The 43,596-nt window shown below is 62.0% G+C and carries 29 protein-coding genes and 1 pseudogene; 19 read left to right on the forward strand and 11 right to left on the reverse strand.

Translation table 11 applies throughout. The annotated features are described in order from the left end of the window. Positions 1-86: 86 nt before the first annotated feature. The 5 genes from NUV89_RS07755 to NUV89_RS07775 are packed head-to-tail and all read right to left on the reverse strand — an operon-like array spanning position 87 to position 5,642. Positions 87-860, reverse strand: a complete 774-nt coding sequence (locus NUV89_RS07755) for an enoyl-CoA hydratase (RefSeq protein WP_257780857.1) — start codon at positions 858-860, stop codon at positions 87-89. 11 nt (positions 861-871) lie between these two features. Further along, entirely contained in the window at positions 872-1,999 is a 1,128-nt protein-coding gene (locus NUV89_RS07760; protein ID WP_257780858.1) for an acyl-CoA dehydrogenase, read from the reverse strand. Between the two features lie 12 nt (positions 2,000-2,011). After that, positions 2,012-3,196, reverse strand: coding sequence for an acetyl-CoA C-acyltransferase (locus tag NUV89_RS07765; RefSeq protein ID WP_257780859.1), 1,185 nt, complete (start codon positions 3,194-3,196; stop codon positions 2,012-2,014). Between the two features lie 13 nt (positions 3,197-3,209). After that, positions 3,210-3,977: an SDR family NAD(P)-dependent oxidoreductase gene (locus NUV89_RS07770; RefSeq protein WP_257780860.1), complete on the reverse strand. Its 768-nt coding sequence runs from the start codon at positions 3,975-3,977 to the stop codon at positions 3,210-3,212. Positions 3,978-3,998: 21 nt separating this feature from the next. Further along, a complete protein-coding gene (locus NUV89_RS07775; RefSeq protein ID WP_257780861.1) occupies positions 3,999-5,642 on the reverse strand; it encodes an AMP-binding protein in 1,644 nt (547 codons plus the stop codon). A 217-nt stretch (positions 5,643-5,859) separates the two neighbouring features. On the opposite strand from NUV89_RS07775, the pseudogene NUV89_RS07780 reads away from it, so the two are divergent. The 4 genes and pseudogenes from NUV89_RS07780 to NUV89_RS07795 all read left to right on the forward strand — a co-directional run bounded on the left by NUV89_RS07780 (position 5,860) and on the right by NUV89_RS07795 (position 11,155). Beyond that, positions 5,860-6,753: pseudogene (locus NUV89_RS07780) on the forward strand (bestrophin family protein). A 66-nt stretch (positions 6,754-6,819) separates the two neighbouring features. Continuing rightward, positions 6,820-7,878, forward strand: coding sequence for a tetratricopeptide repeat protein (locus NUV89_RS07785; RefSeq protein WP_257780862.1), 1,059 nt, complete (start codon positions 6,820-6,822; stop codon positions 7,876-7,878). Positions 7,879-7,985: 107 nt separating this feature from the next. Then, the gene (locus tag NUV89_RS07790; protein WP_257780863.1) at positions 7,986-9,485 is read left to right on the forward strand and encodes an ATPase domain-containing protein; all 1,500 of its coding nucleotides are present in this window, start codon (positions 7,986-7,988) and stop codon (positions 9,483-9,485) included. Next, the gene (locus NUV89_RS07795) at positions 9,485-11,155 is read left to right on the forward strand and encodes an ATP-binding protein (RefSeq protein WP_257780864.1); all 1,671 of its coding nucleotides are present in this window, start codon (positions 9,485-9,487) and stop codon (positions 11,153-11,155) included. Before NUV89_RS07790 ends, NUV89_RS07795 begins: the two co-directional genes overlap by 1 nt. A 63-nt stretch (positions 11,156-11,218) precedes the next feature. Here the strand turns inward: NUV89_RS07795 and NUV89_RS07800 are convergent, their stop codons facing one another. The 5 genes from NUV89_RS07800 to NUV89_RS07820 all read right to left on the reverse strand — a co-directional run bounded on the left by NUV89_RS07800 (position 11,219) and on the right by NUV89_RS07820 (position 17,793). Next, complete coding sequence (locus NUV89_RS07800) at positions 11,219-11,596, reverse strand: response regulator (protein ID WP_017738124.1); 378 nt, start codon at positions 11,594-11,596, stop codon at positions 11,219-11,221. Between the two features lie 79 nt (positions 11,597-11,675). Further along, complete coding sequence (locus tag NUV89_RS07805; protein WP_257780865.1) at positions 11,676-12,869, reverse strand: hybrid sensor histidine kinase/response regulator; 1,194 nt, start codon at positions 12,867-12,869, stop codon at positions 11,676-11,678. Next, entirely contained in the window at positions 12,863-13,468 is a 606-nt protein-coding gene (locus NUV89_RS07810; RefSeq protein WP_257780866.1) for a chemotaxis protein CheB, read from the reverse strand. The genes NUV89_RS07805 and NUV89_RS07810 overlap by 7 nt, the downstream gene beginning before the upstream one ends. Beyond that, complete coding sequence (locus NUV89_RS07815; RefSeq protein WP_017738121.1) at positions 13,465-14,295, reverse strand: protein-glutamate O-methyltransferase CheR; 831 nt, start codon at positions 14,293-14,295, stop codon at positions 13,465-13,467. Before NUV89_RS07815 ends, NUV89_RS07810 begins: the two co-directional genes overlap by 4 nt. Next, positions 14,296-17,793: a response regulator gene (locus tag NUV89_RS07820; RefSeq protein WP_257780867.1), complete on the reverse strand. Its 3,498-nt coding sequence runs from the start codon at positions 17,791-17,793 to the stop codon at positions 14,296-14,298. It lies immediately after the preceding gene. A gap of 227 nt (positions 17,794-18,020) precedes the next feature. On the opposite strand from NUV89_RS07820, the gene NUV89_RS07825 reads away from it, so the two are divergent. The 14 genes from NUV89_RS07825 to NUV89_RS07890 all read left to right on the forward strand — a co-directional run bounded on the left by NUV89_RS07825 (position 18,021) and on the right by NUV89_RS07890 (position 40,287). Next, positions 18,021-21,512 carry a hypothetical protein gene (locus tag NUV89_RS07825; protein ID WP_257780868.1) on the forward strand — a complete coding sequence of 1,164 codons (3,492 nt, stop codon included), beginning with the start codon at positions 18,021-18,023 and terminating at the stop codon, positions 21,510-21,512. A 190-nt stretch (positions 21,513-21,702) separates the two neighbouring features. Next, the gene (locus tag NUV89_RS07830; RefSeq protein ID WP_257780869.1) at positions 21,703-25,635 is read left to right on the forward strand and encodes a hypothetical protein; all 3,933 of its coding nucleotides are present in this window, start codon (positions 21,703-21,705) and stop codon (positions 25,633-25,635) included. A 143-nt stretch (positions 25,636-25,778) separates the two neighbouring features. After that, positions 25,779-26,138, forward strand: coding sequence for a response regulator (locus NUV89_RS07835; protein WP_257780870.1), 360 nt, complete (start codon positions 25,779-25,781; stop codon positions 26,136-26,138). Positions 26,139-26,582: 444 nt separating this feature from the next. After that, positions 26,583-27,983, forward strand: coding sequence for a DUF1254 domain-containing protein (locus tag NUV89_RS07840; RefSeq protein WP_257780871.1), 1,401 nt, complete (start codon positions 26,583-26,585; stop codon positions 27,981-27,983). 73 nt (positions 27,984-28,056) lie between these two features. After that, positions 28,057-29,103, forward strand: coding sequence for a transporter (locus tag NUV89_RS07845; RefSeq protein ID WP_257780872.1), 1,047 nt, complete (start codon positions 28,057-28,059; stop codon positions 29,101-29,103). A gap of 55 nt (positions 29,104-29,158) precedes the next feature. Beyond that, a complete protein-coding gene (locus NUV89_RS07850) occupies positions 29,159-30,133 on the forward strand; it encodes a MoxR family ATPase (protein WP_257780873.1) in 975 nt (324 codons plus the stop codon). Beyond that, positions 30,130-31,053: a DUF58 domain-containing protein gene (locus NUV89_RS07855; protein ID WP_257780874.1), complete on the forward strand. Its 924-nt coding sequence runs from the start codon at positions 30,130-30,132 to the stop codon at positions 31,051-31,053. Before NUV89_RS07850 ends, NUV89_RS07855 begins: the two co-directional genes overlap by 4 nt. Continuing rightward, positions 31,050-31,505: a DUF4381 domain-containing protein gene (locus tag NUV89_RS07860; protein WP_257780875.1), complete on the forward strand. Its 456-nt coding sequence runs from the start codon at positions 31,050-31,052 to the stop codon at positions 31,503-31,505. The genes NUV89_RS07855 and NUV89_RS07860 overlap by 4 nt, the downstream gene beginning before the upstream one ends. Beyond that, a complete protein-coding gene (locus NUV89_RS07865) occupies positions 31,492-32,487 on the forward strand; it encodes a VWA domain-containing protein (RefSeq protein ID WP_257780876.1) in 996 nt (331 codons plus the stop codon). Before NUV89_RS07860 ends, NUV89_RS07865 begins: the two co-directional genes overlap by 14 nt. After that, positions 32,474-33,922 carry a VWA domain-containing protein gene (locus tag NUV89_RS07870; protein WP_257780877.1) on the forward strand — a complete coding sequence of 483 codons (1,449 nt, stop codon included), beginning with the start codon at positions 32,474-32,476 and terminating at the stop codon, positions 33,920-33,922. Before NUV89_RS07865 ends, NUV89_RS07870 begins: the two co-directional genes overlap by 14 nt. Then, positions 33,919-34,944, forward strand: coding sequence for a hypothetical protein (locus tag NUV89_RS07875; RefSeq protein ID WP_257780878.1), 1,026 nt, complete (start codon positions 33,919-33,921; stop codon positions 34,942-34,944). The genes NUV89_RS07870 and NUV89_RS07875 overlap by 4 nt, the downstream gene beginning before the upstream one ends. Next, positions 34,941-35,942, forward strand: a complete 1,002-nt coding sequence (locus tag NUV89_RS07880) for an HAD family phosphatase (RefSeq protein WP_257780879.1) — start codon at positions 34,941-34,943, stop codon at positions 35,940-35,942. Before NUV89_RS07875 ends, NUV89_RS07880 begins: the two co-directional genes overlap by 4 nt. Before the next feature lie 55 nt (positions 35,943-35,997). Then, positions 35,998-37,584 carry an arylsulfatase gene (locus tag NUV89_RS07885; RefSeq protein WP_257780880.1) on the forward strand — a complete coding sequence of 529 codons (1,587 nt, stop codon included), beginning with the start codon at positions 35,998-36,000 and terminating at the stop codon, positions 37,582-37,584. 171 nt (positions 37,585-37,755) lie between these two features. Next, a complete protein-coding gene (locus NUV89_RS07890) occupies positions 37,756-40,287 on the forward strand; it encodes a fused MFS/spermidine synthase (RefSeq protein WP_257780881.1) in 2,532 nt (843 codons plus the stop codon). A 161-nt stretch (positions 40,288-40,448) separates the two neighbouring features. Here the strand turns inward: NUV89_RS07890 and NUV89_RS07895 are convergent, their stop codons facing one another. Further along, the gene (locus NUV89_RS07895; RefSeq protein WP_257780882.1) at positions 40,449-41,120 is read right to left on the reverse strand and encodes a DUF3313 domain-containing protein; all 672 of its coding nucleotides are present in this window, start codon (positions 41,118-41,120) and stop codon (positions 40,449-40,451) included. 173 nt (positions 41,121-41,293) lie between these two features. On the opposite strand from NUV89_RS07895, the gene NUV89_RS07900 reads away from it, so the two are divergent. Beyond that, a complete protein-coding gene (locus tag NUV89_RS07900) occupies positions 41,294-43,489 on the forward strand; it encodes a tetratricopeptide repeat protein (protein ID WP_257780883.1) in 2,196 nt (731 codons plus the stop codon). Positions 43,490-43,596 lie beyond the last annotated feature (107 nt).

A 43,596-nucleotide genomic window follows, 5' to 3' on the forward strand; every position in this document is an offset into this window, starting at 1 on the left:
TCAGTCAGCACATGTATTGCATGACACTCCGCTTTCGCGAGCAAGCCCGCTCCCACATTTACATCCTCTGTGTTCGGGACATCGAATTATTTATCTTTGAAATCGGGCGCGCGCTTGGCCACAAACGCCGCCATGCCTTCCTTCTGATCCTGGGTCGCAAACGCCGCATGGAACACCCGGCGCTCAAAGCGCACGCCTTCCGACAGGCTGACTTCAAACGCGCGGTTCACGCTTTCCTTGACCATCATGCTGATGGGCACCGATTTGCCGGCAATCAGCGTGGCGACTTTCAGCGCTTCTTCCAGCAGTTCATCGGCCGGCACGATACGGGCGACGATGCCGCAACGTTCGGCTTCCACGGCGTCGATAAAGCGTCCGGTCAGGCACATTTCCATGGCCTTGGCCTTGCCCACGGCGCGGGTCAGGCGTTGGGTGCCGCCCATGCCCGGCAGTACGCCGAGGTTGATTTCCGGCTGGCCGAACTTGGCGCCATCGCCCGCCAGGATGAAGTCGCACATCAACGCCAGTTCACAGCCGCCACCGAGGGCAAAACCGTTGACGGCGGCGATGATCGGTTTGCGGCGGTTGGCCACGCGGTCGCTGTCGCTGAACAGGTCGTCGAGGTAGATCTGCGGGTAGGTCAGCTCGGCCATTTCCTTGATGTCGGCGCCGGCGGCGAAGGCTTTTTTCGAGCCGGTCAGCACGATGCAGCCGATTTCAGGGTTGGCTTCCAGGCCGTCCAGCGCCTGGTTCAGTTCGCGGACCAGTTGCGCATTCAGGGCGTTGAGGGCTTGCGGGCGGTTGAGGGTAATCAGCCCGACGCGGCCCTGGACGTCGAGCAGGATGGTTTCGTAACTCATGTAGCGGCTCCTTAGAGATTGCGTGAGATGACCATGCGTTGAATATCGCTGGTGCCTTCGTAAATCTGGCAGACCCGCACATCGCGGTAGATGCGCTCCAGGGGGAAGTCGCTCAGGTAACCGTAACCGCCGAGGGTTTGCAAGGCGGCCGAGCAGACTTTCTCGGCCATTTCCGAGGCGAACAGCTTGGCCATCGAGGCTTCCACCAGCGCCGGCTTGCCGCTGTCCCGCAGGGCGGCGGCGTAATGCACCATCTGCCGGGCGACGGCGATTTGCGTGGCCATGTCCGCCAGGCGGAACGCCACGGCCTGGTGTTCGATCAGCGCCTTGCCGAAGCTTTCACGCTCACGGGCGTAGTCTCGCGCCGCTTCAAAGGCGGCGCGGGCCATGCCCACCGCTTGCGAGGCGATGCCCACGCGCCCGCCTTCGAGGTTGGCCAGGGCGATCTTGTAGCCTTCGCCCTCCTCGCCCAACCGGTTGGCCACCGGCACTTTGACGTCTTCAAAGAGGATCTGGCAGGTGTCGGACGCGTGCTGGCCGAGCTTGTCCTCGACCCGTGCCACGGTGTAGCCGGGTGAGTCGGTGGGCACGATAAACGCACTGATCCCACGCTTGCCCGCCGCCGGGTCGGTGACCGCAAACACAATCACGATCCCGGCGTTTTGTCCGGAGGTGATGAACTGTTTGCAGCCGTTCAGCACGTAGTGGTCGCCTTCCAGGCGCGCACGGGTTTTCAGGCTGCTGGCGTCGGAGCCGGCCTGGGGCTCGGTCAACGCAAACGCGCCCAGCATGGTGCCGCTGGCCAGGGGCGTGAGGAACTGGGCTTTCTGCTGATCGTTGCCGAACTTGAGGATCGGCACGCACCCCACCGAGTTGTGCACGCTCATGATGGTCGAGCACGCGCCGTCGCCGGCGGCGATCTCTTCGAGGGCCATGGCGTAGGCCAGGTAGCCGGTGTCGCAACCGCCCCACTGCTCCGGCACGAGCATGCCGAAAAAGCCCAGCTCGGCCATTTCGCCGATGGCTTCCTTGGGGAAGCGGTGCTCGCGGTCCCACTCGGCGGCGAAGGGTTTCAGGCGCTCCTGGGCAAACTGCCGGGCCGCGTCGCTGATTTGCAGTTGTTCGTCATTGGGCAACATGGGGTTCAGTCCTTAATACAGGCATTCGACGGCCATGGCCGTGGCTTCACCACCGCCGATGCAGATGGCGGCGACGCCACGCTTGAGGCCTTTTTGACGCAGGGCCGCGAGCAAGGTCACCAGGATGCGCGCGCCGGACGCGCCAATCGGGTGGCCCAGGGCGCAGGCGCCGCCGTGGATATTCACCTTGCTGTGGGGGATTTCCAGCTTGCTCATGGTCACCAGGCTGACTACGGCGAAGGCTTCGTTGATCTCGAACAGGTCCACCTCGTCGAGGTTCCAGCCGGTCTTGCTCATCAGCTTGCGAATCGCCCCCACCGGCGCCACCGGGAACAGCCCCGGCTCATCGGCAAACGCCGCGTGCCCGTGGATCACTGCCAAGGGCTTGAGGCCGCGCTTGTGAGCCTCGGATTGACGCATCAGCAGCAATGCCGCCGCGCCATCGGAAATCGAACTGGAGTTCGCCGCCGTGACCGTGCCGCCGTCGCGGAACGCCGGTTTCAGGCTGGCAATCTTGTCCAGCTTGGCTTTCGGTGGTTGTTCATCGTGCTGGATGGTTTTCTGTTCCTTGCCCACGGTGACCTGCACCGGGACGATTTCCGCGTCAAAGCTGCCGTCGCTGATCGCTTGCTGTGCGCGGGTCAGGGAGGCGATGGCGAACGCGTCCTGGGCTTCACGGGTAAAACCGTTGTGCTCGGCGCAGTCTTCGGCAAAGGTGCCCATCAGGCGGCCTTTGTCATACGCATCTTCGAGGCCGTCGAGGAACATATGGTCAAGCACGCGGCCGTGGCCCATGCGGTAGCCGCTGCGCGCACGGTCCAGCAGGTACGGGGCGTTGGACATGCTTTCCATGCCCCCGGCGATTGCCACGTCAACGCTGCCGGCCAGCAGCGAATCATGGGCCAGGATCGCGGCTTCCATGCCCGAGCCGCACATCTTGTTGAGGGTGGTGCAACGGGTGGATTTATCCAGTCCGGCGCCCAGTGCCGCCTGGCGTGCAGGCGCCTGGCCCAGGCCGGCCGGCAGTACGCAGCCGAACAGCACTTCATCGACGGCATCGTGGGCAATACCGGCGCGCTCGACTGCGGCACGAATTGCGGCGGCACCCAGTTGCGGCGCGGTCAGGCCCTTGAGGTCGCCCTGGAAGCCGCCCATGGGCGTGCGCACGGCGCTGACGATTACGATGGGATCAGTCATGGTTTTAAACTCCTTACTTGGCCGCCATGCGCAAGGCACCGTCGAGACGGATCACCTCGCCGTTGAGCATGCTGTTTTCAATGATATGACGCACCAGCGCGGCGTATTCGGCCGGTTTGCCCAGGCGCGGCGGGAATGGCACGCCAGCGGCCAGGGAGTCGCGCACTTCCGGAGTCATGCCGGCCATCATCGGCGTTTCGAAAATGCCCGGGGCGATGGTCATCACGCGGATACCAAAGCGCGCCAGCTCACGGGCGGCGGGCAAGGTAAGGCTGGCAATCGCGCCTTTGGAGGCTGCGTACGCCGCCTGGCCGATCTGCCCGTCAAAGGCGGCCACCGAGGCCGTATTGATGATGACCCCGCGCTCGCCATCGGCATTCGCTTCGGTTTCGGCGATGGCCGCCGCGGCCAGGCGCAGCAGGTTGAAACTGCCGATCAGGTTGACGTTGATGACCTGGGCAAAGCTGGCCAGGGCGTGGGGGCCGTTCTTGCCGAGGATCTTCTCGCCGCGCACCACACCGGCGCAGTTGACCAGGCCGTGCAAACCGCCAAACGCTGCAACGGCGGCTTGCACCGCAGCTTCGGCGGCGGCTTCCTGGCTGATGTCCGCTACTGCGCTGCGTGCGTTGTCGCCCAGTTGCTTGGCCTTGGCCGCGACGGCGTCGGCGTTGAGGTCCACCAGCATGACCTTGGCGCCAGCGGCGACCAGCATCTCGGCGGTGGCCGCGCCGAGGCCCGAAGCGCCGCCGCTGACCAGGAATACCTTGTTTTCAATCTGCATCATTGTGTCCTTAAAAGTGGATCAGGCCACCGCCGCCTTGGCGATTTCCTGGTTACGCAAGATAAAACGCTGCAACTTGCCGCTCGGGGTCTTGGGCAAGTCGCTGACAAATTCGATTTCCCGTGGGTAGGCGTGGGCCGCGAGGCGTTTGCGCACGTGCAGGCGCAGTTCCTCGGCAAGTTCCGGGGTGGCGCGGTATTGGCTGTTAATCACCACGAAGGCTTTCACCAGTTCGGTGCGCTCCGGGTCTGGCTTGCCGACCACCGCGGCTTCGATCACGGCCGGGTGTTCCACCAGCGCACTTTCCACGTCGAACGGGCCGACGCGGTAGCCCGACGTGGTGATCACATCGTCACTGCGCCCGACAAAACTGATGCTGCCATCGGGGTTCAGCTCCACGGTGTCGCCGCTCAGGTAGTACTTGCCGACAAACGCCTTGGTCTTTACGCCGTCATAGCCGGCGAACCAGCACATCGGCGACTGCTCGCGGTCGATGGCGAGGATGCCGGGCTGGCCGGCTGGCAACTCCTGATAGTCATCGTCGAGCACCACGATGCGGTGACCCGGCGAGGCAAATCCGGCCGAACCGACATGCACTGGGTGCTCCAGGCCATGGTGATTGCACAGCACCATGCCCAGTTCGGTCTGGCCATAGTGGTCGTGGATGGTCACGCCGAGGTTGTCGGCGAACCAGCGGATCACTTCCGGGTTCAGCGGCTCGCCGGCGCTGCTGACGATGCGCAGCTTGCCCTTGATCGAGTGGGCAAACTGCTCGCCGCCGGCGATCAACAGGCGGTAGGCGGTGGGCGAGCCAGTGAGGTTGGTGATGCCGTATTTGTTGATGACCCGGCAGGTGCTTTCCAGGGTGAAGGGGCCATCGTAGAAGGTGATCGGGTGGCCCATGGACAATGGGCCGGTCACGCCGAAGTAGATGCCGTAGGCCCAGCCTGGGTCGGCAACGTTCCAGAACGCGTCTTCGGGGCGCAGGTCCACGGCGTCGCGGGTGTAGCTCTGGAACGCGACGATGGCCTTGAGTGGCACCGACAGCGCTTTTGAAGGGCCGGTGGTGCCCGAGGTGAACATCAGCAGGAACGGCTCGTCAGCGCCCAGCAGCACCGGCTCACAGACATTGGAATAGGTGGGCAGCTCGGCCCAGAAACTGAAATCGCCACGCACCAGGCCTTCGCCCTTGGCGCCGGTGACCGTGACGATGGTCGGGCAGCCTGCGACTTCCGCCAGTTTCGGCCGGTTCACTGCGTCGGTGACCACCAATGCGGCGCCGGAGCTGGTCAGGCGATGCTCGATGGCCTTGGGGCCAAAGGCGGTAAACAGCGGTTGATAAACCGCGCCGATGCGCCAGGTGGCAAACACCACCACCAGCAATTCCGCCGTGCGCGGCAGCAGCCCGGCGACTTTATCGCCGCGCTTGACGCCCTGGGCCAGGAGGAAATTGGCGAAGCGTGCGGCTTGGTCCTGCAAGTCGGTAAAGGTCGAGGTGGCGCTGCGGCCGTCCTTGCCTTCCCAGAACAACGCGATGCGCCCGGGCAGCGCGTGGCGGTCGCAGCACTCCACGCAGGCATTGAGGCCTTGCAGGGTGCCGGCCAGTGCGGCGTCAACAGTGTGGGCGTAGTCAAATCCGGTGGTGGCAGCCAAGTAGTCACGCATCGCTTCAAATCCTTCTGTGTTTTTTATTTTCAGGACGTAAACCACGGAAATAGTCGCTCTAGCGCGCCCCAGCAGCAATGGTCAAAGCCATCAACATGGCTGACTGGTTTGGCCACTCATCGACCGCGCCAATCAACCGGTCAGCCCAAGCGATTGGACGCGCTGGCAGCGAGCTTCTAACCTGAGGGCCTGCGCCACCAAAGAAGCTCCCCACCTGATGATTGTCCGTCCCAAGCCCAACCTCGTGGGCATCCTGTTCTCCCTCAAGGGTTCGATTGCCAAGCGCATTGCCTTGCGCAGCCTGCTGGTGACGTTGCTGGCGTCGGTGATCGTGCTGGTGGAAACCTGGCACCCCGCCTACTTTTCCAAGGTCAACGCCACGCCCTTCACTTTGCTGGGCCTGTCGCTGTCGATCTTCATGAGTTTTCGCAACAACGCCTGCTACGACCGCTGGTGGGAAGGCCGCAAGCAATTGGGGCAGATGATTATTGAGGTGCGTTCGTTGATCCGCGAAACCCAGGTGCTGGGGGACTCGCCTTAGCGTGCCGGGCTGTTGCGCGGCTTGTGTGGTTTTGCCCATGGGCTGATCGCGCGTTTGCGCCATGAGGATGAAGCCTTGGCGATCAAGCCCTGGACAGCGGTGGCCGCCTCGCACCCCAACCTGCCGGACAGCGTGCTGCAACAGTTGGGCGCGCGTTTTTCCGAACTGGCCGAGCGCGGGGTTATCAGTGAATGGCGCTACACCCAGCTGGAAACCCGCCTGGTCAGCCTGAGCCAGGTGCAGGCGTCGTGCGAGCGGATCAAGAGCACGCCGCTGCCCTTCCCCTACACCCTGTTGCTGCACCGCACTATCTACCTGTTCTGTATCCTGCTGCCGTTTGCCATGGCTGAGCCGCTGGGTTGGTTGACGCCGGTGTTCACCGCCATCGTCAGCTACACCTTCTTTGGTCTCGATGAAATCGGCGATGACCTCGAAGACCCGTTCGGCTTCGACGAAAACGATTTGCCGTGCAACGCCATCCTGCGCAACCTGGAGCGCGAAGTCCGCGCCGCCCTCGGTGAAACCGACTTGCCGCCGGCCCTGGAGCCGGTGGAATACGTGCTGACCTGACGCGGGTTTGACACCTGCCCTGCGCTGGTCGAAGCTGACGGCTTTGTAATACTTGCGGACGCCTGCATGTCTAAGTCACGCCGTTACTCCATCGTCGGCCTGTGCGCCCTGCTGTTGATTGTGCTCATCACCTGGTATTTCTCCCGTTCCAGCCAGGTGGCCGTGCCGCCGGCGATTGCCCATGGTTATTCCAAAGCCCTGAAACAGGCGCGCAATGGCGAACCGGGGGCGGCGCGTGTGCTGTATCAGCAATTGGGCCGCCCGGACCTGTCCCCGGAGCGCCGCGCCGCGCTGCACGCCGAGTTGCCCAATTACCCCAGCCCACAAGCCTTGAAGCTGGCCGACAAGGACCTGCTGAGCGATTCGCCGCAGGTGCGTGAAGCGGCGATCCACAGCATTGCCGGCCTGGTGCCCAGCGGCCAGCGCACGCTGTTGCTCGGCCCGGCACTCGACGACCCGGAACAAAGCGTGCGTTTTGCCGCCGCCAACGCCCTGCTCGGCCTGTCGCCCGACACCCTGGGCCTGTACTTCGGCCCCTTGCAGCAGGTGCTCGACGAGTTCGTCAAATACCTCAAGGCCCAGCCCGAAACCGCCGAGGGCTGGATTCAACTGGCGCAGCTGTACATCCACAGCGCCCTGTTGCCGGACGCGCAAAATGCCCTGGAACAGGCCATGCGCTTGCAGCCGGACAACCTGCAGGCGGTGGTCGCGCAGATCGAATTGCTGGACAAACAAGGCAAGAGCGAGGAATCCCGCCAATTGCTGGCGCGGCAACTGGCCGCGCACCCTGAGTCCGCCTACCTGCAACATGCCCTCGGCCTGTGGCTGCTGCACCACGGTGAACGTCCTTACGCGTTGCTTGGCCTGTCCAAGGCGGTGGAGCTGGAGCCGGACAATCAGGATTATCGCTACGACCTGGCCACCACCCTGCACGCCCAGAACGAACTGGAAGCGGCGCAGCGCCAGCTGGAAGAGATCCTGCAACGCCATCCGGCCAATCGCAAAGCGCGGGTGCTGCTGGTCAATTACTGGAAGGAAAGTGGCCAACTGCAGAACGTGCAGGTGTTGCTGGCCCAACTGGAACAGCAAAACCCCGACGACCCCGCCTTGCAGCAAGGCCTGTAGCCGCCGCGAAAAAAATCGTTGAACGGCTACGGGCCATCACGGTCAAGTAAATATGGCGCGCCCGAGGCGGCGCGTTCCTCTATTGATCCGTGACCCGAGGGCACTTCTTGTCTACATCCAACGAGCTGTTCAGTGAAAAGGCGGCCACCGGTATCGAAGGTCTGGACGACATTCTTTCCGGCGGGCTATCGCGCAGCCACCTGTTCCTGCTGGAAGGTGAACCCGGCACCGGCAAAACCACCGTCGCCCTGCACTTTTTGCAGGCCGGCGCGAAAAACGGCGAAAAGTCGCTGTACATCACCCTCTCCGAGACCGAGCGCGAACTGCGCCAGGGCGCCAAGTCCCATGGCTGGGACCTGGACGACAACATCCATATCTTCGAACTGACCCCACCCGAAAGCCTGCTCAACGCCGAGCACCAGCAAAGCCTGCTGTATTCGTCCGACCTGGAGCTGGGCGAAGCGACGCGGCAGATCTTTGAAGTGGTGGAACGGGTCAAGCCGACGCGCGTGGTGGTCGACAGCCTGTCGGAGATTCGCTTGCTGGCGCAAAGCTCCCTGCGGTATCGCCGGCAGATTCTCGCAATCAAGCACTATTTCGTGCGGTATGACGCCACCGTTCTGCTGCTGGACGACCTGACCACCGAATCCCTCGACAAAACCGTACACAGCGTCGCCCATGGGGTGATCCGCCTGGAAGAGCTGACCCCCAACTACGGCGCAGAACGTCGCCGGGTGCGGGTGGTGAAGTATCGCGGGCAGAAATACCGCGGCGGTTTCCACGACTTCACCATCATGCAGGACGGCGTGCATGTGTTCCCGCGCCTGGTCGCGGCCGAACACCGTGGCGGCTACAACCGGCAGACCCTGACCAGCGGCATCGCCGAGCTGGATTCATTGCTCGGCGGCGGTATCGAGACCGGCTCCAGCAGCCTGATCCTCGGCCCGGCCGGTACCGGCAAGTCGCTGATCTCGATGATCTTTGCCGCGTCGGCCGTGGCCCGTGGCGAAAAAGCCGCGCTGTTTATCTTCGATGAAGAGCTCGGCCTGCTGTTTGAACGCATGAAAAACATGGGGATCGACCTGGAGGCGCTGCAAGCCACAGGCAACCTGCTGATTGAACAGGTGGACGCCGCCGAGCTGTCGCCCGGCGAGTTCTCCCACCGCGTGCGACGCGCGGTCGATGAAAGCGGCATCAAAACCGTGGTGATCGACAGCATCAACGGCTACACGGCGGCAATGCCGGAAGAAAACGCGCTGATCCTGCACATGCACGAGTTGCTGCTGTACCTCAACCGCCGGGGCGCGGCGACCTTTATGACGGTCGCCCAGCACGGGCTGGTGGGTGACATGCAGGCGCCGGTGGATATCACTTACCTGGCCGACACGGTGATCCTGTTGCGCTATTTCGAAGCAATCGGTGAGGTACGCCGGGCCATTTCGATCATCAAGAAAAGGACCGGCTCCCATGAATCAACCATCCGCGAATACCGCATTGGCAGTCGCGGCATGACCGTCGGTGAACCCCTTAACAACTTCCAGGGCGTGCTGCGCGGTATTCCCACCTATATGGGCGCCGGTTCGCCACTGCTCAAGGATATGGGCTAGTGCCGGGGCTTTCCCCCACCGCCGAGCGCGCAATCATCCTGGCGCCATTGGGCCGTGACGGCTCATTGGCGTTGATGATGCTCAAGGAAGCCGGCTACAACGGCATCGTCGCCAGCGATTTGCGGTCGCTGTGCGATGCGCTGGAGCAAGGCGCCGGTGTGTTGATCGTGGCCGCCGAAGCGCTGCTTGGCGTAGAACTGGAACCTTTGCTGGAGATCCTGCACCAGCAACCGGCCTGGTCGGACTTGCCGATCGTGTTGATGACCCATCACGGCGGCAGCGAACAGAATGGCCCTTCCCAACTGAGCCGCTTGCTGGGCAACGTGACGTTCCTGGAGCGACCTTTTCACCCCGTCACCCTTATCAGCCAGGTCAGCACGGCCTTGCGCGGCCGCCGTCGCCAATACGAAGCGCGCGACCGCCTGATCGACCTGAGTGAAAGTGAGTTGCGCCTGCAACGTACCCTGGAAACCCTCGAACAGCAGGTGGAAGAACGCACCGCGCAACTGCGCCACAACGAAGACGCCTTGCGCCAATCGCAAAAGATGGAAGCGGTTGGCCAGTTGACCGGCGGCATCGCCCACGACTTCAACAATATGCTCACCGGCATCATCGGCAGCCTTGAGCTGCTGCGCCGGCGCGTGTCGCGGGGCAAGCTGGATGACCTCGACAGCCTGATCGACCTGGGCGTGACCTCCGCCAACCGCGCGGCGGGCCTGACCCACCGCCTGCTGGCATTTTCACGCCGCCAGTCCCTCGACTCCAAACCCGTGGAAATCAACCAGTTGGTCAGTTCCATGGGCGAATTGCTGCAACGCAGCATCAACGAGAGCATCGCCCTGGAGATGCGCCTCGCCGACGCGCTGTGGACCGCCGAAGCCGACCCTAACCAACTGGAAAGCGCCCTGCTCAACCTGGTAATCAATGCGCGGGACGCGATGCCCAATGGCGGCTGTCTCAGTGTGGAGACCACCAACCGTCATCTCGACAGCGTGTTCACCGCCGCTTATGGCACCTTGGCGCCTGGTGACTACGTGGAACTGAGCGTCAGTGACACCGGCTGCGGCATTCCCGAAAGTGTGATGGGCCGGGTGTTCGACCCGTTTTTCACCACCAAGCCCATCGGTCAGGGTACGGGCCTTGGGCTGTCGATGATCTACGGGTTTGCCCGGCAGTCCCATGGGCATGTGACGATCCATAGTGTGGTTGGCAAGGGCACCACGGTGAGCCTGTTCCTGCCGCGTTTTGTCGGCGAAGTCGTCAGCCCGCAAGCGAGCAATCCGGCGCTGCTGCCATTCGCCAATGCCGGTGAAACGGTGCTGATTGTCGAAGATGATCCCGCCGTCCGCGTGCTGGTCAGCGCAGTGCTCAAAGAGCTGGGCTACGGGTTTGTCGAGGCGGGTGATGCGGTCACGGCGGTGCCGATCATCGAATCCGAGCAACGGATCGACCTGCTTATCAGTGATGTCGGCCTGCCCGGCATGAATGGCCGGCAACTGGCGGAAATAGGTCGGCAGATACGCCCGGACCTTAAGGTGTTGTTCATCACCGGGTATGCCGAGCATGCGGCCGTACGAGGGGGGTTTCTCGACCCGGGCATGCAGCTCATCACCAAGCCGTTTACCTTTGAGCTGTTGACGGCGAAGGTCAGGGAAATGATCGGGACGTGAGGTGGGGTCATGCTTGCGCGAGATGCCGCGCAAAGCATGACCCGATACATCAGGAGAAAGACATCACGCCAACAACCGCTGGATATGCTCGTGCAGCGTGTCCAGGTCAAACGGCTTGGCCAGGATCGGTGCGTTGCGCGTGATCGGGCTGTTGCAGTCGAGGATTTCCTGCGGGTAACCGCTGATAAAGATCACCTTCAATTCCGGACGCAGCTTGATCGCCGGCTCGGCGATCTGCACACCGGAAATGCCGCCGGGCAGGCGGTAATCAGTGACCATGAGGTCCAGGTGTGGCTTGGTCGCAAGGATTTCGAAGGCCTGCTCGCCATCGATTGCCTTGAGTACCCGATAACCCAGGCCGGCCAGGTACTCACCCAGCACAAACATAATCGATTCGTCGTCTTCGACGATCAGTACAACATCTTGTGCATCTTCACTCATGGGAAGCCTTTGTCCGGTCAATTGCTGCAATTACGACCATGGGGTCACGCAGAAGGTTGCGTCGAGCCGACGATTGATTTCATCGCGCGGCCTCCAGAGGCAGGCACACCCGGAACAGGGCGCCCTCGCCTATCTGGCTCTCGACCTCGATGGTGCCACCGTGGGCCGCAACGATCTGCTCGGAAATAAACAAGCCGAGGCCCAGACCTGCCGCCACTTGGCTGGCGGACACGCGCTCGAATTGCTGGAAAATACGTTTCTGGTTGTCTTCGCTGATGCCGATGCCACGGTCGCGCACTTCCACCCGCGCTTCGCCGTGCTCGCTGTAGACCCGCACATCCACCGGGCTTTTTGCGCCATAGCGCAAGGCGTTGGTCAGCAGGTTGGTCACCACCTGCTCGATGCGGAACTCGTCCCAATTGCCTTCCACCGGCCCTTGCGCGACCAGGTGCATGGAAGAACCGGCGGCCGCCACTTGCTGCGCGAAGTTTTCCACCAGGTTATGCACCAGTTGCGCCAGGTCAAAGTGTGCCGGCCGGATCGACAGCTTGCCGGTACGAATGCGCGACACATCGAGCATGTCTTCGATCAGGCGGATCAGGCTTTGAATCTGGCGCTCATCGCGGTCGACCATGGCGTGCATCTTGTCCAGGGTAAACGCTGCCGCGTTATCCCGGGCCAGATGCATCTTGCGCAGCTGGGTTTCGAGGATCAGCCCGTTCAACGGCGTACGCACTTCGTGGGCAACGATCGACATGAAGTCGTCACGCATGCGCACCGCTTGCTCCAGCTCCGCCTGGGTGGCCTGCAGGCGCGTGAGCAACAGCTCTTGCTCGCGCCGACTGCGCTCCAGGGCTTCGACCTGTAGCTTCATCGCTTTGCTCTGGCGGTACAGGTCGACAAAGATGTTGACCTTGCTCTTCACCGCGTGGATATCCAGCGGCTTGTGCAGGAAGTCCACCGCGCCGCTTTCATAGCCCTTGAAGGCATAGTTGAGTTCGCGGCCGGCGGCACTGACGAACACAATCGGGATGTTCTTGGTCTTTTCGGTGCCGCGCATCAACTCGGCCAGCTCGAAGCCGTTCATGCCGGGCATCTGTACGTCGAGGATCGCCATGGCGAACTCGTGTTCCAGCAACAGTGACAAGGCTTCGTCGGCACTCAATGCCTTGAATACCTGGCGATCCTCGCGCTTTATCAGCGCTTCGAGGGCCAGCAGGTTTTCCGGCAGATCATCGACGATCAGCAGTTTGGCCTGGACAGTACTTAACATGGGGAATATTCCAGGGAAGCCAACAATGAGCCGATCTGGCTCAGCGAAAGAATGTGGTCAGGTGTGTGCAGCGCCAGGGCTGCCCGGGGCATGACGGCCACGCGAGCCTCTGTGGGGTCTTGCACCACAGTGGTTCCATCCTGTTGCTTGACATGGGCCAGGCCCCGGGCGCCGTCTTGATTGGCGCCGGTCAACAGGATCGCCAACAGGCCGCGGCCATAGGTATCGGCGGCGGACTCGAACAGAAAGTCGATGGCCGGGCGCGAGTGGTGCACGCGGTCTTCCTGGCTCAGGGACAGGCTGTGATCGCGCTCTACCGACAGGTGATAGCCAGGCCCGGCAAAGTACAGGGTGCCGGCCTTGATCGTTTCCTTGTCGCGCGCCTCGACCACCGGCATCGCCACGCGCCGGTCGAACACTTCAGCCAGATGGCTGCGGCGCTCGTCCGGCAGATGCAGCACCGCGATGATGGGCAGGCCGAACCCCTTGGGTAGCTCACCGAACACCGTCAGCAACGCCTCGACGCCGCCTGCGGACGCGCCGATGACGATAGCTTCTATGCCCGGAACCAGAGTCCGGTTGGCAGCCGCTTCATTCATAGTTTGCGGTAGATCCGTTCTTGCTTGACCAAGGGTTCGAATTGCTTGCTGTAGGCGGAAAAGTCCAGGGTCTCTTTGCTGCCCAGCACCAGGAAGCCGCGGTGGCACAACGACTCGTGAAACAATCCGAAGGCGCGATCCTGTAATTTTTTATTGAAATAAATCAGTACGTTACGACACGAAATTAATTGAGTTTCTGAGAATACACTATCGGTTGCCAGGCTGTGATCGGCAAAGGTCACGTTCTCGCGCAGGCTCTTGTCGAAGATCGCGTAATCGTAAGCCGCCGTGTAGTAGTCGGCAAATGAACGTTGCCCACCGGCCTGCTGGTAGTTCGCGGTGTAGGCCCGCACGTTCTCCAGGGAAAAGATGCCCTGCTTGGCCTTGTCCAGGGACGCCGGGTTGATGTCGGTGGCGTAGATGATCGTGCGTTCCAGCAAGCCCTCTTCCCGCAGGAGGATGGCCATGGAGTACACCTCCTCCCCCGTGCTGCAACCGGCGATCCAGATCTTGATCGACGGATAGGTCTTGAGCAGCGGCACCACTTCCTGGCGGATCGCGAGGAAGTGCGACGGGTCGCGAAACATCTCGCTCACCGGAATCGTCAGAAACTGCAGCAACTGCATGAACGCCGCCGGGTCGTGCAGCACCCGCTCCTGCAAGGCCGAGATGGTCGCGCAGTCGAACTGGCGCAACGCATGGGCCACGCGCCGCTTTACCGACGCCCCGGAGTAGTCGCGAAAGTCGTAGCTGTACTTGAGGTAAATCGCCTCGATCAACAGGCGCAGCTCGATATCGCTGCTTTTATCCAAAAAACTTCGCTCCACTTAAATGCGTTCCATCTTCGGTAGCCATACGCGAATCAGCGAGAACAGACGGTCCAGATCAATCGGCTTGGCCAGGTAATCGTTGGAACCCGCCGCGAGGCAGCGTTCCTGATCGTCCTTCATGGCCTTGGCCGTCACCGCGATGATCGGCAGCTTTTTCCAGCGCGGGTCCTGGCGGATCAAGGCGGTGGCCTCGTAACCGTCCATTTCCGGCATCATCACGTCCATCAACACCAAATCGATATCGTCCACTTCATTGAGCTTGTCGATGGCTTCACGGCCGTTTCGCCCGATCACCACCACGGCGCCTTTGTGCTCCAGGGCGCTGGTCAGGGCGAAGATGTTGCGCACATCGTCGTCCACCAGCAGGATCTTGCGCCCTTCAAAGACCTTGTCGCGGCTGCGGGCGGTCTTGAGCATCGTCTGGCGGTCATGGGACAGCTGGGATTCGACTTTGTGCAAAAAGAGTGTGACTTCGTCCAGCAGGCGCTCCGGCGAACGGGCGCCCTTGATGATGATCGAGCGTGAATACTTGCGCAGCTCGGCCTCTTCGTCGCGGGTCAGGTTGCGCCCGGTGTAGACGATCACCGGCGGGAAGGAGCAGATGTCCTCGGTGGCCATGCGCTTGAGCAGTTCGTTGCCGAGCATGTCCGGCAGCTTGAGGTCGATAATCATGCAGTCGTAGACATTGTTGCGCAGCAGGTCCAACGCGGCCTGGGCGTAGCCAACATCGGTGATTTCAATGTCATCGTCGCCGATCAGGCGGGCAATGCTGTCGCGCTGCAAGTCATCGTCTTCCACCAGCAGCACACGCTTGACCTTCTGGGTCAGCTTGGCCTCCAGGCGGGCGAATACGTCCTTGAGCTCTTCGCGGGTGGTGGGTTTGACGGCATAGCCGATGGCACCCATGTGCATGGCCGCCTCGACGCGGTCCTCCACGGAGATCACGTGCACGGGGATATGGCGGGTATTGGCGTGTTCCTTGAGGCGTTGCAACACGGTCAGCCCGGAGTGGTCCGGCAGGCGCATGTCCAGCAGGATCGCGTCGGGAATGTATTCTTCGGCCAGGCTGTAGCCTTCGTCCGCGCCGTGCGCCACCAGGCAGTTGTAGCCCAGCTCGTGGGCCAGGTCGAAGAGGATGCGGGCGAAGTTCGGCTCGTCTTCCACCACCAGGATGCAACGGGTGGTGAATGGGGCCTTGTCGCGGTCATCGGCGAAGCGTGGGATCAGGTTGGCATCGGCCACCGGCAACGAGGAGACCTTGACCGGCGCGGGTGCCGGCGCTACGACCACCTGACGCGGCTGTTCTATGGGGGCCGCGTCTTCCGCGCGTTCGACATACTGTTCCGGCAACACCAGGGTGAACATGCTGCCCTTGCCCGGTTCGCTGGTAACGCTGATATAGCCGCCGAGCAAGGTGGCCAAGTCGCGGGAAATCGACAGGCCGAGGCCAGTGCCGCCATACCGGCGGTTGGTGGTGCCGTCGGCCTGGCGGAAGGCTTCGAAGATGCTTTCCTGTTGATCGCGCGCAATGCCAATGCCGGAGTCGCGCACGGTGAAGGCAATGCCCTCGCCTGGTGCCTCGGACACCGACAGGCTTACCTCGCCGTGCTCGGTGAACTTGACCGCATTGGACAGCAGGTTCTTGAGAATCTGCTCCAGGCGCTGGCGGTCGGTGAACAGCATGGCTGGCGCACCGGCCTGCACTTCCACCTGGAAGCCCAGCTTGCGATCGGCCGCCAGCGGTTCGAACATACCGCGCAAGCCGTCCACCAGGCGTGCCACGCTGGAATTCTCCGGGCGCACTTCCAGCTTGCCGGCTTCAACCTTGGAAATGTCGAGAATGTCGTTGATGAGGTTGAGCAAATCATTGCCGGCCGAGTAGATCGACTCGGCAAACTTGACCTGTTCGGCACTGAGGTTGTCCTGGGGGTTTTCCGCCAGCAGCTTGGCCAGGATCAACGAACTGTTCAGCGGCGTGCGCAGTTCGTGGGACATGTTGGCGAGGAATTCGGATTTGTATTTGCTTGAACGCTGCAATTCGTCGGCACGATCTTCGAGGTCCAGCTGGGCCTGGCTGAGTTCCCCGTTCTTGCGGTCCATGGCGTCGCGTTGGTCGGCCAGGGTCTGGGTCTGCTCGGCCAATTGTTCGTTGGTCTGCTCCAGTTCCGCCTGTTGGGTTTCCAGGTGAGCCTGGGACTCCTTGAGGATGCGCGACTGCTCTTCCAGCTCTTCGTTGGCGGTCTTGAGTTCTTCCTGCTGCACTTGCAGCTCTTCGTTGAGCTGCTGGGTCTCGGCCAGCACTTCCTGCAAGCGTTGGCGATAGCGGGCGGCTTCGATGGAGGTGCCGATATTGCCCGCGATCAGTTCCAGCAATTCGACGTCACGCTCATCCAGGGCGCGCAAGAAACCCAACTCGATGACCCCGTTGACACGCCCATCATCGCTGGTCGGCACTACCAGCACGCTGCGGGTCGAGCCCTCACCGAGGCCGGAGCTGACTTTGAAGTAGTCCACCGGCACATCGTCCAGGCGAATCAGGCGATCCAGCTGGGCGGCCTGGCCCACGATGCCTTCGTCGTTATAAATCGCTTGCTCCAGCTGTTCCTGTTCGCGGGAGAAACCGTACGTCGCAACGCGCTTGAGGCCGCCGTGTTCTTCACGCACGTACAGCGCGGCCACGGCCGAGCCCATGTACTGGGCAAAGAATTGCAGGATATTGCGCCCCAACATGTTCAGGGTCAGTTGGCCAAGCACCTGCTCGGCCAGTTCGGTCTGCCCGTTGCGCAGCCAGGCCTGCTGTTCCAGGCGCAGCGCGATCCTCTGCTGTGACGCCAGGTTGTCGCCATAAGTGTTTGATAAAGCAACTAGATTCTTCCTGCCGATATAGGCCAGGAAACCACTGAGCCCCAGTACAAACGCCAAGTACAGGATGACGCTGACAACGGTGGTGCGGGTGACCTCTTCGTTACGGGTGATACGGAACTGCTGCTCCATCGCCACCGCGTCGTCATATTCCTTGCGGATTTCATCGGTGAGGCGCTTGCCCCGGCCGGCTTTGACCGCGCTGCGGTAGTCGCCGCTGGTGCGCTGCATCTCAATCATCGACTCGGCGTACTTGTTCCACTCGGTCTGCAAGGCTTCCAGGCGTTTGAGGCGATCCACCTGTTGGGGGTTATCCGCGACCAGATCCTGCAAATTGCGCAGATCGGCGATGATCCGCGGCTTTGCCACTTCGTAGGGGTCGAGAAAATGCTCATCCCCCGTGATCAGAAAACCGCGCATGCCGGTTTCCAGGTCCACCGTCAGTTTTGACGACTCGTTGAGGTTATTGATGACCCGGTCGGTGTGCTCCACCCACTGGATCACCGTCAGCAGATACGTAATCAGGCAGCCGAAAAACACCGCGCTGAGCACGCCCACACCCAAGGGCAGCGCCACATTTCGGCTTAACAGGTTACGAAAGCTTTTTTCATCGACGGACGACGCAGGTGTCATGGGCATGCCTTGGCCAAGTGCGGAAAAACCGGGAGTTTGCCGCAAAGATCGCCCACAGACTACGTTTGCCGCGGATATTTGCTGCAATTGTTTTTCTTCCTTACACACGGCGCGTGGCCGGGCTGGAACGCCGGAGCCCTGGCGAGCTACCCAAAAGGAGCGTCTGGGGAACAGGGAACCTCCTTTTAAAAAGACGCAAACGTCCTATTAAGAAAAGGTACCCAACCATGCTAAATCCTCTTGCACAAACTCCGACACCCAGCACCTTCCCTACGCCAATGCTGGCCGCACACCGACGCGTCAGATCCACCGACGGCGAAACAGGCAGCCAGGCCAACGCCTCGCCGCTGAACACGGCGTTGGGTGACAAGGAAAACCTCACCGTCCTGGGCCTCAAGCTGGCTGAAATCGCCGCCACCCTCGGCGAGAGCGCCACTGCCGAGGCTGTACTGGCTGCGCTGACCAAAACAGGCATGCCAATACACGCCGACTCGTCCTACCCCACTGCGGCCGGTACCCAGGTTGACCTGGCTACGTTTATTCGCAACCTTGGGCTGCCACTGCCCACCGATCACTTTTCGCTGTCCGGGCTGGGCAAAGCGGTGACACACCGTGGGATGGAGCATCCGCTCGGCAACCTGGGCGGCGCGCTGTCCTGGCCTGTGCCCTTGAGTGCGGACGAGCAGCGCCGGTTGCAAGAAGGTGCCCAGAAAGACGCCGCCGCCGGCGGCGGCAAGGGCATCCTCGAGCGGCTCTATCACCCGCTGTCACTCTCCGCCGACACACTCAGCGATCCAGCCAAGCTGCTGGATACACTGCTGGCAAGCCCGCAAGCGCAGATGTTGGGCAAACATTTGCAGGTGTACATGCAGGGTGCGATCAACGAGAGCAGTCACACCGACTACTTGCTCGCGGCGATCAACCTGGAGCTCGATCCCGAATCCATGACCAACCCTGACCGCAACAAGGTCGCTGGCTTTGACTTGGCCGGCAGTGCACTGATCGGCCAGCCGCCGACCACCCTGTTGCGGCAACTGGGCGACCATTTGGTCAGCCAGGGCAAAACCAGCCCCAAGATGGCGCAGGCGGCGGTCAAGCTGTTATTGGCAAGCCGTGCGCCGGCGTTCCTGGTGAAAAACATCCCCCAAAACGTGACTTACGGCAGCCTGGCCTGGGTCAACCTGGCCATTGCGGCGGCAACCATAGAAGCCCAGACCCCGGGAAAAGTCGCCAACATGACCTATACCCAAGTCATGCTGGAGGCCCGATCCGCTGGGGCGGCTGATCCTGCGACCACCCAACGGGCCCAGTTGGAGGCATTGGTGGATTGGGGGGTGGCCAACGGCGTGCTGGCGAGAAAAAGCGATCATCTCTACAGCGCCGATGAATTGAACGCGCTGACCGAACAGTTCAATACGCGCAAACAGCAAATGGCGGTCGCCTCTGCGGCACTGGACACCGAGCTGCCTTCGCGCAAAGAGCTGGCGCTGGCCAAGCTCAAGGAGCGCTTCGGTGACCTGGGCCCACTGTTCGAAGAAAAGCTGATTGATATAAAACGCAGGGTGCGCGGGTTGGATGACGGCAAGGGCTACAACTCCGATGCCTCAAACCCCCATTCAATGCTGGATGTGGCCATGATGGAGCTGGCGGACCGGGACGTGGAATATTTTTCCAAAGACCGCCGTATTCCGATCGCCGCCCTGAATGCCAATCGGAAATTTGACGTTGTCGCCCCCTTCAATCGTCAATTCGACCAGGCAATCAGTGATAAAAAAGCGGCCATTGCCACCTATATCAAGCAGTTGGTTGCCCAATTGCCTGTGGAGGACCGGCAACATCTGGAACAAGGCAAGTTGCAGCTGTTCCAGACGTCCTCGTATACCCAAGGCACCGGTGTTTCCAGCAGGGTGAATCACCCCAAGAACGAAAAGCTGCTGATTAAAACCGAGCACAACGGCGCAACCCGGGCTTACGAAATCGACTTCAACCAGGGCCGCATCAAACAGACCCACCCGTGGCGGGTCGGCGAGAAAAAGACCAAGGTTGCCCATGATGTGACGGTCACCAAGTCGTACAAACCCGCTGGCAGCGAGTCACTGCGCCAGGCGAATCCATCATCGAGCTCAGCGCCGCCTGACAGCTTTTCGTCCACCCGCACGCAAGTGTTGGCCGACGCTTTTGTCCAGCACCTGGAGCTCGACAACCCCGCCATCAAGGCACAGGCGCAGGGCCTCACGACGCTGGATAAACATGTCAAGAAAATCGAGGCCGTCAGCGAGTTTGCGTTGAACCTGGTGCCTTTTCGCTCGGCGATCGTCAACTTTCAAAAGGGCAACTACGCCGAGGGCGCACTGGACCTGGCGCTGGATGTGTTCGGTTTCCTCACGTCCGGCGCGGGGGCTGCCAGCAAAGTGCTCAAGATTGCAGGGAGTGGGCTGTCTACGGCGAACAAGGTGCTACAGGCCGCAAAAGTCATCGGTTCGGCCACGGTCAGCGCACTCAACCCGCTGAGCGGCTTGGGTGATGCGCTGGTGGGCGGGTCCAGGTTCGCCGCCAAAGGCCTAAAGTTTCTGACATCAAAAGGTATTGAGTACGTCAACAGCTTACGAGGGGCGACCGGCAGCTATGACCTACTCAAGGCCCTCAGCAAGGAGCATGGGCCGACACTGATCGGCACCTATAAAGTGGGTGACGTAGAGACACAGGGGCTTGCGGCGCTCAGAAATGATCAATGGTTTAAATATGACCCCGCGCTGAACAAGCTCTACGGCCCACCCATCGCCGATTTTTCGCCAAGGGGGGCACCCGAGCTGCGGACCACGCTCAACGGAGCGGCGGAGCGTGAGAGTGTGAAGCTCCACAACAACCTGATCCAGGCGCGGACGGGAGCGAACCGTTCGGCCTTCGACGCGGGGTACGCGAACGGGCGTCTGCAGTCTTTGCCTGGGTATCAGCCGGGCATGGGCAGCAAACAACTGAGGGCGTTGGCCGTCGCGGATAATCGACGCCCGGAAGAAATGGGCATTTTGGCCAGGGAGCTCAAAAACGAGTACCTCGAAGATGCCACCTACATCTCGTCGCTGCTCACCCAGGATGTGGCTGGGCCGGGTGTAAAGATCACGCCGTCCTCGCAAATCCACTACAACGCCAAGGTTGACCTGCCATCTATCGGCGAGTGTGCCGGAATGTCGTATGCCATGGCACTGGCCATCCATACCGGCAAAGAGGATCAGTTCCTGAAGAATATGCTCAAGGTGGCGGATGGTCCGAAAACCCCTGGTGCTGACAAATTCATCAACGATCTGCGCAACCTTCAAGCCAAGGTCCAAAACCCCGCATCGTTCCATTACGGGGTGCAGCCTGTCGACGTCGGGTATCAGGACATCATCTCCAAACTGGCCGCTTTCCAGACATCCACAACCGTGAGAATCGGCACTCGCGACCATGCCATGCTGGCAGGCGTAAGAGTCGAAAGCGGCAAGAAAGAATGGTTTTTTTATGACCCCAACGCAGGCTTGGTCAAATTCAACAATTCGATGGCGATGCAAGAAGGCATGGAGAAGCTGCTGAACAGCGGCACACTTGCCGCGACCAACAACACGCTCAAGTCGCCTACGGGGGCCCGAAAATACACCGTAAGTACATTTGAGCCCTCTGATGTGAACCGCGCAGGTATCGACGCCAACGCCGTGGCGGACCTTTCGGATATCACGTTGTAACTGCCCTTCTCACCACTAACCGCCGTTACGGCCGTTAGTGGTGCCCTCCCTCAGGCGTGCGAGGCCGGTGTTCACTCGCCGCCGTTCACGCTCGACCTGCAAGCGCATTGATAACCCACCTCGTAGGCACATACCTACAAACAGAATCCCGGCCGTTGCGCCGGAACGCTTTTGTCGCGCAGGGAAACTCATGCGTACGCCGTCAGGGTACTGGGTAGCTGACGCGCGTCCCTTCCCTCTTTGCAGGTACGCCAAAATGCCGATAGGTATGTTTATTAACAGTTTGGTCAAAACGCACGACTGGTTGAATCCATCGCACGCGCCCGCGCCTTCGACGCAGGTTCCCGTCATTTCACGGCTACCGGCGCTGGAACCGGACGGCGGCACAGACCTGCTCAAATTCATCACATGGGCTTATGCCAACTTCCCCGCGAGCGCCAACGAGCCCCCGCCCAACGACGGCGCCCTGCGTGATTTCACGCGCGAATATGAACGCGCGACCCGCGCCGAACACCTCCAGGCATTTGAGGACGGCTATCACGATGGCAAGCCCGAAGATATTGAAGGGTACAAGCCCGGCATGACGGTGGAGCGGCTGCTGGGGTTATCGTTGGGGATTCACTCGCCCGCCCACATCGGCACGTTGAGCCGGCTGATTACTCAACGCATCCTGCAGAGCGCGCCAAAACGGCAGTGGTCGGACAACGCGGCGCCGTCCACCCCTTCCCAGGCGCAACCTAGCGCTTTGCGGCTGGCCTTGGACAAGCAACAAACCCTGCAGGGACTTGGGCAAAAGCTCAATGAAATCGTCGCGCAACTGGGCAGCGAGGCCTCACCTCAAAGCGTGCAGGCTGCGTTGAAGGCCGCGCAAATCGCGGCGCAACCCCATTCATCCTCCGCGCGCAGCCTGAGCCTCGACACGTTCATCACCCGCCAGGGCCTGACGCTGCCAACCCATTACACGTCCTTGGTAAAGCTTGCCCAACAGGTGAACGACAATGCGTTGGCACATCCACTGGGCAACCTGGGCGGTGCCTTGTCCTGGCCGGTGCCCTTGAGCGCTGACGAGCAAGCGCGCCTGGCCACCTTCACCCAAACCCATACCCATCACCTCGGCAACAAGCCGACAGTGGCCACGACCCAGGGTGGCGTGCTGGAGTTCCTGCGTTATCAACTGCCACTCTGGTCGGATACGTTGAACCATCCGGCCAAGCTACTGGATGCTCTGCTCGACAGCCCGCAGGCACGTGCGATGGGCAAGGCCCTGCGGGAAAACATGCAAGGCCTTGCAACCGAGAGTAGCGACACCGATTTCCTGCTCGCCGCCATCAACCTTCAACTGGACCCGGCGTCTGCCACGGCGTTTGATCGCAACAAGGTGGCCGGTTTTGACCTGGCGAGCCCGGAACATTTCGGCAAGCCGTTGTCGACGGTGGTTGAACGCCTGCAGCAGCACCTGATCGACCAAGGCAAGTCCAGCCAAGCGACGGCAGGCGCCAGCGCGCATTTGCTGTTGGCGAGCCGGGCGCCGGTTTATCTGGTCAAAGACATCCCCAGCAATGTCACCTACGGCAGCCCGGCGTGGCTCAACCTGGTGGTTGCAGTGGCAACCCTAGAGGCGCAGACACCGGGCAAGGTCGCCAACATGACCTTTGCCCAGGTCATGCACGACGCCCAGGCGGTCAACCTGGTCGATAAAACCGTCAGCGAAAACGCGCAAACCGCGGCGCTGCTGGATTGGGGGGCCGCCAATGGGGTGATGGCCAAGAAGCACGATTCGCTCTACACCCCCGACGACCTGAAGACCTTGATCGACACGTTCAACACCCGTGTCACGCAGATGATGAGCGCCACCCAGGCCTTGGACACAGCGCTGCCCTCGCGCAAGGAAATGGCCCTGGCCGAATTGAAACAACGCTTCCCCGGGCACGAGGCGTTGTTCGAAGTAAAGGCCATCAAGGTCTTGCAACGTTACTACCCCGATAACGGCGCACCTGCGCGCGAGACCGTGGTCATGGCCGGCGAGCACTCCATGCTGGATATCGCCATGATGAGCTCGAAGGATCGCAATCTGGTTTTCCGCTCATCCGATAGCCGTCTTCCGATAAAGGAACTCAATGCCAACAAACGGTTTACGGTACTCAATGCCTTCGAGGCGGAATTGGCCAAGGGGATCGAAGCCAAGAAAAAAGCCGTGGGCACGAGCATCCAGCACCTGATTGCACAATTGCCGCTGGAAGACCGCCAGAACTTCGAATTGGGCGAAGTCAGTTTCTTTCAGAAGACGGCTTATCAGTTGGGTAAAGGGGCGTTTAGTACCACCCCGCTGCCAACCGACAAGGAACTGATGGTCAGTATCACGCGCAACGGCAAGACCACCGCGTACGCAATAGATCTCGACAAAGGCAGCATCACCCACGCCTTGCCTTGGCAAGCCGCGGCCTACGAGAAGCACACCGGGAGCCGCGTGGACAAAACCCAGGCGTTCGCCGAGACACTTCCCGCGCAGGCCCAGCCACAAGCCTCGGATGCGCCGTCGGACAGCTTTGTCTCGCCACGGACCCTGGCCATTGCCGACACCTTTGTCAAACACCTGAACCTCGACAGCCAAGACATCAAGGACCACGCCAAAGGTCTTACCACCGATGAACTGCGCGACAAGAAGATCGCCAACGTCGTGAATGTAGTGTTGGACGTAATCCCTTTTCGTTCGGCCATTGTCAACTTTCAAAAGGGCAATGTGGGCGATGGTGTCTATGACCTGGCCGTCGACCTTTTCGGGTTTTTGACCGCCGGCGCAGGAACCGTGGGCAAGGCCGTGAAAATTGGCAGCACTGCGCTGTCTACAGCGACCAAGGCCTATAAGGTGGCAAAAACCATCGGCGCAGCCACGATCAGCGCGCTGAACCCGTTGGACGGGGTCGGCGATTTGGCGGTGGGCGCCGTCCGGCTCGCCGGCAATGGCCTGAAGCAGATCGGCGCCAAGGCGCTGCAAGGCGTCAACAAGCTGCGGGGGGCCACCGGCAGTTATGACCTGCTGCATGCGGTCAGCAAGGAGCACGGCCCTACGCTGATCGGCAACTACAAGGTGGGCGACCTGGACGTTGAAGGCGCCGCGGTGCTTAAAGACAATCGTTGGTACAAATACGATCACGTCGCGAACAAGCCCTACGGCCTGCCGATCGAAGACTTTTACCCACTGGGCGCCCCCTTGTTGCGCGCGCCGCCAGGCAGTACGTTCACGCCTGACTACATGAAGTTGTTCAATAACCTTTCTGATGCCAAGACCCCGGCGAACCTGCCCGCGTTCAATAAGGGGTTTAATGCCGGGAGCCCTCAAACAATCGCTGACTACCGCCCGCAGATGAATTCCCGACAACTAAGGGAGTTGGCCGAGCGTCCCAACCGTCCTCCGTTCGAACTCGGGGTTCTGGCCCGGGAGCTGAGGAGTCGATATGTCATCAATGCCAACTACGCCACGTCAATGTTCAAGCACGACGTGCAAGGGCCTGGTACCACCGTGAACGCTCTCTCCCAGGGCTTTTACAACGCCCATGCGGACCTGCCCTCCTTGGGTGAATGCGCAGGCTTGACCTACGCGATGGCCGTGGCGATTCAAACAGGCAAGCAAGATCAACTGTTGAACAACATGCGCAAGGTCACTGAGAACGTCGACGCCCCAGCGGCCAGGACATTCATAAATGAGCTGCGCAGCCTTCAAGACCAGGTTACGCAATTCGATGCGTTCCATAATGGCAACAGAGCGGTGATGAGGGGCGCGGAAGATATTATTGAGGACCTGAGCAACGCCTCAGCCTCGATGCTGATGAAAATCGCCTCCAAGGATCACGCACTGTTGGCGGGCGCCAAGATTGAGAATGGCCAGAAGCAATGGTTTTTTTACGATCCGAATGGCGGGTTGGCCACATTCACCACACCGGAGGCCATGCAAAAAGGCATTCGCAACGTGTTGAACACCGGCAAGACGGCCGCAGTGCTGAACACCGAGCGATCCCCCTTCGGCGCACGGTTGTTCGGTGTCAGCAAATTCGAACTCAGCGATCTGACACGCCCCGGAATCGATCCTGACGTTGTGCGTAATCTATCCAACGTGCCGTTGTAACGTTCAACAGCTGGGACAATCCCTAGCGTTACAGTCACAATGCCAGCAATTGTTTCGGAACTTGCTGGCATTCTCACCACTCCCTACAGAGTTGCCGCTCCAAACCTTCAGACCAGCACCTTCATTTTTCAGGAATTCTCACTATGCCCGGCGCCTCCACCATCCTTGTAGTCGAAGACGACGCCATCGTGCGCATGCTGATCGTCGATGTACTCGAAGAACTGGAGTTCAACGTGCTTGAAGCTGCAGACGCTGGAGAAGCATTGGCGGTCGTCCAAGACGCCGCCCAGGTGATCGACCTGATGATGACCGACGTCGGCCTGCCGGACATGAACGGCAAACAACTGGCGGCCCAAGTACGCCAGCTGCGCCCTGCGCTGCCCATCCTGTTTGCCAGCGGCTATGCAGAAAACATCGACGTGCCGCCCGGCATGCAGGTGATTGGCAAGCCGTTCTCCATCGACCAACTGCGGGACAAAGTCAAATCGATGCTGCCCGCCTGAAAACCGTGATACCCCCCACACCAAGCAACTAATTCGTTCGGATAGCTAGCGTGTCTGGATTTAACTGCTAGCTTCAAACGACATGCCCTACACGACTTAGTGAACAGGGCTGCCCGAGCGCATCGATTCCTGCATGTTCGGGCCCGTTTCCAGGGAATTGGGGAACTCGCATGTTCAGGTCATCGACTGCACTGGCATTGTTGCTGGGCGCACTGGTATTGCCCGGGTTTTCTGCTCGGGCCGACAATGCCGAGACCGCCAACAAGAGCAACAGTCCGCTCAATCTCGCCCCGATCCCCACCGTGAATACAGCACCGGCATCGGCGATGGCTTGCCACAGTTCACGTTGTTCGCAGGGATTAACGTGACGTTCGGCAAATAAACCGGTTAACTCGGCGCCTTCATCCCACGCCCTTAAAAAGATCTCTGGAAGGACGCAACAACATGATTGGAAAACCGACGCGCCTGCTGTTGGCGAGCCTCTCGATACTCATGAGCACCGGCGCCCTGGCCGACTTTACCGCGTCCCCGGCCGAGGCGCGGGCGATTGCCAAGGAAGCCTACCTGTACGGCTACCCGGTGGTGGCGATGTACAAGACCCTGTACACCCAGGCCGTGGACAAAGGCGGCGCCAACTTCAAGGCACCGTTCAACCGTATTGGCAATACCGCGCAGGTGTTCAGCCCCAAGGACACCGCGTTCGTCACCCCGAACTCGGACACCCCCTATTCGTTCGTGTGGATGGACCTGCGCCGCGAACCCCAGGTGCTGACCCTGCCGAAAATCGACGACAACCGTTACTACTCGGTGCAGTTGATCGACCTGTACACACAGAACTTCGCCTACCTGGGCACCCGCAGCACCGGCAACAACGGCGGCCACTACATGGTTGCCGGCCCGGACTGGAAAGGCCAGCAGCCGGTGGACATCGACCGCGTGGTGTACAGCGAAAGCAACATCGCCTACGCCCTCTATCGCACCCAGCTGTTCGATGAAAAAGACCTGGGCAAGGTCAAGCAGATCCAGGCCGGCTACAAGGTGCAGCCCCTGAGCAGCTACGTGAAACAACCGGCGCCGGCCGCCGTGCCGAAGATCGAGTGGCCCAAGCCTACGGCCACCATGACCGAAGGCCCGCAGCTGTTTCGCTACCTGAACTTCATGCTCGCGTTTGCCCAGCCCCAGGACAGCGAAAAAGACCTGCTGGCCCGTTTTGCCAAGATCGGCATCGCCCCAGGCGCGCCGTTCAAGACCAATCAGTTGACGGCTGAACAGCGCAAGGCCCTGGAGGATGGGATCGCCGATGGCCGCGCCGAGTTTGCCGCGTTCAAGAAAGACAAAATCGACACTCACCAAGTGTCCAGCGGCGACCTGTTCGGCAGCCGTGACCGCCTGAAAAACAACTACCTGTACCGCTACGCCGGTGCCGACCTGGGGATTTTCGGCAACTCCACCGACGAAGCGATCTACCTGAGCTACTTCGTCGACAGCGAAGGCAAACCGGCCAACGGCGCGCGCCACAGCTACACCGTGCACTTCGCCAAGGACCAACTGCCGCCCGCCGAAGCGTTCTGGTCGCTGACCCTGTACGACGCCAAGACCAAGCTGCTGGTGCCCAACCACAAGAAACGCTACCTGATTAATTCGCGCATGTTGCCCGACCTCAAGCTGGACGCCGATGGCGGCCTGACCCTGGCCTTGCAACACCACGAGCCGCCGAAAGCCGAACAGAGCAACTGGTTGCCGGCCCCGCCGGGCCCGTTTTATGCCGTGCTGCGTATTTACCTGCCCAAGCCTGAGGTGGGTAACGGTCAATGGAAGCTGCCGCCGTTGACACCGCTCAAGTAACACCACGCGCCCGGCCGCTGTAGGCCGGGCGCGTACCCCCGATTTCAGGCCGTTTACAAGGATATGTAACGCCATGATTTCACGTGCCCGTTTGTGTGCTTCGCCGCTGATCTTCGGCCTGCTCGCCAGTTGCGGTGTATCCGCGGCCAACCTGCCCGACCTCGGCAGCACACCCGCTGCCGCCCCCAAGGCCGACCCCGAAACCTGCCATCGCCTGCAGCAGGACTTCGATATCGACCTCAAGCAAGTGGTCAAGGCCGGTTGCGACCCATCTACCGAACAGATCGCCAAGCTGATGGACAACCCGGTGGGCAACCTGGTGCTGTTGTTCAACCAGTTCGACTACAGCGCGCTTAAAGGCCCCCACAGCAACGGCACGCGCTACCTGGGAAAATACAGTTTCATGCCGACCTTCCCGATTGCCATCGGCGCGGACTGGAACCTGATAAACCGTATTCCCCTGAGCTACGTCAGTGCCCCGGTCAATGCCAAGGCTGGCAACCTGATCGGCATGAGCCCCTATGGCGTGCTGACCGACCGCGATTTCCCCGCGGTGGTCAACGACCCCTTCGACCGCACCTCGGGTTTTGGCGACATGGCCTATGTAGGCGTGTTCTCGCCCAAGCAACCGATCCGCTTTGCCAACGGCGGCAAGCTGGTCTGGGGCGTGGGCCCGACCGCGATGTTTCCCACCGCCGAGAAAGACGTGCTGGGCACCGGCAAATATGCCCTCGGCCCGGCATTCGTTGCCGCTTACCTGGGTGAAGACTGGACCTTGGGCTTCTTCCCGCAGCACTGGTGGTCGGTCGGCGGCGACTCGCGGCGCAAGGACGTCAGCCTGACGAATATCCAGTACTTCATCCAGCGCGCCATCCCCGGCCCCAGCCAATGGCGGGTGGGCATGACGCCCAATATCACCGTGGACTGGAAAGCCGACGGCGGTAATCGGGTCAACTTCCCCATCGGTCTCGGCGCAGGACGCATCGTCAATGTCGGCAAGCTACCGGTGCGTATCTCCGGTGAAGTGCAGTACTCGGTGATCCACGCCGACGATCAGATCAGCCCGCGCTGGAATTTCCGCCTGTCATTCATCCCGGTGATTCCAACTTTCATGCTGTGAACATTAGATCGTGGTCGCCGCCCCCTGGTGACCCAGCGTTTCAAGGAGCAATGGCATGACCGCGCTCGATGATGTGAAAGCCTTGCAAGCCAGCATGGCCGAAAGTGTCCTGGGCCAGGACCAGGTGATCCGCCAGATCCTGCTCGGCCTGTTGGCCAACGGTCACTTGCTGCTGGAAAGCCTGCCGGGGTTGGCCAAGACCCGCACGGTCAAGGCCCTGGCCCGGCACCTGGATGCGCAGATGAGCCGCATCCAGTTCACCCCCGACTTGTTGCCGTCCGACATCACCGGCGCCGAAGTGCTGCACCAGGTCGATGGCCAGAACCAGATCCGTTTCCAGCCCGGGCCGTTATTCGGCAACCTGATCCTCGCCGATGAAATCAACCGCGCCCCGGCCAAGGTCCAGGCCGCGTTGCTGGAAGCCATGGAGGAGCGCCAGATCACCGTGGCCGGCGCCAGTCACCCGTTGCCGCCATTGTTTATCGTGATCGCCACGCAAAACCCCATCGAGCAGGAAGGCACCTACCCCTTGCCGGAAGCGCAGATGGACCGTTTCGTGATGAAGCTGCTGCTGGATTACCCCAGCGCCGACCATGAAGGCCAGGTGTTGCGCCTGCTGCGCGAAGAGGAACAAGCCGCCGCGACCCAGGCCATCCAAGGCTTCACCCTGGCGCAGGAGGTGATCTTCGCCGCCCGCCGGGAAGTCAGCGCGATCCAGGTCTCCCCGGCCATCGACCGCTACCTGATCGACCTCATCAACGCCACCCGCCATCCCGCCAGTTACGATCCCGACCTGGCGCGCTGGATCAGCCTCGGCGCCAGCCCCCGTGGCGGTATCGGCCTGGACCGCTGCGCGCGCGCCGATGCGTGGTTGCAGGGCCAGGGGTTTGTCACCCCGGACAATGTGCACGCGGTGCTCCACCCGGTGCTGCGCCATCGCCTGCAACTGAGCTATGACGCGGTGGCCGATGGCGTCAGCGCGGACCAGGTGCTGGACCGCCTGCTGAGCACCGTGGCGCTGCCCGCATGAACGCCGACGGCCTGGTCTACGTCAGCCTGGCGCAGTTGATGGCCTTGCAGTTCCAGGCGCGGGGCTTGAGCTTTGTTGCGCGCCAGCCCCAAGGCAGCCTGCTGGCCGGCAACCACGCCTCACGCCTGCGCGGGCGCGGCCTCAACTTTGATGAACTGCGCCGCTACCAGCCGGGCGATGACCTGCGCCACCTGGATTGGCGCGCATCGTTGCGCACCGGCAAACCGGTGGTGCGCACCTTTACCGAAGAACGCGACCGCCCGGCGCTGATTGTGGTGGACCAGCGCATGTCGATGTTTTTTGGCTCGGTGCGCAGCTTCAAATCCGCCGTCGCCGCCGAACTGGGCGCGCTGGCTGCGTGGATGGTGTTCAACGCCGGGGACCGGGTCGGTGGGCTGGTGTTCAACGATGCCCGCATCGACAGCGTGGCGCCGTTGCGCAGCCGCAAGCGCGTGGAGGCCTTGTGCAGCCGTATCGCGCAACAAAACGCTGAACTCAAGGCCAGCAACACCGACCATGAAGGCGACGACCAACTGGACCGGGTCCTGCAGCAATGCCTGGCCGTGGCCGGCCATGACCACCTGATCTGCCTGGTCAGCGACTTTGCCGGCGCCGGCCCACGCACCCTGCAACTGCTGCAACAACTGTCGGCACACAACGACGTGGTGGCATTGCAGGTCTATGACCCGCTGGCGCTCAACCTGCCCAGCAGCGGGCAATTGCTCATCACCCAGGGGCAACTGCAAGTGGAACTGGCGGTGAGCCAACGCAAGGTGCGCCAGCCCCTGGGGGATTATCTCGGCGGTCGCCTCAAAGACGTCGCCAGCCTGTTGCGCCGCAGCCAAGTGCCGCTGTTGATGATCAGCACGGCCTCGCCTGCCGCCGTGCAGTTGCGCAATGAGCTGGGGAAGCGCCGGTGAACGCCCACGTGCCGAGCATCGAGCAGCTTCAGGAGTTGGGGTTGCCCGCGCCCGTCAGTTATTGGCCGCAGACCTGGGGCTGGGGCGTGTTGCTGGGGCTGCTGGTTCTGGGGTTACTGGTGCTGGGTGTGCGCAAGTGGCTGCACTGGCGGCGCAATGCCTATCGACGCGAAGCCTTGGCGCAGCTGGAGCGCATCAGCGACCTGCGCGAACTGCCGGCCTTGCTCAAGCGTGTCGCCCTATCGATGCCGCTGCCAGCGCAAGAGCACCAGCGCGTGCCGACCTTGCGCGGGGCCGAGTGGCAAGCCTTCCTGCAACGCCATGCCGGTGCGCCGGTGCCTGAGGACTTTAGCGAACAACTGGCGCAACTCGCCTACGGCGCGCCGTTGCAGCACCCGCATTTACTGGCCCAGTGCAAAGCCTGGGTGGAGCAACACCGTGTGGCAGCTTGACTACCCATGGCTGCTGCTCCTGCTGCCGTTGCCGTGGTTGGCCTACCGCTATTTGCCGGTGTACCAGGAAGCGCGCAGCGCGGTGCGCGTGCCGTTTTTTCGCGGCATGAGCCAAGCGGTTGGTGAGGTCCCCGCCACCCATGGCGCGCGCACTAATCGCCCGCAGTTGTGCCTCAACCTGCTGGTCTGGGGCCTGTTGGTCCTGGCCATCGCTCGCCCGGTGTGGGTGGAAAAGCCCATCGAACGCCAGCAACCGGTGCGCGACCTGATGCTCGCCATCGATATTTCCCAGTCCATGCAAACCCAGGACTTTACCGACGCCGACGGCCACAAGATCGACCGCCTCGCCGCCGTCAAACAGGTGGTGCAGGGTTTTATCCAACACCGAAAAGACGACCGCATCGGCCTGATCCTGTTTGGCAGCGGCGCCTTCCCGCAGGCGCCGTTGACCCTCGACCACGCCAGCCTGTCACGCTTGCTGGACGACAGCGGCATCGGCATGGCCGGGCCCAATACGGCAATCGGCGATGCCATCGGCCTGGGCCTCAAGCTGCTCGACCAGGCCAATGAGCCGCAAAAGGTGCTGATCCTGCTCACCGACGGCAACGACACCAGCAGCGCGATCACCCCGGACCACGCCGCCGACATGGCCGCCGCCAAGGGCGTGGTCATCCACACCATCGGCATTGGCGACCCCCAGGCCAATGGTGAAGCCAAGGTCAACCTGAGTGCCTTGCAAGGGATTGCCAACGCCACTGGCGGCCGCTATTTCCGTGCCGAGGACCGCGACAGTCTCAACCAGGTCTACGCCACCCTCGACACAATCACCCCGCATCAAGTCAACACCCTCAGCCACCAGCCCAAGCGCGACCTGTTCTGGTGGCCGCTGGGGGCCGCGCTGGTGATGCTTTCGGTGTATCACGTGATCGCAGCGCTCTGGCCGCGATACTTCAAACGGGAGGTGGCGGATGGACTTGAGTGAGTTCCACTTCCTGCGCCCCGCCTGGCTGTTGCTGGCGTTGTTTGGCGCGTTGTTGCCGCTGCTCTGGCGGCGCAGCCGTGACCTGCAACGACGCCTGCGCGGCCATATCGCCCCGCACCTGCTGCCGTATCTGCTGCTGACGCCCAGCGACCCGCATCGGGTGCGCCCGGTGCATCTGCTGAGCACCGTGCTGTTGCTCGGCGCCGTCGCCGCTGCCGGGCCGACCTGGCAGCAGGATCGCCCGGGCTTTCTCGAAAACCGCGCGCCGCTGATTATCGCCGTGGACCTGTCGCCGTCCATGGACACCGCCGATGTGCCGCCCACCCGCCTGACCGCCACCCAACACAAACTGCACGACCTGATCCAGCGCCGCCAAGGTGCACGCACCGCGCTCCTGGTGTACGCCGGCAGCGCGCACCTGGTGTTGCCGCCCACCGATGATCCCGCCCTGCTCGACACCTTTATCCAGGCCCTGAGTACCGACCTGATCGACAAGCCGGGCAAGGACGTCGCCGGGGTGATCGCTCAGGCCCGGCGCTTGCTCGGACAGTCGCCCGGCACGTTGCTGCTGGTGACCGATGGCGCCGCACAATTGCCCACGCTCACGGAAGGTTCGCTGCAAGTACTGGTGCTCGGCCTGGGCAGCAGCCCCACGCTCAAGCAACTGGCCGCAGCCACCCACGCGCCGCTGGCCAGCCTGACCTTGAATGACGACGACCTGGACTGGATCGAGCGCCATGCCCAGCAACACTTCCAGGCCGCCGACGAGCAACAGCGCCTGTTGCAGTGGAAAGACGCCGGTTATTGGCTGTGCTGGCCGTTGTTGGTGCTGGTGCTGTTCAGCATACGGCGCGGCTGGAACCTGAACTGGACGGCGCTGTTGCTGCTGGGCCTGTTGCTGCCCCCCACGCAGGTTGAGGCCAACCCCTTCCTCACGCCCGACCAGCAAGGTCGCTGGGCCTTCGAACACCACCACTACCCCGAGGCTGCTGCGCGGTTTGTCGACCCGTACTGGAAAGGCATCGCTGCCTACAACGCCGCCGATTACGACCTGGCGCAAACCACGTTCGCCGCAATGAACACGCCGCAAGCGGCCTTCTACCTGGGCAATATCCATGTGCGCCGTTTCAAGTTCGATGACGCCATCAGCGCCTATCAACACGCCTTGCAACTGCAAGCGGATTTCCCCGAAGCCAGCGCCAACCTGGCCCTGGCGATCGCCTTGAAAAAGGACACCGAAAGCGCGGCGAACAACACCCCCGAGGTCAAGCCCGATGAGGTCAAGTTCGACAAGGCCCCCGGCAAGGGCCAGAGCAAGACGGTGCAGACCGAGCAAGCCAACAACGACGCGCTGTGGTTGCAGAACCTGACCACCTCGCCGGCCACTTTCCTGCGGCGAAAATTCGCCCTGCAGGACCAGGCGGTGCAGCCATGAATCGCTGCTGTGGCGTGCTGTTGCTGCTCGCCGGGCCGTTGTGGGCGGCCGAACCGCAACTGCGGGTGCAGGCCATATTGCTGCCGGGCAGCTCGGTGGTGGTCGGCGAGCAGCTGCAAGTACAAGTGGATGTCTTGACCGACACCTGGTTTACCGCCGCCGCGACCCTGCCAGACCTCAAGCTGCCCGGCGCGCGGGTGCAACCGCCCAACGGCGAGGCGCAGCACACCACCGAGGTGATCGACGGGCAGACGTTCTATGGCATGCGCTACAGCTACGGCATCACGCCGAACGTGGCGCAACACTTCAACGTGCCGGCGCTGACGGTCAGCGCCCAACCCGGACAGGCCAGCGCGCCGTTGAGTGCGCAGAGCCAGCCATTGGCCTTTGATGCGAGCCAGCCCCCAGGCTTCGCGCCCGGCGAACCGGTGCTGGTGGCCAGTGCGGTGCGCTTGAGCCAGACCCTCGCCGCCCACGACCTCAAGGTCGGTGACAGCCTGACCCGCACCCTTACCCTGCAAGCCGACAACACCCCAGGCTTGTCGCTGCCGCCGCCGACCGCCGCGCGGATCAACGGCCTGCGCCTGTACCCGCAGGCGCCGAGCATCAGCAACCTCGACGATGGACGCGGTGCCGTCACCGGCGGCCAACGCATCGATGCGCTGGTGTACCGCGTCGAACAAGGCGGCCATTACACCCTGCCGGCCATCAGCGTGAAGTGGTGGGACAGCCGCAACCAGCGCCTGCAAGTGGCGCAATGGCCGGCGCTCACCATTGAGGCCCAGGCGATCAGCGCCTACACGCCGACGTTTTCCATCGAACACCCGCGCTGGCAACTGTCGCAGCACGTGCTGCTGTGGTTGGCATGCGTCGCGGCGCTGATCCTTGCCGGTTATCTGCTGCACAGGCTCTGGCCGCGCCTGGCCTGGACCTTGCGAAAAACGTGGGCTGCATTGCGTTGGTGGTGTCGTCGACTACGCTTGCTTCCACTGAACCCCCGTCACGAAAAGGACTTGCCATGACGTCGCTGCGTTCTGCCCTGCCCCTGTTGTTCCTGTTGAGTTTGCCCGCCTTCGCCGCCGACCCGCTGCCCTCGTGGAATGAAGGCGCGAACAAACAACAGATCATCGAGTTCGTCCAGGCGGTCACCACTGAAGGTTCCAAGGACTACGTCAAGCCGGCCGAACGCATCGCTGTGTTCGACAACGACGGCACCCTGTGGACCGAACAACCGGCGTATTTCGAAGTGCTGTTCGCCTTTGACGAAGTCAAGCGCCTGGCGCCCCAGCACCCCGAGTGGCAAACCACCCAACCCTTCAAGGCGGTGCTTGAAGGCGATCACCAGGCGCTCGCCGCCAGCGGCATGGACGGCCTGCTGAAAATCATCGGCGCCACTCACACGGGAGTCAGTACCGAAGCGTTTATCGACAACGCGAAAAACTGGCTAAAACAGGCTCGTCACCCGAAAACCGGCAAGCCGTTCAACCAAATGATCTACCAGCCCATGCTGGAGATGCTCGACTACCTGCGCAGCCAGCAATTCAAGACCTACATCGTCTCCGGCGGCGACACCGCGTTTATGCGCGCGTTTGCCGAAGAGGTCTACGGCGTGCCACCGGAGCAGGTGATCGGCTCGAATTTCGTCACCCAATACCAACTCAAGGACGGCCAGCCGCAAGTGCTGCGCACCGCCAAGCTGGCCCATAACGACGACGGCCCGGGCAAGCCGGAAAGCATCGATTCGATCATCGGGCGGCGGCCGATCCTGGCCTTCGGCAACTCCGACGGCGACCTGCAAATGCTGCAGTGGACCGCCGCCGGCAAAGGCAAGCGCTTGATGGGCCTGGTGCACCACACCGACGCCCAGCGCGAATGGGCCTATGACCGCAATTCTCAGGTGGGGCGCCTGGACAAGGCGTTGGACCTGGCCAGGACACAGCACTGGACCGTGGTGGGCATGGCGAGCGACTGGCGCCGCATCTACCCCTTCGATCCAGCTGTGCAAGCAGAGGTGCAATAAGCAAATCCGCAGGTCGCAAGCACTGCGACTCAAGCCCTACCAAGGAGCAAGTCTTATGACTCGCATACGTAAGTGGCTGCCGAAACTCGCCCTGGTGGCAGTTTCGGTGATAGGGGCCTCGGCATCCGCCTGGGCCGCTGAAAAGCCGAATATCCTGGTGATATTCGGCGATGACATCGGGCAAACCAACATCAGCGCCTATTCCATGGGTGTGGTGGGCTACAAGACCCCGAATATCGACCGGATCGCCAAGGAAGGCATGATGTTCACCGACTACTACGCGGAGAACAGCTGCACCGCCGGGCGCTCGTCGTTTATCACCGGGCAGACGCCGTTGCGCACTGGCCTGTCCAAGGTCGGCGCGCCGGGGGCGTCGGTGGGCTTGCAAAAGCGCGACATCACCATTGCCCAGGCCCTCAAGTCCCTCGGCTACGCCACCGGCCAATTCGGCAAGAACCACTTGGGCGACAAGGATGAATACCTGCCCACCAACCACGGCTTCGATGAGTTCTTCGGCAACCTCTATCACCTCAACGCCGAAGAGGAGCCCGAGCGCCCCTATTGGCCCAAGGACGACGCCGCCTTCGTCAAGGCCAACTCGCCCCGTGGGGTGATCCACAGCTTTGCCGACGGCAAGATCGAAGACACCGGCGCCTTGACCACCAAGCGCATGGAAACCATCGACGACGAAACCACGGCCGCCGCCCAGGCGTTCATCAAGAAGCAAGCCGAAGCCGACAAGCCCTTCTTCGTGTGGATGAACACCACGCGCATGCACTTGTTCACCCACGTGCGTGACTCGATGAAAGGCCAGAGTGGCATGCCCGGCAACGAATACGCCGACGGCATGCTGGAACACGACGGCGATGTGGGCAAACTCCTGCAAACCCTCGACGACCTGAAAATCGCCGACAACACCATCGTGGTCTACACCACCGACAACGGGCCGAACCAGTTCTCCTGGCCGGACGCGGCCACCACGCCGTTTCGCAATGAGAAAAACTCCAACTGGGAAGGCGCCTATCGCGTACCGGCGATGATCCGCTGGCCGGGCAAGATCAAGCCGGCCGAGGTCTCCAACGAGTTGTTCTCGGGCATGGACTGGTTCCCCACACTGCTCGCGGCTGCGGGTGACACCGAGGTCAAGGACAAGTTGCTCAAGGGCTGGGCACCGACCTCCGGGGGGGCGAGCTTCAAGGTGCACCTGGACGGTTTCAACCAGCTGCCCTACCTGACCGGTCAGCAACCCAAAGGCGCCCGCGACGAGTTCTACTACTTCAACGATGACGGGGTACTGGTCTCGGCGCGCTTTGGCAACTGGAAGGCGGTGTACTGCGAACAACGTGCGCCCGGTGGGTTCAAGGTGTGGAGCGAGCCCTTCGTGTGCCTGCGGGTGCCGAAGATCTTCAACCTGCGCATGGACCCGTATGAACGGGCGGACGTGGTCTCTGATCAGTACTACGACTGGAGCACGAAAAACGTCTACCTGGTGGCGGTGGCGGTGACCAAGTCGGCGCAGTTCCTGCAAACCTTTGTTGAATACCCGCCGAGCCAGAAGCCGGCGAGTTTTAGCATTGATCAGATTCGCTCGGCCGTGGACGCGAAGATTGCGGAGAAGACAAAAGCAGGCAGTGCTCAATAACTGACACAACACAGGGCAAATGTGGGAGCGGGCTTGTGTGGGAGCGGGCTTGCTCGCGAAGACGGTGTGCCAGTCGCCGAATGTATAGACTGAATTACCGCTTTCGCGAGCAAGCCCGCTCCCACAAAAGCCCGCTCCCACAGGGTTCTCTACGCAATTTGGGATTTGGTTATGACCACACGCACCGCCAGCAAGCCGATAGCCGTCAGCCACACCCCCTCAATCCTGATCCCCGCCCTCCTCCTGTTCATCTCCGGCGGCGCGGCGTTGGTGTACCAGGTGCTGTGGATCAAGCAACTGTCGCTGGTGGTCGGCGTGGAGGTGTATGCGATCACCACCGGCATCAGCGCGTTTTTTGCCGGGCTGGCCCTCGGTGGGCTGCTGTTCGGACGTTTGGCGGACCGCTTCGCGCGGCCGCTGTTGTTGTATGCAGGTCTGGAATTATTAGTCGCCCTGTTCGGCGTTGGCGCCACGTGGGCGCTGGGCACGGCTGCGTTACCTTTTGCCTGGCTGGAAGTACGCATCGGCCTGTTGGCCTGGGCGCTGCCGTTTGCCCTGGTGGGCCTGCCAGCGTTGTTGATGGGCGGTACGCTGCCGGTGCTGGTGCGTGCGCTGAGCATCGATGCCAAAGGCTTGAGCCAGGCGGGCGGGCGCTTGTACGCGGCGAACACCGCTGGCGCGATCGTCGGCACGTTGCTCACCGCGTTTGTGCTGATCGCACAGTTTGGCGTACGTGGCAGTGCGCTGGTGGCGGCGCTGTTCAACCTCGTCGCGGCGGCGGGTGCGCTGGCCGCTGTGCGCCATCACGCGCCGGTGGTGGTCGCGCCCACACGCAGTGAGCCGCCGGCGCGCCTGGCCCTGGTGCTGTACGCCATCGCCGGTGGCGTGGCGTTGGGGTATGAGGTGGTCTGGTCGCAATCCATCGTGCAGTTCATGAGTACGCGCACCTATGCGTTTGCCGTGGTGCTCGCCACGTACCTGTGCGGGTTGTTTATCGGCAGCCAAATGATGTCGCGGCGGGTGGCACGGATTCGTGATCCCTGGGGGGTATTTGGCCTGTTGATTGCGGGCGCGGGGCTGGTCGCGTTGCTGGAAATCGCCCTGCTCGGACGCTGGCTGGTGCTGCTGCAAACCCAGGCCGAAGCGCTGGTGCTGGGCCTGGGCGGTAGCGAGTTGCCAGGGATGAGCGCACGGTTTGCTGTGGCGGCGCTGTGCATTGTGTTTGTGCCGACGCTGTTGCTTGGCGCGGCGTTTCCCTTGGCGCTGCGCCTGAGTGTCGGCAACCGCCATGTGGGGCGTGATGTGGGCGCCGTCGTGGCCTTCAACACCTTGGGCGGGATCGTCGGGGTAATGCTCTGCGGTTTTGTGCTGATTCCCTGGCTGGGGTTGGTGCGCACCTTGGGGTTGCTGGCGGTGATTGCTGCGGGCGTGGGTTACCTGGCTGTGCGCCGCGGCCATGGGGTGAAAAAGGGCCGGCGCCAAGCGGTGGTTGCACTGGGCTTGGTGTCACTGGCCGTAGCGCTGCTGACGCCGGTGGATCGCCTGGCGAAATTGCTGCCGGGGGCGCGTAATGCCAACCTCGCGTTTTATCAGGAAGGCCGGGGCGCGACGGTCGCGGTGGTCAGCCAAGGCCAGGGTGCGCGGGCGTTTCAGCGCCTGTATATCCAGGGCGTGTCGAATACCGGTGACGCCATGCCGTCGCTGCGCTACATGCGGGTGCAGGCGTTGCTGCCGCTGTTGATTCACAACGGTGAACCCAAGTCGGCGCTGGTGATCGGCTTCGGCACCGGCATTACCGCGGGTGCGCTGTTGCGTTATCCCGGCCTGGACCAGCGTGTGGTCGCCGAACTGCTGCCTGCGGTGATCGACGCGGCGCCGTTGTTCAAAGGCAATTTCAATGCGGCCACTGACCCCGGCATCGACCTGCGCCTGCGCGATGGTCGCCAGGAATTGCTGCGCACCCCGCACGCCTATGACCTGATTACCCTCGAACCGCCGCCGCCCTCCGCCGCTGGCGTGGTCAACCTGTATTCCCAGGACTTCTACCAATTGGCTGCCACGCGCCTGGAGAAAAACGGCCTGCTGGCCCAGTGGCTGCCGTTGCCGACGCAAAACATCGACGATTCCCGCGCGCTGGTGCGCAGCTTCCTGAATGTGTTCCCGTATGCCTCGCTGTGGACCAGCGAGTTTCACGAGATGCTGCTGGTGGGCTCTCGCGAGCCCATCGAGTTGGACGCGGCGCGCATCCGCCAGCGTTTCGACCAACCCGGCGTCAGTCGTGCACTGGCCGACGTGGGCATCGATTCGGCCGCCACCTTGTTGGCGACGTGGGTCACTGATCGCCAGGGCCTGGAACGCTTCGCCGCTGATGCCTTGCCGGTCACTGACGACCAGCCGCGCATCGAATACGCGCCGTGGGTACGCAGCAAAGAGATCACCCGCGTCCTGCCAGCCCTGCTCGACCTGCGCGTGCCCGCACCGCTGCGCAATGCCGACGCCGCCTTCACGCGCACCCTCGGCGCCGAACAGCAGCGCCTGATGCAGTTCTACCGCGCCAGCCTGCATGCCTATGACGGTGATCGCGATGCCTGGGGGCGGGATATTCGAGAGGTGTTGCAGCAGGACAGTGCCAACCCGTACTACCGCTGGTTTTGCGCAGCGCCTTGTGGAAGCGGAGTGTCAGCCACTGCATCAGGTGACTGAACCACCGCTATCGCGTTCGCATGCTGGATCAGGTTTGCACCGATCAAACTGTGGGAGCTGGCTTGCCTGCGATGGCGGTGGATCTGCTGCATCGATGTTGACTGGCAGGCCGCCTTCGCGGGCAAGCCCGCTCCCACATTGGGTTTGTGGTGTTGCGGGGTTTAGTGTTTTTTCAGCTTTACATAGGACTGGTGCAAGTCCGACGCCCAGCCATCAATCACGCTTTTCACGTCGTCGGCCTTCATCACTTGGGCTTCGTTGGCCAGCGGCTTGCCGGTGCCTTTGCGCACCACCTGGGCGATCACCTTGCCACTGGCACCGTCAAGGAACTGCGCCTCGGTGCCCAGGGTGGTTTCCTGGTCACGGTGGCCAGACGCGGTACTGGCGGCGGCCACGACCAGCGCTACCGGAATGTATTCGTACGGGGCGAGGCCTTCAGTCTTGCTGCTCACGGCGGTGATCGCCGCACGCACCACAATCACCCCGGGGCCAGGCGCGTTGGCCAGTGGCAGGGACTTCTCCAACTCACGCTTGAGCGCCTGGTTGTAGTAGGTGTTGATGCCGTTGAGCGTGCTCTCCGGGATCTTCGCGGTGGCCTGGGGTTTGGGGTAGAACTGTGTCGGCTCGACGTAGACGGCGGTGTAGCGGCTCAGGTCCAGCTTGGGATCGACCCAGCGCATCACCTCGGCACCGGACGGTGACTTGGCTTCCTTGAGGTGGCTGTAGTCCGAGAGAAAACCGGAATACTCGTCCGGTTGGGTGACTTTGCTGGCACAGCCTGTCAGTCCGAGCGAGGCGACACACAGCGTGCTGATCACTAGCCTTAGTTTCATCATTGAACTCCCTGGCGGTCATCACTGAAACATTGAGCTGTAGGTATAGCCAACTCTGGGGAAATCGCGGTTATTTCATCTGCCGGGTTTGACAGACCTGTGACCTGCGTCAAAGCTGCACACAGCTTAAGCGCGCCGTAGAGCGTCCACGCATCAAGACAGCGGAAGTCGGAATGCCAGAGCCCAAAAAAGCCAAAAAAGCTGTACCCCACCGTGATCCATCCCGTCGTTACCTCTACCCCGTATTGATTGTGTTGCTGTTGTTGGCCATGGCCGGGATCTGGTTTTTCCTGCAAGCCAGCACGCCTCGGTTGTCAGCGCCCGTTGTCGCCGCCAAGCCAGCGGTGATTACCCCCGCGCAGATGGTCGATGAGCAGCAATGCCAGGGCTGCCACCAGGCCCAGGCCAAGGATTGGCAAGGTTCCCACCACCAATTGGCGATGCAGGTGGCGACGGCGCAGACGGTGCCCGCCGACTTCAATGACGTCACGTTCAGCGCCGAAGGCGAGACCACGCGGTTTTATCAACGGGGCGCCGAGTTCTGGGTCAATACCCCGGGGGCCGACGGCCAGCCCGCCGACTTCAAGGTGGCGTACACCTTTGGCATCGCGCCGCTGCAGCAATACCTGATCGACGTGGGCGACGGTCGCCTGCAAGCCCTTGGCGTGGCCTGGGATATGCAGCAGAACCGCTGGTTTCACCTCTACCCCGGCCAGGGCGTGAACGTCAAGAACCCGCTGCACTGGAGCAAACCCAGCCAGAACGCCAACTTCATGTGCGTCGAATGCCACACCACCGGCTACAAACGTAATTTCGACGCGGTCAACAACACCTTCGACAGCCAGTGGAACAGCCTCGGCGTCGGTTGCCAGGCCTGCCACGGCCCGGCGTCCAACCACCTGCAATGGGCCGCTAAAAAAGGCGACTTGCTGCACATGGGCTTCGCCGTAGACCTGAAAGACAAGGACGCCACCGTCGAGCTCGAAACCTGCGCCCGCTGCCACGCCCGCCGCGCGCCATTGGGCGATGGGTTTACCGTCGGCAAACGGCTGATGGACGACTACCTGCCCAGTGTACTGACCCGCGAGCTGTATGCCCTGGACGGCAAGATCAAGGACGAAGTGTTCGAACACGGCTCCTTCGCCCAAAGCAAGATGGCCGACAAAGGTGTGCGCTGCAGCAACTGCCACAACCCCCACAGCGCTGAACTCAAGGCGCCAGGCAATGGGGTATGCCTGCAATGCCACAACACCGCTGGCAAGACCCCAATCGCCACCGTGGACGGGCGCGGCTTGCAGGCCAAGGACTACGACGGCGCCGCGCACATGGGCAAAACCGGCGCCTTTTGCGTGGATTGCCATATGCCCGGCAAGGTGTACATGGGCAATGACTTGCGCCATGACCACAGTTTCAGCATCCCACCCGGCGCCCGTGATGTGCTCAAGGCACCGGGTTACGCCGAGAACATGGCGTTGATTCGGGGCGGCCAACCGGGCGCGGCCCAGGCGCTGTATGAACAGCTGGCGCGAGGCAACCTGCCGGCGATCCAGCGTGCAACGTTGCTGGTGGAGTTGCCCAATTACCCCAGTGAACAGGCGTTGAAACTGGCGACCAAGGACCTTGGCAACCCGGCGCCCCAGGTGCGTGAGAGTGCCGTGCGTGCGGTCAGCGCCCTGCTCCCGCCCCCGGAGCGTGTCGCCCTCTATGGGCCGTTGCTGCGTGATCCGGTGCGCGCCGTGCGCATCCTCGCCGCGCGGGACTTGCTCAGCGTTCCAAGCCAGGGCCCGGCGTGGAGCAGCGCCATCGCCGAATACGAACAGGTGCAACTGAGCCTGCTGGAGCGCGCCGAAGCCAACCTCAACCTGGCGATGCTCTACCAGGCCAGCGGCCGTGGCGACAAAGTCGAAGCCCAACTGCGCAGCGCCCTGCTGCGCGACCCGGATTTCTTTCCGGCGCTGGTGACCCTGGCGCAGTGGCTGGAAGCCAATGGCCGTGGGCCGGAAGCGCGAGACCTGATCGTGGATCAGTTGGCGCAGCACCCGGACGCGGCGCTGTTGCAACACACCCGAGGCTTGATGGCGATTCGTGCAGGTGAGCCGGCTAGCGCCATGACGTATTTGCGCAACGCCGTGCGCCTCGACCCGGCCAACGCCCAGTACGCCTTTGTCCTAGCGGTGGCGTTGCATGACAGTGGCAAGGTCGACGAAGCCTGCGAACAACTGGAAAACCTGCTCCAGCGCCAGCCGTACAACCGTAATGCACGGCTGTCGCTGATCCAGTACTACCTGGAAAACGGCCAGGAGCCGAAAGCGCAGGGGGTCATGCAGAGTTGGAAAAAACTCAACCCCGGCGACCCCGCGCTGAAATAAATACCAGATGAATGCTGCACCTGTGGCGAGGGAGCCTGAGCCTTACATGCGTTCGCGCGGGATCAGGCTCTGCTACTGCGACGCCAGGAAGTTCGCATCAAAGCCAA

Origin of the sequence: Pseudomonas sp. 18.1.10 (assembly GCF_024655625.1) — a bacterium.
Classification (GTDB): domain Bacteria; phylum Pseudomonadota; class Gammaproteobacteria; order Pseudomonadales; family Pseudomonadaceae; genus Aquipseudomonas.

What these genes read in the sequence shown, in the direction of transcription:
- NUV89_RS07755 (WP_257780857.1), bottom strand. Translation starts at nt 860, where the DNA reads ATGAGTTACGAAACCATCCTGCTCGACGTCCAGGGCCGCGTCGGGCTG.
- NUV89_RS07760 (WP_257780858.1), bottom strand. Translation starts at nt 1,999, where the DNA reads ATGTTGCCCAATGACGAACAACTGCAAATCAGCGACGCGGCCCGGCAG.
- NUV89_RS07765 (WP_257780859.1), bottom strand. Translation starts at nt 3,196, where the DNA reads ATGACTGATCCCATCGTAATCGTCAGCGCCGTGCGCACGCCCATGGGC.
- NUV89_RS07770 (WP_257780860.1), bottom strand. Translation starts at nt 3,977, where the DNA reads ATGCAGATTGAAAACAAGGTATTCCTGGTCAGCGGCGGCGCTTCGGGC.
- NUV89_RS07775 (WP_257780861.1), bottom strand. Translation starts at nt 5,642, where the DNA reads ATGCGTGACTACTTGGCTGCCACCACCGGATTTGACTACGCCCACACT.
- NUV89_RS07785 (WP_257780862.1), top strand. Translation starts at nt 6,820, where the DNA reads ATGTCTAAGTCACGCCGTTACTCCATCGTCGGCCTGTGCGCCCTGCTG.
- NUV89_RS07800 (WP_017738124.1), bottom strand. Translation starts at nt 11,596, where the DNA reads ATGAGTGAAGATGCACAAGATGTTGTACTGATCGTCGAAGACGACGAA.
- NUV89_RS07805 (WP_257780865.1), bottom strand. Translation starts at nt 12,869, where the DNA reads ATGTTAAGTACTGTCCAGGCCAAACTGCTGATCGTCGATGATCTGCCG.
- NUV89_RS07810 (WP_257780866.1), bottom strand. Translation starts at nt 13,468, where the DNA reads ATGAATGAAGCGGCTGCCAACCGGACTCTGGTTCCGGGCATAGAAGCT.
- NUV89_RS07820 (WP_257780867.1), bottom strand. Translation starts at nt 17,793, where the DNA reads ATGACACCTGCGTCGTCCGTCGATGAAAAAAGCTTTCGTAACCTGTTA.
- NUV89_RS07825 (WP_257780868.1), top strand. Translation starts at nt 18,021, where the DNA reads ATGCTAAATCCTCTTGCACAAACTCCGACACCCAGCACCTTCCCTACG.
- NUV89_RS07830 (WP_257780869.1), top strand. Translation starts at nt 21,703, where the DNA reads ATGCGTACGCCGTCAGGGTACTGGGTAGCTGACGCGCGTCCCTTCCCT.
- NUV89_RS07835 (WP_257780870.1), top strand. Translation starts at nt 25,779, where the DNA reads ATGCCCGGCGCCTCCACCATCCTTGTAGTCGAAGACGACGCCATCGTG.
- NUV89_RS07840 (WP_257780871.1), top strand. Translation starts at nt 26,583, where the DNA reads ATGATTGGAAAACCGACGCGCCTGCTGTTGGCGAGCCTCTCGATACTC.
- NUV89_RS07845 (WP_257780872.1), top strand. Translation starts at nt 28,057, where the DNA reads ATGATTTCACGTGCCCGTTTGTGTGCTTCGCCGCTGATCTTCGGCCTG.
- NUV89_RS07850 (WP_257780873.1), top strand. Translation starts at nt 29,159, where the DNA reads ATGACCGCGCTCGATGATGTGAAAGCCTTGCAAGCCAGCATGGCCGAA.
- NUV89_RS07855 (WP_257780874.1), top strand. Translation starts at nt 30,130, where the DNA reads ATGAACGCCGACGGCCTGGTCTACGTCAGCCTGGCGCAGTTGATGGCC.
- NUV89_RS07870 (WP_257780877.1), top strand. Translation starts at nt 32,474, where the DNA reads ATGGACTTGAGTGAGTTCCACTTCCTGCGCCCCGCCTGGCTGTTGCTG.
- NUV89_RS07875 (WP_257780878.1), top strand. Translation starts at nt 33,919, where the DNA reads ATGAATCGCTGCTGTGGCGTGCTGTTGCTGCTCGCCGGGCCGTTGTGG.
- NUV89_RS07880 (WP_257780879.1), top strand. Translation starts at nt 34,941, where the DNA reads ATGACGTCGCTGCGTTCTGCCCTGCCCCTGTTGTTCCTGTTGAGTTTG.
- NUV89_RS07885 (WP_257780880.1), top strand. Translation starts at nt 35,998, where the DNA reads ATGACTCGCATACGTAAGTGGCTGCCGAAACTCGCCCTGGTGGCAGTT.
- NUV89_RS07890 (WP_257780881.1), top strand. Translation starts at nt 37,756, where the DNA reads ATGACCACACGCACCGCCAGCAAGCCGATAGCCGTCAGCCACACCCCC.
- NUV89_RS07895 (WP_257780882.1), bottom strand. Translation starts at nt 41,120, where the DNA reads ATGAAACTAAGGCTAGTGATCAGCACGCTGTGTGTCGCCTCGCTCGGA.
- NUV89_RS07900 (WP_257780883.1), top strand. Translation starts at nt 41,294, where the DNA reads ATGCCAGAGCCCAAAAAAGCCAAAAAAGCTGTACCCCACCGTGATCCA.